Origin of the sequence: Kitasatospora sp. NPDC048298, assembly GCF_043201465.1 — a bacterium.
In the GTDB taxonomy this organism is placed as follows: domain Bacteria; phylum Actinomycetota; class Actinomycetes; order Streptomycetales; family Streptomycetaceae; genus Kitasatospora.
The window spans coordinates 56,736-112,348 of record NZ_JBICYZ010000027.1 but is presented as its reverse complement, the minus strand read 5'-3'; the positions used below and the strand labels follow the sequence as shown (position 1 = coordinate 112,348).

The following is a 55,613-nucleotide window of genomic DNA, read 5'->3' as shown; positions in this document are numbered from 1 at the left end:
TGGGCACTGGACTACATGAACACCCGCTACGGCAGCCCCAACGCCGCCTGGAACTTCTGGCAGTCCCACCACTGGTACTAAGCCGACCCATCGGCCTCCCCCACACCCCGGGAGCCGGACAGGGACCACCGGAGTGACCCACCAGGGCCCGCGCCGCGCAACCGCGCGACACGGGCCCTCACCCCATTCCCGGGGGCGGCGTGGGACCGCCGGGCACCGGCGGGCCGCCCCGGGCCCCTGAGGTCAGTACCAGTTGGTGCAGGCGATGTTGTAGCCCCACTGGGGGTTCCCGTACGGGCTCCCCGCCCACTCGGCCGCGGAACAGGCGCGGTACCACACGCCCCCGTCGTCGTACTTCGTCGGCAGGGTGTACCAGCCGCCCGGGCCCACGTACGTCCGGTCGAGGAAGCTGTTCCAGGTCCGGCCGCCGTCGTGGGACTGGTCGTAGTAGAACGCGACGTTGCCGCTCCCGGCGTACAGCCAGCCGACGACGTAGTGGTGGTTGTCGCTGCCGACGTACTGGTTGATCTCGACCGTGTTCACGTGCCCGTCGGGGTTGTAGGTGGCGGTGTTCCACACGCCGCTGTCGAGGGCGGGCTTCGCCGACGCGGCCCCGGCCACGGGTGCGGCGCTCGCCGTCGTGGCGGCGAGGGGACAGAGTGCGAGGGTGGCGGCCGCTGCCGTGGCGGCGGCTATGGCGCGAAGACGCATCGTTCCTCCGGTCCTGAGGGCTTGGCTGGCTCTTCGACCGACGACTGGACGTCGGTGCGCGAGGAGTTCGGTCGGCCGGTGGTCCACCGGCACTCGCCGGTCCTCGCTCCCCGGTCCCCGGCCCCTGCTCGGGACCGGCCCCGGTGCGATGGTTCCAGGAAACGCCACGCCACCTGACGGGTCGAATCATTCGAAGTTCTTCGACGGATCGGTGGAGGAGGGGCCGTTCGTGGTACGGACCCGGGTGCCTTCGCCGACCGGACACGATCCCCGCCTCCGGTCACTCGTCAGGGCGTGATCGGCCGGGCGTCAGCCCGCCGCCCCGCCGCTGACCTGCCAGTCCCTCGGCGTCATGCCGTAGGCGTCGCGGAAGGCGCGGCTGAAGTGGCTGGAGTTGGCGAAGCCCCAGCGCCGGGCGATGCCCGCCACGCCGAGCTCCGCGGCCATCGGGCGCAGCAGGTCCCGGCTGCAGCGCTCCAGCCGCTGGGCGCGGATCCACCCGCCGACCGTGAGGTCCTCCTGCTGGAACAGCTTGTGGAGGAAGCGCACCGACATGAAGTTCGCCTCCGCGATGCTGGCCGGCGAGAGGTCCGGATCGCGCAGGTTGCGCAGGACGTGGTCCTTGACCCGCTCCAGCGAGGCCGCGGTCCGCGAACCCTGCGGCCTCACCAGCCCGGCCCGGTCGTCGACGAGCAGCGCCAGCAGGTCGAGCGCCGTGGACGCGGCCCGGCGCCCGACGGCCTCGTCCAGCCCGGCCGCCTCGCGCGCCATCTGGCGGAGGTAGCCGGCCAGCAGTGCGGCACTGCCCTCGGCGCCGTCGAAGGTGGTCGCGGTGAGCGCCCTCAGGTCCTCGTCCCGGACGTCGAGTTCCGCACGGGGGAAGTGGAAGGAGGTGAAGGCGAACTCCTCGTCGATCCTCTTGCGGAACACCCGGGAGGTGTCGGTGAGGGAGAATCCGCCGGGCCGGATGAGCGTCTCCCTGCCGTCCTGCTCCTTGAGCGCGGTGCCGCGCTCCTGCAGGCTGAGGATGAGCGTCGGCGCGTCGGCGTCGGCGATCAGGCGCCTGGTGCGGGTCACCGTCTGCGGCCCGGCCTGGACCCTCGAGATCCGCACCGGACCGAGCCGGTGGCCGGTGAGCTCCCCGGGTGACGGCACCTCCTCCAGGAACTCCACGGCCATCGGCACGAAGGCGTGGGACACGGCGTCGTGCCACACGTCCGCCCGGTCGGAGGCGGACAGCGATGCGGTGGAGAGAGATGCGGTGGAGCGGGAAGGGGACACCGGGTTCCTCTCTGGTCGACGGGTCATCGGAACACCGGGCCCGGGGGGTCCGGCCGGGTGGCCGGCTCGGCGCCGCCGCGGGTGTCGCGCCACCGGCTCGGCGAGATGCCGTACGAGGCACGGAAGAGCCGGCTGAAGTGGGCCGGGTCGGTGAAGCCCCATCGCTGGGCCACGCCGGAGACCGTGCTGTCACCGCCGTCCTCGCGGGTGAGTTCCTCGGCGCTCTCCTGGAGCCGGCGGCGCTGGATCAGACGGCTGACGGTGGTCCCCTCCCCTTCGAAGAGCTTGTGCAGGGAGCGGACGGAGATGTCGTGCGCGGCCGCGATGCTCTGCGGCCCGAGTTCCGGATCCCTGAGGTGCCGGTCCACGTAGGCGTGGATCTCCCGGATCCGGGCGTACCGGGAGTCCTCCGTGCGGGAGTCCTCCGTGGCGGGCGTGTCACGGGCGGCCTGCTCGGTGACGAGGGTGGCCACCAGGTCGGTGACATTGCGGGCCAGTCGGCCGGCGACGAACTCGGGGCAGTCCTCGGCGGTCTCGGCCAGGGTCAGCAGGGACTGCGCGACCAGGGCGGCCACCGGCCCGCCGGCGTCGGCCACGGTGGCCGTCACCCGCGCCAGCTGCTCGTCCCGCGCGCCGAGGGCCCGGCGGGGGATCAGGCACACCCTGACGTCCACTCCGTCCGGGTAGTCGACCACATGAGGGGTCTCCGAGTACCAGAAGGAGACCGCTCCCGCGGGGACCTCGGTCGTCCTGCCGTCCTGCCGCACCACGGCGCCGGTGGCCCCCATGACGGCGACCACGAGGAACCCCTCGGCCTGCCGGGTGCCACGGGCGATCTCCCGCGGGCCGCGGGTGTAGCACCGGGGGCCCGCCTCCGTCGTGAGGAAGAGCAGGTGCCCCAACTGCCGGGTCGTCATCCGGCCCGGGTCCGACGGGGGCTCGTACGAGGCGACCGTGAAGGGGACGGCGGCGACGGGGACGGCCCCGCTCCGGCGGCGAAGCGTGCTCCCGTCGTCCGGCTGCCCGGCCGTGTCGGTCACGGATGCCATCGGTCCTCTCCCTCCGCTCGACATGGCTTCCAGCATGGGACACGGGATGACTTACGTCGGCGGCCGGATGACTGCGAAGCGACTGTAGGTGATGTGGCGCCGAACACATGACTATCCGCGCACTCGAACCGTGCAATGCGCGCACCTACACTGCAACGGTCCAGGTCAGAGCACTGGCGCAGGCGCAGGCGCAGAGGAACTTCGGATGTCAGGCACCACACTGTTCGGCCGGGACGAGGAACTGGCGGCCGTCGACGCACTGGTCGACGCCCTGCCCGGGCGGGGCGACGCGCTGCTGATCCACGGGGCCCCCGGGATCGGCAAGTCCGCCCTGCTGGACCACGCCGCCGCCCGGGCCGGGAGCGCCGGATTCACCGTCCTCAGGGCAGCGGGTGTCCGGGCCGAGACCGAGCTGCCGTTCGCCGGGCTGCACCAGCTGGCCCACACCATGACGGAGCGCATCCCGCACCTGCCCGCCGTCCAGGCGCAGGCCCTGCTGGGCGCCTTCGGCATGGCGGAGCCGTCCGACGACGCCTCCGCGCCCCGGTTCTTCATGATCGCCCTGGCCACCCTCGGCCTGCTCGGCGAGGCGGCCGCCGAAGCCCCCGTACTGCTGGTCGTGGACGACGCCCAGTGGCTGGACGCGCCGACCCTGGACGTCCTCGGGTTCGTCGCACGCCGCGTCGGCGCCGAACCCCTCGGCCTGCTCCTCGCCGTGCGCGACGACCGTACGGCCAGGCGGGGCGTCCCCGACATCCGCGAGCTGCACCTCGGGCCGCTGGCCCCGAGCGCGGGCGACGCCCTGCTGGACGCCCGCAGTCCCGGCCTCGGCCCGGGGGCGCGCCGCCGGGTGGCGCGGCTGTCGGCCGGCAACCCCCTCGCACTGATCGAGCTCCCCCTCTCCCCCGCGGCGGACGGGGAGCCCACGGGGTCCGTGGGGTCGCCGGTGCTCCCCCTCACCGCCCGGCTCGAGCGCGCCTTCTCCTCGTGGCTGGCCGACCTTCCGTCCGACACCCACCAGCTGCTGCTGGTCGCCGCCACCACCGACGACGGTGCGCTGACCGAGGTGCTCGCCGCGACCGCGGCCCTGACCGGCACCGAGATCTCCGCGCTGGCGCTGGAGCCCGCCGTGGCCGCCGGCCTGGTGCGCGTCGACGGGTTCCGGATCGCCTTCACCCACCCCCTGGTGCGCTCCGCCGTCCTGGGCTCGGCACCGCTCGCGGACCGTCTGGCCGCCCACGGCGCGCTCGCCGACACCCTCCGGGGACACCCCGACCGGCAGGCGTGGCACCGGGCCTCGGCCGGCGGCCGTCCCGACGAAGCGGTGGCCCGGCAACTGGACCGGGTGGCTCTCGGCGCGCGAGAGCGTGGTGCCGTCGCAGCGGCCCTGACGGCGCTGGAACGCGCCACCGCGCTGAGCGAGGACCCTTCGGGACGGCGGGCGCGCCTCCTCGGTGCCGCGGAGCTGTGCTTCGAACTCGGCCGGGCGGATCGCGTGTCGGCCCTGGTGCAGCAGGCCGAATCGCTGGGCCCGGACGTGCTGGAGCGGGCCCGCGTGGTCCTGCTGCGCGAGTGGCTGGAGTCAGAGTCCGACACGAGCACGTCCCGGATCCACCTGTTGATCGCCACCGCGGAGCAGGCCGCCGAGGCCGGCGATCCCGAACTCGCGTTGCGGCTGCTGCGTGTGGCCGCGTGGCGTTGCTGGTGGGCGGACCCGGGGCGGGAACTGCGGGAGCGCGTCGTGACGGCCGCCGAGCGGCTGCCGGTCCCGGAACTCCACCCGGACCTGGTGTGCACGCTGGCGGGGGCCGCCCCGCTGGAGGCGTCGGCGACGGTGATCGACCGGCTGCGGCGCCTCGAACGCGAGGGCGGGTACGACGTCGTGGCCGCCGCCACCCTGGGCAACGCGGCCATCATGGTGAACGGGTTCGACCATGTCACCGGCTTCGCCCGCCACGCGGCGGACGGACTGCGTCGTCAGGGGCGTCGGGGCCCGCTGACCAAGACGCTGGTGCTCCTCGCCCTCGCCACCGTGCACACCGTCGACTGGGAGACCGGGCTCCCGGCGGCGGCCGAGGCGGCACGGCTGGCCGAGGAGACCGCGCAACCGCGCTGGCTGACCGGTGCCCGGGTGGCGAAGGCACAGTTCGCCGCGCTGCGCGGCGACCTGGACACCGCGCTGGTCGCGATCGGCGAGGCGGAGGGCCAGGGGCTGACCGTGGTCGACCCCTCCAAGCTCGCGTACATCCAGATCGCCCGCGGCCTCATCGCCCTGGCCGCGGGTCGGCACGCCGAGGCCTTCTCCTGCGTCTGGCGGGTCTTCGACCCGGCCGATCCCTCCTACCACCCGTTCATGCAGACCATGGCCATCGCCGAGTTGGCCGAGGCCGCCACCGGCGAGGACCAGCGCGCCATGGCGAAGGCCGCCCTGCGACAGCTCGTCACGTCCGCCGGGGCGAGCGAGGTCCAGATGATCCGGGTGAGCCTGGGATTCGCCCGGGCGCTGCTCGCCGACGACGAGGACGCCGAGGAGCGGTTCCGGGCGGCCTTCGATCTGGACATGTCCCGGGCGCCCTTCGTCCGTGCCCGGCTCATGCTCGCCCACGGCACCTGGCTCCGGCGCCACCGCCGGGTGATGGAGGCCCGCACTCCGCTGCGGATCGCCCGGGAGTCCTTCGAAGCCATGGGCGTGGAGCCCTGGCGTGAACGGGCGGCCCAGGAGCTCCGTTCGGCGGGCGAGGGCAGCAAGAGCCAGGGCCGCCCCGACCGGGACCTGCTCACGCCCCAGGAGGTGCAGATCGCCCAGCTGGCGGCGCAGGGCCTCTCCAACAAGGAGATAGGCCGGCAGCTGCACCTGTCACCCCGGACGATCGGCACCCACCTGTACCGGATCTTCCCGAAGCTCGGGATCACCTCCCGCAGCCAGCTGAGCGACCGGCTGGACATGCCGTCGGCCTGACCGTCGGCGCCCTGCCGCGCACCCACGTCGGCGGGCAGCGGACGGGAGAAAAGGTGGAGACAGGAATCGAACCCGTCTGAACGGCTCTGCAAGCCGTCGCCTCACCACTCGGCCACTCCACCGCGACACCGGTGGAAACATTACACGGGTATGAACCCGGAACTCTCCGGAAGCGGCGTTTCTTCACTCCGGAAGGCTCTTAGTGGGTCTAGTGCTATTTCTTCCGACATGGCCTCGAAAGGCTCCGGAGGCCCGCACGGTGAAAGGCCGGTTGCGCTAGCCTGTGCCGATATCTCCAACCCGATGGGATTTCATTGATGGCCGTCGAGGAATCACGGTTCCCCCGAACCGCGGAGCTGCGCAGCGAAACCGCCGCGAACCGGTGCCAGTACAAGAACCTGCCCCTGCGCGACCTCCCCCCGCTCGGTGTCGTGCGCCGCGCCCGGATCGCCCGCGAGGGCCTGCGGGAGCGCCGCGACGGCGTTCCCGCGCCGGGCCGGCCCTCCCGCTTCGCCGAGGGGGACTGGGTCCGGGTGAAGGACGAGGCCGCGGTGCGCGCCACCCTCGACGACCGGGACCGCCACCGCGGCCTGTGGTTCACCGGCAGCCAGTGGTCGTTCTGCGGCGGCGTCTACCGGGTCGAACGCGTCGTGCGCCGCATGGTCGACGACCACTACCGGGTGCGGCGCCTGTCGGGCACCGTCGCGCTGGCCGGCGCCACCTGCCACGGCGCCGACGGGGCCCAGGGCTGCGGCATGGACTGCGCGCTGCTGTTCCGCGACGAATGGCTGGAGCCCGCCCCCGCGCCGGCCCCCGCCGAACGGCCCGTCACGCTGTGGGCGACGGTGCGCGGCCTCGCGGAGATCCACGCGACCCTGGGCCCCGACGGGCGCCTGCACGGCGTCCCCTTCCAGGCGGGGATGGAGCGCCACGCCGGCACCCGGCACGGTGCCATCGAGCTGCGTCACCGGTCCCTCGTGTGGTGGCAGTACCCCGCCGGGGGGCGGTGGTTCATCCTCGACGGGCTGCGCTGCGGCGGTGAGCCGCTGGCCGCGGGCTGCGACCGCCGGTGCGCGCTGCTGTGGCACGAGTCCTGGCTCCATGTGGAGCCCGCCGCGGGGGCCGGCGCGGATCCGACCGCGGGATCCGCCGCCGTCCCCCGCTGAGCGGCCGCCCCCACCGAGCGGCCGTCGGCGGCGGTCAGCGCCGCCAGCGGTCGCGCACCAGCTTCGCGGCCAGGTGCAGCGGTCCGTCCCGGTCGCCCACGTAGCAGCGGGGAAGCGCGTACTCCCCGCTGTGGGCACCGGGGCTGACCGCGCACGCGTGGTCGTAGCCGGCCTCGGCCACCGCCTCCACCGCGGCGGCGTCGAGCGAGCCGTACGGGTAGCAGAACCCCGCGACCTCCCGGCCCGTGAGGTCCTCCAGGACGTGGCGGCTGTCGGCGACCTGGGCCGCCAGGTCCCGCGCGTCCAGGCCCGCCAGCCGCCGGTGGGTCAGCCCGTGCGAGCCGATCTCCATCCCGGCGGCCGCGGCCTCACGGACCTGGCGGGCCGTCATCAGCGGCTTGCGCGGGCCCTGCCGGTCCCAGTCGTTGTAGCCGCCCAGCCGGTCGGCCACCACGTAGACGGTCGCGGTGAAGCCGTGCTCCGCCAGGGCGGGCATGACCTCCTCCACGAAGTCGCGGTACCCGTCGTCGAAGCTGAGCCCCACCATGCCCGCCGCGGTGCCGTCCCGGTGGGCGCGCATCAGCGTGCCCACCGACACCCCGCGCAGGCCGCGGGCGGACAGCCAGCGCAGCTGGCGGCGGAACCGTGCCGGATCGACGGTGATCAGATAGGGATCGTCGAGCGCCGGCGCCACCGAGTGATACATGAGCGTCCACGGAAAGCCGCCCGCGACTGCACCGGGCCTCTTTTCCGAACTAATACGCGGCTGAATGATTCGCATGTTCCGCTCCAGCTGTCCGATGGCGCCGACTGTGCGGGTGGACCCCGAGGAAATTGCATTCTGGCAGCGCCGGACCCGGCTTCATTCCGCGCCGGGCGGCGCCGCGCCAATTCACCCGGATGCCGGATCGGGAATCGCCCGCCGAGGGTCCGGCCCGAACGGCCCGGATCCGACGCCGAGGCCGCCGGAAGCGGACTCGGGAGCGGTGCGGGGACCCGGCCGGCCGAGGCCGTCGCCGTCGCTCGCCCGGCCGTCACCCGCCACCGCATCCACGCCGCCTCCGTCGCAGGACCGCGCGGAAGGTCTGGTTCCAGATTGTGACGTGCTCCTGTCTAGTTCGTCTCCGTCCTGGTGTGGTGGGATGAGGCCTCACGGGGATGAACCGCTGACGGGGGTGTGTGCTGGTGCTGAGTCGATGGCTGCGGGAGCTGGACGGGGACGCGGCGTGCCTGACGGCCGTGGGGCTGGTGCGGCTGGGGGCCGAGGACCGGCTGAGCACGGCGAGCGAGTCGACCACCTGGGTCGGCGGGGTGCGGGCGGCCTCGTTCGCCGATGCCTGGCTGGCCTTCGGGGACGGGTCCGCGGCCGGGCTGCGGGCGCCCGCACCGGCGGTGCTGCGGGCCGTGGTGGCCCGGGCCGCGGAACTGGTGCTCCGCCGCTGCCGGGAGGACGGGCCGGCGGCGCTGGAGTGGCTCGGGCAGCGCTCGGCGGAGACCCGCGAGCAGGCACAGCGGGCCGGCTCCTCGCACCCGGCCGAGCCCTGCGCGCTGACCCTGGTGTGGCACGGGGTGCAGGCGCTGACCGCCGACGACGGGCCGGGCCACATCCACCGGATCGAGGAGCGCGCCGAGGCGTACGTACGGGAACACCACCGCCGCCGGGACACCCTGGCGCTGGTGCTGTGCTGCACCGGGATCGCCGCGTCCGCGCTGGTGGAGCTGTGCGAGGGCGATCCGGAGCGGGTGGCCGACTGGCTGGAGCAGGACGCGGCGCGCTGCATGCCGCGCGGCGGCCGGGTGCCGCTGTGGGTACCTGGCCGGCCCGCTCAGCCGGCCGGCTGAGCGCGGCGGTCGGCCGAGCGCGGCGGTCGGCCGGGCGCGGCGGTCGGCCGAGCGCGGCGGTCGGCCGAGCGCGGCGGCGGGAACCGGGCGAGCGCGCCGGTCAGGCCGCGTCGAGCAGCCGGGCGACCTCCGTCATGGCCGGCCCCAGCGGCAGGTCGAGCCGGAGCGCGGCGAGTTCGTCCCCGCGCGTCGCCCCCTGGTTGACGATCGCGACCGGCAGTCGCGCCCGGGCGGCGCGGCGGACGAAGCGCAGCCCGGACAGCACCGCCAGGGAGGAACCGAGGACCACCAACGAGTCGGCCGCGTCGACCAGTTCGTAGCAGCGCTCGACCCGGGGCGGCGGGACGTTCTCGCCGAAGAACACCACGTCGGGCTTGAGCACCCCGCCGCAGTCCGCGCAGGCGGCGACCCGGAAGCCGTCCACCTCGGACTGCGGCAGCCGCGCGTCACCGTCGGGCCGCAGCTGCGCGCCGGGCCGACGGAAGCCCGGGTTGAGCTCCTCCAGCCGCCGGTCCAGCTCGACCCGGGTGCCGGTGCGGCGGCAGTCGAGGCAGACCACCCGGTGGAGTCCGCCGTGCAGCTCCACGGCCTCCCGGGTGCCGGCCGCGTGGTGGAGGCCGTCCACGTTCTGGGTGATGACCGCCGCGACGTGCCCGGCCCGGCGCAGCCGCTCCACCGCGTGGTGCCCGGCGTTGGGCCGGGCCCCGGCGATCGCCGGCCAGCCGGTGTGGCTGCGGGCCCAGTAGCGGCGCCGGGCGTCGGCGCTGCCGGTGAACTCCTGGTACGTCATCGGGGTGCCGCTGCGGCGGCGGCCGGTGGCGCCCCGGTAGTCGGGGATGCCGGACTCCGTGGACAGGCCCGCCCCGCTGAGCACCACCGCGCCGCGCCGGTCCAGCAGCCGTACCAGGGCTTCCAGCCCCTCCCCCGGCGGGACGACGGCCTGCCCGCCCGGATGTTCGAACGCGTCCATACCGTCGAGGTTAGACCGCCGGGCCGCGGCCACCCGGCGGGACGGTCGGATCCTCGGCGGCGCGGGTGGCGAAGGCCGTGATCCGCTCCAGGGGCGGGGCCCAGCCGCGGGTGGTGTCCACGGCCAGGCAGGGGGCGTCCAGCGCGATCGGCACCCAGGACTCGATCGGCCGCTCGCCGCGCGCGATGCGGCCCAGCAGCTCGCCGTCCGCGTGGACGGCCCGCCCGGGCGCCTCGGCGGCCCGACGGGCGATCCGCTCGCGGGCGACCTCCGGCTCGACGACGCAGCGCACGACGCGCAGCTCGGCGAGTTCGGCGAGCGGCGTCAGGCCGGGCCGCCACAGCCGGTCCTGGTAGGCCGCCTCGGCCACCACGTCCGTCCCGGCGCGCAGGTGTCCGTCGAGGGTGTGGAAGAACGCGGCCAGCGTCCGCCGGTCCAGTTCCTCGGCCGGCGCCTCCCGGGCGGCGGCCATCCGCTCCTTGATCTCGTCCCGGCAGACCGCCGGCCGGCCGAGCGCATCGGCCAGGGCGTGCGCCAGTGTGGTCTTGCCCGCACCGGGCGGGCCGCTCACGACGAGCAGCTGCGGGCGTCGGTGCACGGTCGGGCGTCGCGTCATGCCCGGTGAGTCTGCCCGGGAGGGCCGCCGCCCGCCACCTCCCCCGCGAGTGGCGGACGGCGGAGGTCGCCGAGACCGCCGCTCCAGTGGACCTTCCCCCGGTACACCAGGCCGACGCGCAGGTGAACGGGGCCGAACCGCCGCTACAGGAGCAGGTGTTGACGCACCCGGGGGCGCGCACCTCGGCGAGCGGCGCCGCGGCCCCCGTCCCGCCGGGCTCGGCGGGAGGCGTCACGGGCGGCGGGCCCAGGCGGAGATCATCGGGGCGGTGGCCAGGTCGAGCCGGCCGGTGGCGACGTTGGCCAGGTGGCGGTCGATCTCCTCGTCCGTCGCGAGGCCTTCGGCCACCAGCAGCCGGCGGATCTGCCGGACGGTCGCGTCCTCCAGGACGGCGCAGGCCGGCGAGGTGATCGGGAAGTACGCGTCGGCCTGGACGTCGATCAGGCCCGCTTCGCGCAGCGCCCTGGGCAGCGTCCGGCCGTACGCGAGGTCGGCGCCGCGCCCGGCCATCAGGGTGCGGAAGCCGGACCGCAGGCGGTTGGCGAGGCGCTCGTCGGGGCCGGACTCGTCCGGGCAGAGCAGCGGTTGCAGGGCCGGGTCGGCGTCCTCCAGCAGCAGCCGGCCGCCGGGGCGCAGCGCCCCCACCATCCGGCGCAGGGCCTCGGCGCGGTCGGCGACGTGTACCAGGACCAGCCGGGCGTGCACCAGGTCGAAGCCGCCGGGCGGCGGCGGGTCGGCCGCCACGTCGTGGCGCAGCACTTCGATCACGCCGCCGGCGGCGGGGGCGGTCCAGGAGACGTCGATGTCGGTGGCGACCACCGCGCCGGTCGGGCCGACACGTTCGGCGAGTCCGAGCGGCACCGAGGGGCCGCCCGCGCCGACCTCCCAGCAGCGCATGCCGGGGCCGATCCCGAGGGCGTCGACGTGCCGGAAGGTCACCGGGTCGAACAGCTCGGCGAGGGCGTCGAAGCGGATGCCCGCCTCAGTCTGCCGGTTGTCCAGGAGGTAGCCGTGGTCGCTCTCGTGCTCAGCCATGCCGGAATTCTCGCAGGCGGGCGAGGCGGGCGAGGCGACGGGGCAACCGGCTCGGAGCGGCCGCCGGTCAGACGCCGGGCGGCCGGCCGCGCCCTCGGCCGAGCGCCTTGACAGCACGTCTTGTTGACGAAAAGTCAGTAAGTTCCGCCCACCGCCTTGACGGCGCGCGGTCACGCCTGGAACGTATGGAATCCGGAAACGCCGCGCGCTCCCCGGTCCCCACCGCTCGGGAGCCCGCGAGAGGACGTCTTCTCGCCCCTCACCGAGGAAGAGGTTTCCCATGCGCTTCAGCCGCCACCTTGCCGTCACCGCCGCCGCCGTCTGCGCGACCACCGCGCTCGCGCTGGCCGCCGTCCCCGCCTCCGCGTCGCCGGGGGCCCTCGCCGCCGGCCCGGTGCTCACCACCGGGAGCGCGGGCGGCACCGCCGTCGCCGTGGGCGACGCGCTCTCCGCGCCGCTCGCCTCTGGCACCAAGGCGACCTTCTACTCGACCGCGACCAGCACCACCGGCGTCACCTGCGCCACCTCCCAGCTCTCGGCCTCGGTGCTGAGCAACCCGGCGGCGCCGGGCAGCGCCACCGCCTCGCTGACCGGGCTGACCTTCGGCTCGTGCACCGCGAACGTCACCGGGGTCACCTCGGTGCGCAGCCTGACGGTCGGCAACCTGCCGTACGGCGTCACCGTCTCCGACGCGCCCGGCCTGCCGGTCACCCTGACCGGCGGGTCCGCCGGGCCGATCCAGGCCACCGCGGTGCTCGACACCTGGTTCGGCACCATCACCTGCTCCTACCAGCTGAGCGGCGCCTTCACCGGCAGCGCCGACAACACCGCGCACAGCCTGGCGTTCCGCACCGAGCACTTCGCCAAGAGCGCCGGCTCGACGCTCTGTCCGGGCGACGGCTACTTCTCCGCGGCGTACGGCCCGGTCGCCGACGCCAGCCAGCCGGGAAGCCCCGTGGTCGTCGTCAACTGACCTCGCCCGCAGGGCCGCTGGGGTGGGTGCGGCGGCGCTGCCGCGCCCACCCCGGCAGCAGCCAGGCCCGGGGCACGCCGAGCTCCCGGGCGGTGGCCCGGAGTACGGCGATCAGCGCCAGCAGCATCAGCGCGCCGTGGGCCGGCATCGACAGGTACGGCGCCACGCCGGGTGCGATGAACTTGAGGTAGCTACCGAAGGACGAGAGCTGGACCAGGACCGGCAGGTACCAGAGCTGCCGGGGCCGTTGGAAGGCGACGATCACGCTGAGGACGTCCGCGACGTAGAAGTAGCGCTCGTGCATGGACGGCAGCAGGAACGGCACCGCGATCGCGAAGACGGTGGCCAGCAGCAGGATCGTGGTCCCGGTGAGCCCCGTCTGCCCGCCCCCCTCCGTGGACCTCCCCGGCTCCGCCCCGCCGTCGGTGCGTCGCACGGCCCGGACCGCCAGTGCGACCAGCGCCAGCACCAGCACGCCCGCGACCAGGACGCCCGCCCGGCGCACCGGGTCGTCCCCGCCGGGCGGCACCGAGACGAACTGGTAGACCGACGGCGCGTTGAGCGTGAGGTCCCGGTAGGTCCCGGTCTGCCGGGCGTACACCGTCAGCAGCGGCCAGGGGTCGGCGCCGAGCAGCAGGGCGGGCACGTCGAGCGCCAGGTACACGGCCGGGACGGCCAGCAGGCACCGCCACGGTATCCGCCGGTACAGGACGACGACGAGCAGCAGCGGGAAGAGGAAGACCGCCTGGAGCTTGAACGCCAGGGCGATCCCGAAGAACGAGCAGGTCCACCAGGGGCGGCCGCGCAGGAGGTGGTGGACGCCGCCGATCAGGAAGGCGGTGAATATCGCGTCGGCCTGGCCCCACCACCCGCTGTTGGTCACGACCGTGGGCAGGAACAGCACGGTCACCGCCGCGGCGAACGGCCGCCAGGGCCGGTACGGGCCGCACAGCGAGACGATGCGGTGGGTGTAGTAGGCCAGCGCCAGGTCGAAGAGGATCGACACACACTTGACCGCCGCCATCCCGGGCACCGGAAGGTAGCCGAGCGCGGCCATCAGGTACAGGTAGGGGACGTTGTAGTCCGAGAAGCCGATGTCGCCGAGGGCCTGGAATCCGCCCTTCGCCTCGATGTACCCGTACCAGGGGCCGAGGAAGTAGTGCCAGTCCGGCGACTCGTACTCCAGCAGCAGGCCGCGGAGCAGGAGCGCGAGCGCCACCGCCGTCACCGCGGCCACAGCCGGCACCATCCGATCGGCCGGGCGGCGGGGCGAGGTCCCCCGCTCCGGCTCGGCTTCCCGGTGGTCGCCTCGCGGGTCGGTCTCTGGTCGGGCTGGGCAGCGGTTCATACCACCAGGACGCAGCAGCCGCCGGAGACGGATGACAACGGGACGGTACGGATTTCCGCGGGCGGCCGGCCGGCCGGGCCCGTCCGGCCGGCCGCCCGCTCAGGCCCCGGCCTCCCGGTGCCGCCACCGCACCGGGTCCGTCGCCCTCGCGGCCCCCGCCGCGCCCGGTGCGGTCCGGGCCGGCGCCCGGTAGCCCGCGGTGGAGAGCACCAGCATCTCGTCGGCCCCCGGCTGGAACTCGTAGGCCACCCGCTCCACCCGGCTGGGGACGCCGAGCTCCGCGAGGTCCGCGCGCAGCGCCCCCAGCCCCTCGTAGCGCGCTCCGGTGTCGTACACCACCAGCGGGAAGACCCGGACCTCCCGGCGCGCGACCCGGGCGAGCTCCAGCAGGCCCGCCCGCTGGAACTCCCCGCCCAGCCGGTTGCCGTACGAGAACAGCAGGTGCGAGCAGAGCGCCAGGTCGAAGGAGTCGTCGGCGAAGGGGAGCCCGGGCAGCGAGCCGGCCACGTAGCGCTCCGGGCGGGCGGCGATGTCGGCGCCGAAGGCGCGGGCGTTGGCGGTCCACCGGCGGATCATGTCGTCCGCGTCGGTGTACCAGGACCAGACGTACCCCGCGGTCTCCTTCACCAGCAGCTCGCGCTTGAAGGCGGTCTCCCGTTCCACCAGCACGCCCAGTTCCTCGCGGTGCTCGGCGTACTGGCGGTCGACGGCGACGGCGTCGATGCCGAGCAGCCCGGCCTCGGCGACGAAACTCGCCGCGCCGGCCGGGCAGTCCAGGATGCGCTGCTCCAGGTCGCGCTCGGTGAGCGCGAACATCGCCCGGTACTCCGCGAAGGAGCGCGCGCTGACCAGCACGACTCAACCCCTCCCGACGAACGGCATGGTGGTCGGCAGCACCACCAGGGACTGGATGGTGGTGTCCGGCGGCTGCGAGGCCATCAGCACCAGGGCCTCGGTGAAGCGGTCCACCGGGATGGTCGCCTCGACGGCCATGGTCCGGTCGGCCTGCATGGCGGCCGGCTGCGGGCCGCCGTCCACCGGGGTGACGTTGCCGACGTCGATCTGCCCGCAGGAGATACCGTACGGCCGGCCGTCCAGGGCGAGCACCTTGGTGAGGCCGAGGACGGCGTGCTTGGCGGCGGTGTACGCGATCGAGTTGGGGCGCGGCACGTGGGCGGAGGGCGCGCCGTTGTTGATGATCCGCCCGCCCTGCGGGGTCTGGGTGCTCATCACCCGGAAGGCCTCACGGGCGCAGAGGAAGCCGCCGGTGACGATGGTGTCCAGCACCCGGTTCCAGTCCTCGAACGGGGTCTCGGTGATCGGCCGGCGCGGGGCGGCGGCGCCCGCGTTGTTGAAGAGCAGGTCCAGTCGGCCGTACCGGTCGAGCACGGTGTCGAAGAGCCGGGCGACCTCCTCCGGGCTGCGGATGTCGGTCGGGACGGGCAGCACCCGGTCGGCCCCGGGGCCGGCCAGGGCCGCGGTCTCCTCCAGGGCGTCCTTGCGGCGCCCGGCGACGACCACCGTCCAGCCGGCCGCCAGCAGGGCCAGCGCCGAGGCCCGGCCGAGGCCGCTGCCCCCGCCGGTGACGATCGCCACCCGTCCGTGCGGCGCGGTCCCGCCGCCGCCCTCTCCCGTGGTCGTCACAGCGCCCACTCCTCCCCCTCGTTCACCCAGATCCGCAGCATCCGCCGGGAATACGGCCCGGGCTCGTCGACGTACGGCGAACGCCCGTGCAGCACCCGGCTGTTGCGGATGATCAGCAGGTCCCCGGCGGCCATCGGCAGCCCGAAGGCGATCTCCGGCCGGTAGAGCACCTCGTCCAGCACTCCCAACGCCTCCCACTGACGGTCCGTCAGTTCCGGCCCGCCGCGGTCGGGGGAGGAACGGACCGTACGGGTCTGGTAGTAGCAGCCGATCGTCCCGTCCTTGCGGTCGTACAGGATCGGGGTGACCACCACCTGCGGACCGGCCCGGCCGCTGCGGTCGAAGGTCCAGTCCTCGCGGAGCGTGGTCAGCGCGTCCGGGCGCTCCCGCTGGATCAGGTCGTGGACGTGCCGGGCGCTCGCCAGCTTGGTCAGCCCGCCGCCGTCGAAGGCGGGCCGCAGGCAGAGCAGGACCAGTAGGTCGCAGGTGTCGCAGTGGAAGCCCAGTTCGGTGTTGCCGTCGCCGTCCTGGTCGTGCAGCACCGAGGTGAGGTCGCCGCGCCCGTTCTGCGGGACGATCCGGCCGAAGTCCCGCAGCAGGAAGGAGAGCACCTCGGTGATCTCCTGCTCCGGGCGGGCCGGGTCCACCAGGCCGCTCACATGGGTGACGCCCACCGAGTCGGCGGCGTTCCGGACGAACTCCCGTAGCCGGCCCCGCACTTCCTCGGCCGCACCCCAGCGCCCGGCCCGCGCGTCGGCCCAGAGCAGCCGCCGCTCCCGCTCCCCCAGCGGGAGCGACCAGAGCTCCCGCCGGGCGTCCAACTCCAGGCTGCTCCAGCCGATTTCGGTCACCGAATCCATGTCCTCTCCTTCCTACCGGCCGCCGGCCGCGACGGCCTTCGCCCACAACTCCAGGCCCTCGTCGATCTGTTCGGCCGTGACGACCAGAGCCGGGATCATCCGGACCACGTTCAGGTGGATCCCGCACAGCAACAGCAGCAGGCCGTGCTCGGCCGCGGACTGCTGGGCGCGCCGGGCCGCCTCCGGGTCCGGGGTGCCGTCCGGGCGGCAGAACTCGCTGGCGGCCATCAGCCCGAGCCCGCGGACGTCGGCGATCCCGGGCGTCCCGGCGGCCACCGCCCGCAGCCCGGCCAGCAGCCGGGCGCCCTGCTCGGCCGCGTTCTCGACCAGCCGCTCCTCGCGCAGCACGTCCAGGGTCGCCAGGGCGGCGGCACAGGCCACCGGGTTCCCGCCGTACGTGCCGCCCTGCGATCCCGGCCAGGCGCGCCCCATCAGCTCGGCGGGCGCGGCGATCGCGGACAGCGGGAAGCCGCTGGCCAGGCCCTTGGCAGTGATCAGGACATCGGGGAGCACCCCGTTCTCGTGCTCGTGGGCCCAGAACCGGCCGGTGCGGCCGAAGCCGGTCTGCACCTCGTCCACCACCAGCAGGATCCCGTGCCGGTCGGCCCGCTCCCGCAGCCCGGCCAGGAAACCGGGCGGCGCCGGGACGTAACCGCCCTCGCCGAGCACCGGCTCGACGAACATCGCGGCCGTCTCGGCGGGCGCGGAGACGGTGGCGAGCACCTCGTCCAGTCCGCGCAGGGCGTGCGCCACCGCCTCCTCCTCGGACAGTCCGAGCCGGAACGCGGCCGGGAAGGGCGCCACCGCGACCCCGGGCATCAGCGGGCCGATGCCGGCCCGGAACCGGGTGCCGGCCGTGGTGAGCGAGGCCGCGCCCATGGTGCGGCCGTGGAAGGAGCCCTCGAAGACGATCACGTTCTGCCGGCCGGTGGCGTGCCGGGCGAGCCGCAGCGCGGCCTCCACCGCCTCGGTGCCGGCGGTGGCGTAGAACAGCGAGTCCAGGCCGTCGGGCAGGACCTCGCCCAACCGCTCGGTGAGAGCGAGGAGTCGGTCGTGCAGCACGGTGGTGTACTGCCCGTGGATCAGCCGGCCGGCCTGGTCCCGGACGGCCTCGACCACCTTCGGGTGACAGTGGCCGGTGCTGGTCACCCCCACGCCGGAGGTGAAGTCGAGGTGACGGCGGCCGTCGGCGTCGTAGAGGTGGAGTCCTTCGCCGCGTACCGCGACGACCGGGGTGGCCTGCTTGAGCACCGGGGAGAGCTGGGACACGGGGCCTGCCTTCACGGGTTGGTCCTGCCTGCACGGATGTCGTCTCGGATGTCGTCACAGCTGCCGTGACGGGTGTCGTCACGGATGTCGTCACGGATGTCGTCATGGCTGTCGTGACGGGTGTCGTGACGGGTGGTCGGGGTCGGACCGACGAGCGGCAGGTAGCCGGCCTCGGCGGCCCAGGTGAGCGCGGCCGACCACCACCGCGGGGTCGGCGCGGCGAAGCGCACGCCCAGCCGGTCGAGCACCGCGGTGGTGTACGTGCTGTCCACCAGGACGCGGCGCTCCTCCTGCGCCGCCCAGGCGGCGGCCACCCGGGCGGCCGTCGGGTGGCGGCGCTCGGCCCGGGCGAGGGCGGCCGCGAAGGCCTCCTCGTCGGTGAGCCGCACGGGGTGGCCGTGCCCGGCCAGCCACCGCACCAGTTCGTCGTGCGGGACGGCGTGCGGCGACTCCACGTGGTACGCGCCGGGCGCGGCGTACCGGTCGAGGGCGATCGCGGCGATCCCGGCGGCCACCGTGTCCACGTACGAGAACGCGAAGGCGGTGTCCGGCCGGCTCGGCGCGGCGCCGGCCAGCAGGTAGCCGCGGATCAGCTGGTAGATCCGGTTGTCCCCGGCGTTGGCCTGGAACGCGCCGGTCCGGCTGTGCGCCGCGATGTGTCCGCTGCGGTGCAGGTAGGCGGCGTGCCCGCCCGCCGCCCAGGCCCGGACGGCCCGCTCGGCCCGGTACTTGGTCCGCTCGTACGGGGTGCGGAAGTGCTGGCCGATCTCCAGGTCCGCCTCGCTGAAGCGACGCGGCGGGCCGTCCACCCCGCCGGAGACGGCGAGCGTGGAGACGTGGTGGAGCCGGGCGTCCGGGGCGTTCTCGCCGATCCAGTCGAGCAGCCGGCGCACCGCGAGGTGGTTGGTGCGCTCCAGCTCGTCGGGCGAGGCCACCAGCCGGACGTCCGCCGCCGCGTGCACCACCAGGTGGGCGCCCCTGGCGAGTTCGCGTCCGGCCGGGGAGAGGCCGAGGCCGTCCCGGTCGACGTCCCCGGCGAGCGCCCGGACGGCGCCTCCGGCTGCGTTGTCGGCTCCGGCTCCGAGCCGTTCCAGCGCCGTGGCGTCGTCCGCGGCCCGCACCAGGCAGGTGACCTCGGCACCGCGCCGGACGAAGGCCTCCAGCAGGTGCCGGCCGAGGTAGCCGGTGGCGCCGGTGAGCAGCACCCGGGCGGGTTCGCGCACCGTCGCCCGGGCGGCGGTCGGGGAGACGCCGGGGTGCAACAGCTGGCCGGAGGTGGACAGCGCCGCCCGGACGGGCGGTGCGGTGTCCGGAGCCTGCGCCTCGGCCGCCACGGCCCGGGCGAAGCGCCCGGTGATCCGCCCGGCGGCGGGGTGCGGCAGGCCGGGCCGGCCGTACACCAGGTCGGCTACCAGCCGGTGCTCCACCACCCGTGCGGTGAGGCGCAGTTCGTACAGCGGGTCGCCGCCGGCGCAACGGGCCGTGCCGGCCTGTTCGGCGGCGACGGTCCAGTCCAGCGCGGGCTCCTCGGGCAGCCGGAAGGTGCCGAGGAAGTTGAAGCCGACGACGGGCCGTTCGCCGGGCGCGTCCATCGGCCGGACGGGCGTCTCGCGCAGTCGCCGCGCCACGGTGTCCGGGGTGGCCCCGGCGTCCAGCTCGACGTGCTTGACGGCTGTGAACCAGCCGACGGTGTCCAGGAATTCACCCGGGTCGCCGACCGCGTCCCGGCCGTGGGTCTCGACCTCCACCGCGAGCCGGGGGCGGCCGTCGTCGCCGGTGACGGCCTTCGCGAAGGCGGCCAGCAGCACGGCCTCCAGCCCGGCCCCGGCACCGTGCCGGGCGATCAGCCGGGCGGTGGCGTCCGGGTCGAGCGCCCAGCTGAGCGTGCCGGGCGCCTCGAACTCCGCTGCCGCTTCGGCTTCCTGGGCTTTCTCGGTCTTCTCGGCCGTGCGCTTCTCGTCGCCGTCGACCTGCTGGGCATCGGGCGAGGCGAGCGCCGCCCAGGCGTAGAAGTCGGCCGTCGGCGGCAGGTCGACCGGCTTCCGGTCGAGCACCGCCCGGTACGCGTGCGCCAGGTCGTCCAGCAGGATCCGCCAGGACAGTCCGTCGACCACCAGGTGGTGCGCGATCAGCGCGAGCCGGTCGTCCGTGCCGGGCGGGCCGGTGAACAGGTGGGCGCGCAGCAACCGGCCCGCCGACGGGTCGAGGCTGCGGTGGAGTTCGCTGCAGACCCCGGCGACGGTGTCGGCGAGGTCCCCGGCGGCGCGCGGGATCCGCGAGAAGGAGACCGGGTCGAGGTCGGCCACCGCCCGCGGTTCGCCGCAGCCGTCCGGGGTGACCGGCCGGCGCAGCGCCGGGTGCCGCTCCAGGACGGCCGCGACGGCGGCCGAGAGCGCCGCCGGGTCGACGGCGGTACGACAGCGCAGCAGCACGGACTGGTTCCAGTGCCGCAGGTCCCGCGGCGTCCGCTGCCCGTACAACCAGCGCTGGGCCGGGGCGAGTCGGAGCCCGCCGGTGGAGCCGCGCGGGGCCGGGGCGGACGGCGCGGCCGGGACGGCGGCCGCCGCCAGGCCCTCCGCCGTCGGGTGCCGGTAGAAGTCCTCGTAGGCGACCCGCAGGCCGGAGCGCCGCAGGAAGGCGATGGTGCGCATGGCGAGAATGGAGTCGCCGCCGAGGCCGAGGACGTCGGCGCGCGGCCCGACCGCGGGCAGGCCGAGGGCGCCCGCCCAGAAGCTCGCGATCTCCCCGGCGAGGCCGCTCCCGGCGGTGTCGCCCGGCTCCCCCACGCCGGCCGCGCCCGACTCGGCCCGGGCCTCGACCAGTTCGGCCGCCAGCTCGGCCAGCCGCTGCCGGTCGAGCTTGCCGTTCGGTCCGACCGGGAACCGCGGCAGCACCAGGATCGGCTGCGGCACGGAGTAGCCGGGGAGCCGGTCCCGCAGGTACGCCCGTAGCCCCTCCAGCCCGGCCGAGCCGTTCGAGGAATCCGACAACCGTACGATGCCCATCAGTTGGTTGCCGAGCGAGGTTTCCCGCAGCAGCGCCGCCGAGCGGACGACGCCGGGGTACCCGTCCATGGCCCGCTCGACCTCGGCGAGGTCCACCCGGTACCCGCGGACCTTCACCTGGCGGTCCACCCGGCCCAGGAAGACCAGCGTCCCGTCGGCCCGCCGGCGGCACAGGTCACCGGTGCGGTAGACGGGTCGGCCGTCGTGCCGGACGAAGCCGCGGGCGGTCTCGGCCGGCCGGCCGTAGTACCCGGCCGTCACGCCCCGGCCGCCGATGAGCAGTTCGCCCACAGTGCCGTCCGGGGCCTCCCGGCCGGTGCCGTCCACCACGGTCAGCAGCACCTCGCCGATCGCGGTGCCGATCGGTACGGTCGGCTCCTCGGCGGGCAGTTGGCGGGCGGAGGTGACGAGCAGGCAGGTGGCGCCGACGGTGGTCTCGGTCGGGCCGTAGTGGTTGACCAGCCGCGCGGTGGTGCCGCCGTCGAGCAGGGCGGCGGCGAGCGGGCGGGGCAGCGCCTCGCCGCCGAGCAGCACGGTGTGCAACGACGGGGAGTCGGCCGGGCGGCCCTCCAGCAGGGCGGTCAGGTGCGAGGGGGTGGTCTTCAGCACGTCCACCCCGGCCCGGCGCAGCGAGGCCCAGAAGGCCTCCGGGTCGCGCACCTCGCGGTCCGGCACGAGGTGCACCGAACCGCCGGTGGCCAGGGCGAGCAGCCAGGAGGTGTGGCCGAGGTCGGCGGCCAGGGTGGTGACGTGCGCGGCGCACGGCGCGTCGGCCTCGGTGAGGTCGAGCCGCCCGGCCAGCGCCCGGGCGTAGTGCACGGCGTTGGCGTGGGTGACGGCCACCGCCTTGGGCTCGCCGCTCGACCCGGAGGTGAAGGAGAGGTACGCGAGGTCCTCGCCCCGCACCTCGGCCCGCGCCTCACTCTCTCCCGACGGCAGGCCCGGCAGCACCTCGACGTCCACCACCTCCCCGCCGAGCCCGCCCTCGGTGGCGAGCACCCGGGCCACCCGGACGGAAGCCAGCCGCCGGGCCAGGTCCGCCGCCGACCAGTCCGGATCGGCCAGTACCGCGGCCGCGCCCGAGCGCAGCACCCCGTGCAGCAGCACCAGCATCCGGGCGTCCCGGGGCCCGACCAGGGCGACCCGGTCCCCCCGGCCGGTGCCGGCGGCGGCCAGCCGGTCGGCGATCCGGTCGGCCGCGGCGTCGACGGTGCGGTAGTCGAAGCCGCGGACGCCGTCGGTCAGGGCGGTCCGGTCGGGGTGGGCCCGGGCGAGGTGGGCGAGCAGCTCGGGCAGCGAGCGGGCACAGCGGGCGGGGTCGGCCGGGGGACCCGAGGACGCGGACCGGACGTGCTGCGTCGCGGAGGTCACGCCGACTCGTCCCCCGTCCGGCCCGCCCGGACGGGCTCGGCGACCACCGCCGGGTCGCCGACCAGGTAGCCGTCCAGCAGCGGCCGCTCGGGCAGCCGTCCGGCCAACTCCCAGGCCAGCATGCGGTGCAGGCCGTCGAGGTGGATCAGACCCGACCGGACCGCGAGGTCCCCGTAGTCGGTGTGGTCGACCGGGGAGGTGCTGAGGAAGAGGGGCGTGAACGGGGCCCGGCGCAGCAGCCGGAGCTTCGCCGCGCAGACCGGGTTGGCGGTGGTCCAGACCGCCCCGCCGCCGCGGACCCGCTCGGCCGCGTCGGCCACCGTCAGTCCGCGGCGCGGCACCAGTTCGAGCTCCCCGCCCTCGCTGAGGTGCCAGGGCAGCACGACGCCCAGGACGTCCGCCCGGGAGAGCCGGATCCGCCACCAGCCGCCGCGGATGCGGTCGGCGCGTTCGATGTTCTCCTCGCCGTACATGTTGCTGTTCGCCTCGTGGGCCCGCTCCACCGGGTGGTCCCGCAGGTAGGCGTCGTGGACCTCGGGGTAGGCGACGGCGGTGACGATCTCCACGGCAGTGCTCCTCAGACGGTTCCGGTGTACTCGGTGCCGGCGTACTCGGTGCCGGACGGCCCGGTCCCGGCGTACTCGGTGCCGGACGGCCCGGTCCCGGCGTACTCGGTGCGCCCGGTACGCCCGGTACGGCTCGTGCCGGTGTACTCGGTGAAGTGCCGCTCCGCGAACAGCTCGGGCCACTGGCCGTCGGCCAGGTCCAGTTCGCGGGCCCGGGCGAGCATCCGCCGCCAGTACGGCTTCACCGGGCGCCAGCGCGCCCCCACCTGGCAGTAGGAGGCGTCGACGAAGTACCGGGGCCGGCCCGGCCCTTCGGGCGCCGGCCGACGGGTGTGGAACAGCGCCGAGTTGAGCAGCACCGTCGAGCCGGGCGGCAGCCGGTCGATCACCACCTCGCCGGGCAGTTCCGCGGTGCCGTGGTGGGCGAGGGCGGACTTGTCGGCGGTGCGCAGGTGCGAGCCGGGCAGGACGGCCAGACCGCCGACCGTCTCGTCCAGTCCGCCGAGGTAGTGCAGCGTGTGGACCATCAGCAGCGACGGGTCGGAGCGGTCGTTGGGCTCGCAGTCGTGGTGCCAGGCCTTGCCCGGGATCCCTGGGTCCTGGCGGTCGCTGTGCAGGTGGTGGAACACGAAGTCCGGCCCGAGCAGACGGGTCAGGGCGAGCAACAGCGGTGGGAAGGTGAGGAGTTCACCGTGGGCGGGAAGTTCCAGTTCCAGCAGCGGCGGCGGTCCGTACCGTAAGGGGTCGGCGCAGGCGGCGATCGAACGGGCCCGCAGGCCCTCGTCCACCCAGCGGTCGACCTCGGAGGCGAGCCGTTCGCGCAGCGCTTCCGGCAGCAGACCGGGCAGGACCAGGTATCCGGCTTCCAGGAACTGGCGGCGGTGCTCGGTGTCGAGGGCCTCGCGCCCTCCGGATGGCGGTGTCACCGAACCGATCCCCTCCTTCTGTTCGGCGTGGCACACACAGGGACGTGGCGCCACGGGGCGTGGCGCGGGCAGTGGAGGTACACGGCGTCATCCAGACCTCGGGTGGCGGCGGAGCGTCCGTCACAGGCGCCTCGGCCGTCACAGCTGAATCGCGATCACCACGAAGAGGCATGCGTTGATCACGCAAGGTAGTCCGCCTCAGGAGTATGAACCTGTCCTCGCGTCCACGACAAGGCCGATGCCAACCCGTGGACACCTTCCCGCCACCGTGCCGTTCAGCTCCGGCCACTACTCGGCTCCCGTCCCACGGGGAACTCCGCGCCGTTCGCGCCCCGGTGATTCGCCGCCGCAACAGCGGATGCGGCACAGTGAGGTCATGAGCGACAGGACCAACCCCGCCCCCGGACCGGTCAGGCGCCGCCCGGTCCAGCAGCGCAGCCTGGAGCGGTACGGCCGCATCCTGGACGCCTGCGCCGGACTGCTGGACGAGGTCGGGGCGACCGCGCTCACCACCAAGGAGGTGGCCCAGCGCGCCCAGGTGCCGATCGGCACCCTCTACCAGTTCTTCGCCGGCAAGGAGGACCTGCTGGCCGCGCTCGCCGGCCGCAACCTCGACCGCTACCTCCAGCGCCTGGACGCCCGGCTGGCCGCCGCCGCACCGGTCGGCCCGGCCGTCTTCACCGACCTCGCGGTGGAGGAGTTCGTGGCGATGAAGCGCGCGGTGCCGGGCTTCGGCCAGCTGGACTTCGGCCTGGCCGTCCCGGCCGTGCCCACCGACGTCCTGGACGACCGGCACCTGCTGGACACCGGCGTCGACAACAACACCGCCGTCGCCCTTCGGCTCCAGTCGCTCGGCGGCGAACTGTTCCGGGCGGGCGACCCGACCGCCACCACGCTCACCCTGCGGGTGGCCCTGGAGGCCGCCGACGCGGTGCTCAAACTGGCCTTCCGGGAGGCCCCGGACGGCGATCCGGCGCTGATCGCCGAGTGCAAGCGGCTGGTCCGCGGCTACCTCGCGCAACAGCCGTCCGCCCGCTGACGCCCGCCCCGGGCGCCCGAGGCGTTGCGCACCCGCCGCCCCCGCAGCACAGTGGATAGCGGGAGAGGCCGCGCAGGCGGCCGGCACACGACCCGAGGGAGCAGACCATGCACGCGGCGGTAGGTGACCAGCTCCACATCCACAGCAGGTCGGTGGGCATGGTGGACCAGAAGGGCGAGATCGTCGAAGTCCGGGGCACCGACGGCCAGCCGCCGTACGTGGTCCGCTTCGAGGACGGCCACGAGGGCCTGATCTACCCCGGCCCCGACTGCAACATCGAACAGCGCCAGGCGGGACACTGACCGACGCCCCCGCCACCTTGCCCCGCGCGAGGTGGTGAGGAGCGGTGTCCGCCCCCGCGACCCCGCTGCCCGGGGCGCTCGCCGGGCTCGCGCCACTGCTGGACCACTACGGGTACCTCGCGGTGGCGCTGCTCGTGCTGCTGGACAACTGCGGCATCCCGGTGCCCGGGCAGACCATCCTGGTGCTGGCCTCGGTGTACGCCGGCGCCGGGCACCTCGACTTCGCCGCCGTGCTGCTGACCGCGGCCGGCGCCGCCGCGGTCGGCAACAGCCTCGGCTACCTGATCGGCCACACCGGCGGGCGCGCCTTCGTCCACCGCTGGGGCCGCTACGTGCTGCTCACCCCGGCCCGGATGGAGCGCGCCGACGGCTTCTTCGCCCGGCACGGCGGCAAGGTGGTCACCGTCGCCCGCTTCGTGGACGGGCTGCGCCAGTACAACGGGATCATCGCCGGGACGACGGAGATGCCCTGGCGCCGGTTCCAGCCGTTCAACCTGCTCGGCGCGGCACTGTGGACGGCCGTCTGGGGCACCTTCGGCTACGTCGCCGGGGCCCACATCGGCACCGTCTACCACACGGCGCTGCGCTACCAGGTCTGGTTCGCGGTCGCTCTCGGTGTGCTGGTCGCGGCCTTCCTGCTCCGGCAGGTGCTGCGCTACCGGCGCCGGCGCCGCGCGGGCACCGACGCCGACGCTCCTGTGGACGGGCCCCAAGGCCCCGACGGCCCCCAGGGCCCCGACGACGCCGGAGGCCCCGACGGCCCCGAGGCTCCTAGCTGAGCGGGAACACCTCGAACGACACCGCGAAACGCGTCCCCAGCCGGGTCCCGGCGCCCCGGCCGGCGCCCTCCAGGAACTCCCGCGGCTCCGCCATCGCCCCGCCCAGGCCGGCCAGGTACGCCCGGTGCTCCTCCAGCGAGGCGACGCCCCGGTCGAAGGTGTCGGTGGTGTCCACCGCGTGCCCGGCGTCCGGCGAGGCCGCCGCCCAGATCTGCCGCACGCCGTTCCACGGTTCGTGGCCCTCGGCCAGCAGCTCGCGGAACACCCAGCGGTTCCCGGCGTCCCGGACCCCGTCCAGGGTGGCCCGGCCGACCGCGATGTGGTCGGCCTGGTTGAGGAACACCCCGCCGTAGGTGTCCCGGAAGTTGCTGGTGATCACGATGTCCGGCCGGTGTCTGCGCACCAGCCGGGCGATGTCCCGGCGCAGCGGCAGCCCGTACTCGACCACGCCGTCCGGGTAACCGAGGAACTCCACGGTGTCGACGCCGACCACGCGCGCCGAGGCGAGCTGCTCGGCCTCGCGCAGCGGGCCGCACTCGGCCGGGTCCAGCCCGTCGATGCCCGCCTCGCCGCTGGTGACCATCGCGTAGACGACCGTCTTGCCCTGCGAGGTCCAGCGGGCGACGGCCGCGGCCCCGCCGTACTCCATGTCGTCGGGGTGGGCGACGATCGCCAGCGCCGTCCGCCAGTCCTCGTCGACGGGCTCGAAGGGCTCGGGGGCCTGCTCGCTCATGCTGCTCGTTCCTCTCGGTGCGGCTCACGGTCGTCGGGGGGCCGGCCCCGGACCATGATCCGGCGGCCGACTGGGAACCTACCCCGCGTCAGGTGGCGTCGAAGGGGCATGACCCGCTCCCGGCTCGCCTTCGTCTACGCGGCGCTCGCCCTGCTCATCGTGGAGACCGTCGCCGCCGTCATGCTGTTCCTCATCGCCTCCCCGATGATCGGCGGCCTCTCGCTGCGCCACGACACCTGGGACGTGCCGCTCGGCGTGCGGATCGCGTCCGTGGTGGGCGTGTCCGCCGTGCTCAACATGTGGGCGGTCAAGGCGGTGTCCCGGATGGGCATGGCGGGCGAGCGGACCGGGCGCCGCAGGCTGGCCCTGGCCGGCGCCGCGGTGGTCCAGCTCGGCCTGGCCGCGCTGGGCCTGCGGCACGAGAACACGCCGGCCGTCCTCTACCCGGTCGTGGTGCTGCTCCTCCTCGCGGCGCTGTCCGGCCGACTTGCCTCTGACGCGGGCGTCAGGGGTTAGCGTCCGGGCGTCCGGCGGCGGCACCAGCCGCCGCCTCCCCCGCTTCGAGGAGCGCCGCCATGGCCCTGCCCACCACCGCCCGCGTCGTCCGGCTGACCGCCGCGCCCGAGGGGTTGCCCACCCCGGGGGACTTCGCCGTGGTCGAGGAGCCGCTGGCGGCGCCCGGCCCCGGGGAGGTGCTGGTCCGCAACCGGGCCTTCCTGGTCTTCCCCGCCCTGCGCACGCTGATCGGCGGCGCGGGCCCCGGCCTTCCGCTGCCGGGCATCGCCCCCGGGGACGCGCTGTTCGGGCCCGCCCTCGGCGAGGTGCTGGCCGCCCCCGGGGGCGGGCCGCTGCGCCCGGGCGACCTGGTCACCCACCTGTACGGCTGGCGGGACCACGCGCTGGCCGGGGCCGCACAGTTCACCCCCGTCCCGGCGGACTTCCCGGACCCGCTCGCCCTGCTCTCCCCCGCCGCGGCCGGCTACGGCGGGCTGACCCGCTCCGCCGGGGTGCGCCCGGGCGACGTGGTGCTGGTGACCGGCGCGGCGGGCGCGGTCGGCACGGTGGCCGGACAGGTCGCCCGGCTTCTCGGCGCCGCCCGGGTGATCGGCACCACCCGCTCGCCCGCCAAGGCCAAGCGGCTGACCGCCGAACTCGGCTACGACGCGGTGCTGGTGCCCGGCGAGCGGCCGTTCGCCGAGCAGCTGGCCGGGGCCGCGCCAGATGGCGTCGACGCCGTGCTGGACCTGGTCGGTGGCGAGCAGCTGACCGCCGCCGTGGACGCGGCCCGGCGCGGCGCCCGCTTCGCCCTGGTCGGCGCGCTGGACGGGCAGCTCGCGCCGGAGCGCCGGGGAGGCGACGCGCCGACGGTGATCGACGCCTTCCGGGTCCTCACCCTCGGCCTGAGCCTGCGCGGCTTCACCGTACTGGACCACCCGGACCTGGAGTCCGAGTGGCGGGAGCGCCTGGCCGGCTGGCTGCGCGCCGGGGAGATCGTCCTGCCCCGGACGCCGGTGGCGGGCATCGACCGGGCCGCCGAGGCGTTGACCGGACTGTTCACCGGGGACACCTTCGGGACCACCGTCGTGGAACTCTGACCACCCGGTACGACGACCGGGTACGACGACCAGGGAGCGGGCATGCGGATCGGCGACGCGGCGGCAGCGGCGGGCACCACGCCCAGGGCACTGCGCTTCTACGAGCAGCGCGGCCTGCTCCACCCGCCGGCCCGCTCCGCCTCCGGCCAGCGCGAGTACGGCCCGGACGACGTCGCCCGGGTCCGGGTGATCCGCCAACTCCTCGCCGTGGGGCTGACGGTGGACGACCTGGCCAGCCGGGCCCACCGCCTCGACCTGCTCGGCCAGGACCCGCCGGTCCGCTGCTCCGGCGCTCCCGGCCCGGACACCTTCGCCCCCGTCGTCCACGCCCGACTGGCCGCCCTGGACGCCGAGATCGACCGCCTCACCGCACTGCGCGCCAGGCTCGCCCGCCACATCGCGACCGGCGGCGCGGACGTCCCGGCCGAGGCCTGACGGATGCGGAAAGCCAGTCCGAAGGATGCGGGAAGCCCGTCCGGCACCTCGCGACGAGGGTGCGCGTGGTGCCGGACGGGAGTTCGGGGGGGTGTCAGGACGCGTCGGCGGCGAGTCGGGCGTCGGCGGCCGGAGCGGCGGCGCTGTCCTGGCCGGTCCAGCTGATCCGGGTCGCGCAGAGGGAGACGACGGCCGCCGAGGCGGCGACGGCGGCCATGCCCCAGAGCAGGCTGGTGGCACCGGCGATGAAGCCGATCACGGCGGGCCCGGCCAGCAGGCCGGTGGTGCCCATGGCCGCGACCAGCGAGAGGGCGTCGGCGCCCTGCCGGGCGGCGGCGACGTAGACGCACGGGGTCACCGCGGCCACGCCGAGGCCGACGCAGGCGAAGCCGAGCAGGGTCGGGACCACGCCGCCGACCGCCAGCGCGAGGGCGAGTCCTAGGCCGGCCAGCAGGCTGCCGGTGCGCACGATCCGGCCGTCGCCGAAGCGGGTGCGCCAGCCGTCCGCGAAGATCCGGGCGCAGACCATCATCACCGAGACCACCGCGATGCCCATCGGGGCGAGTCCGGCGCCGGCGTGCACGTAGTCCTTGAGGTAGAGCGCCGACCAGTCGTTCATGGCGCCCTCGGTGACGGTGCCGAACACCATCGCCAGGCCCATCCACAGGGTCGCGACGGTCGGCAGCACGAAGCCGCGGCGCTGCTTCTTCTCCGCCGATTCGCCGGTGTCGGAGGTGTCGGAGGCGTCGGCGGCCGCGGCCGGGCCGTCCGCGAGCAGCCCAGGCCGGGCGGCCACCACCAGCACCGCGAGCAGCGCGGCGGCGAGCCCGAAGTGCACCGCCAGGGTGCCGGTGGCGGAGGTGACGCCCGAGGCCAGCAGCGCGGCGAGCAGCGAGCCGGCGCTGAAGGTGGCGTGCAGCCTGGACATCGTGGTCCGCTCGAAGCGGGCCTCCAGCGCGGCGCCCTGGGCGTTCATCGCGACGTTCAGGCAGCCGACCGCGACGCCGTCGAAGAACAGCACCAGCAGCGTGACCGGGTAGTTCGGCACCACCGACAGGGCGAGCAGGATCACGCCGAGGGCGAGTGCGGACAGCACCGAGAGCAGCCGGGAGCCGAGCCGCCGCATCAGCACCGCGACCACGGGGAAGGACACCGCCGCGCCGATGCCGCAGGTCATCAGCAGCAGGCCGATCTGGGCCTCGCCCAGGTCGAGCCTGGCCTTGAGCGCGGGCACCCGGGAGACCCAGGTCGCGTACTGGAATCCGAGGACGAAGAACAGTGCGCCGATGGCCACTTGGGACCGGCGGAACTCGTCGCGAACGGGGGACATCGGTATCAGCCCACTTCGGCTCTGGGACGCGGCCCGGGGACCGGGTCGGTGGAGTGCGGCAGCGGCCGGGCCGGGACGGGGTCCAGCGGCATCGCCATGTAGACCGCCCGGGTGCCGTAGCTCTCGGGCAGTTCGATCTCGGGCCGGGCGCGGTAGCCCAGCGGGGTCCACAGCACGTGCGAACCGCGGACGGCGACCAGCGAGGCGGTGCGGTAGCCGGACGCCCGGGCGGTCTCCTCCAGGTGCCGCAGCATCCGCAGGGACAGGCCCCGGCCGCGCAGGTCCTCGGAGATCACCAGGTCGTGGGCGTGCATGTTGGTCGGCCGCTCGCCCGCGCCGGGCGTGGCGCCGCCCTCGTCCTCGCTGCGGCCGAGGTCCGGGCAGCGGAACAGCGGGTACGGCAGGGCGAGCAGGTAGCCGCCGAGGCCGCCCGGGTGCTCCAGCACGAAGCAGGTGTCCGGCGAGGCGCGGTGCCGGGAGCGGAGCGCCTCGCGGCCCTCGGACAGGCCGCTGGCGGCGTAGGCGCGCTCCTCCAGCGCGACCACTTCGTCCCAGTCCTCCTCCCGGAGCAGCCGGATGCGGTACTCGCTCATGCGCTTCCTTCCTCGCGGCGCCCGCCGACGCAGGTGTACGGCAGCGGCGCGAAGCCGTTGAACCCCTGGGTGGCGTAGGCCGTGGCGTACGCGCCGCAGGAGTGGATCCAGACCGGGTCGCCGGAGCCGAGCGCGCGCGGGACACGCACCAGGCCGTCCTCCTGCGCGTACGCGTCATCGCTGTCGCAGGTCGGGCCGGCCACCGCGGCGTTGACGAACTGGCCGCCGGGGTGGGTGGGGAACTCCAGCCGGTACTGCAACTGGTCCATCTCGTACAGGCCGTTGAACTTGCCGCAGCTCAGGTAGAGCCAGTCGTCCCTGGTGCCGTCGAGGCGGCGGCGGGAGGTGAGCCGGGAGACGTGGGCGCGGATCGCGCCGTGGTCGGCGACCAGGTGGCGCCCGGGCTCCAGCAGGAACTCCAGCGGCCCGGCGTTGACGGCGCGCAGCCGTTCCATGCCCTCGCGGATCACCGTGAACATCTTGTCCAGTGGCGGGTCGAGCGGGCGCCCGCCGCGGTCGAGGACGCCGAGGGCGGGCAGGCCGCCGCCGAGGTTGATCCGGGTCGGGGTGATACCGCGCCAGTTGAGCGCCTCCAGCACGGCGGCCAGCGAGTCGATCGCCGCGGCCCAGGCCTCGGCGGTCATCTGCTGGGAGCCGACGTGCACCGACAGGCCGGAGGGCACCAGCCCGGCGGTGCGGGCTTCGTCGAGTACCCGCAGCGCGTCCTCGGGTGAGCAGCCGAACTTGTGGCTCAGGCCCCACAGGGCGCCCTCGCCGCTGGTCGCGATCCGGCAGAACACCCGTGCGCCGGGGGCGTGTTCGGCGATCGCCGCGACGTCCTCCACGCTGTCGGTGGCGAAGTCGCGCACGCCCAGCCGGTGGGCCTCGGCGATGTTGCGGTCGGACTTGACGGTGTTGCCGTAGTGGATCAGCCCGGGCGGTACTCCGGTGCGCAGCGCCTGGGCGATCTCCTGCGGGCTGGCCGCGTCGAAGCCGGAGCCGAGCGCGGCGAGGTGGTCCAGTACCTCGTCCACCGGGCAGGCCTTCATCGCGAACCGGACGGCCACACCCGGCAGTTCGGCGCAGAGCGCGGCGTACTGGCGGCCGATGCCGTCGAGGTCGTAGATGATGGTGTCCTCGGTGGCGGCGGCCAGTGCGGCGCGCAGCGCGGAGTGGTCGTGCTCATCGGGGCGCGGCGGGTTCGCCGGGGGCGCGTCGGTGTGCACCGCGGAGACGGCCGGGATGCGGTGCGTGGTCCCCGTGGTCCGGTGTGTCACGGTCTGGTGCGTCACGGTCTGCGGTGTCACGGTCTGGTGTTTCACGGTCGGGCGTGTCACGTGGAGCTCCCCCTCGGCCGGCGCGGCAGCCGGTCGGCGGGGGTGGCCTTGCTCGCCCGCACCAGCGGGCCCCACGCGTCGATCAGTGTCGCGAAGTCCTCGATGTCCGCCTGCGCCTCGTCGAGCAGGCGCGCCCGCAGGGGCGCCAGGTGGTCCGCGAACTCGGCGTACTTCCCGCCGAGTCGCCGGTAGCAGCGGTCGAGTTCGGCGAGCCTGCGGTGGTTCTCCGCGCGGTCCGTCGCGGCGCTGCGGCGGGCGGAGTCGGCGATCGGCTCGGGGCGGACGTGGTGCTGCTCGTCGAGCAGGGCGTCACCGGCGGCCTCCATCTCGGAGTAGACCGGGTAGAGGTAGAGCATCGACAGCAGGAACTTGGCGTAGCGCAGCTGGTAGGCGGTGAAGCCGGGGCCGGTGCGCCGTTCCGGGGTGTGGTAGTTGACGATGTGGCGGTTGTGGGTGACGCCCGGCAGGGTCGCGTCACGCACCAGGTGGTGCAGGAAGTAGTCGCTGCCGATGGTGTCGGTGGCGGGCGGCAGCGGCACCCGTTCGTACACCTCGTGGTGGAGGCCGATGTTGCACATGTCGATGTGCCAGATGTCGGGCAGGTCGAGCACCGCGCGGTCGGTGGTGAACGGTTCGGTGCCGCCGCCGGTGAAGGATTCGGCGACCAGTTCGCGCTTCTCCTCCTCGCTCGCGCCGGTGGGCGCCCAGAGCGCGACCACGTCGTGGTGGACCTCGGGGTCGAGTTCGCGGATCTCGCCGACGTCGACGGAGAGTTCACCGACGAAGGAGGCGCCGACCAGGGCGACCTGCTTGTCCGCGTGCACCGGGTCGAGGGTGTTCCGGGTGACGGCGGCGGCCGCGTCGGCGGCCTTCAGCCCGAGCGTGGCCAGCTCGTGCTCGATCGGGAACACCGGTTCGCCGTCGAGCAGTTGGTAGAGGCTGTCGGAGTCCCGGCGGTGCACCGACTCGCAGCCGAGGGCGGCGGCCAGCAGGAACGCCCGGTTGGTGCAGGCTCCGTAGGAGACGGCGTCGGGCAGCATGAGGTCCAGCAGCCGGTCCGGTCCGGCCTCGCCGGCCGCTCCGGAGCGCTCGATCACCGAGCGCAGGAAGCCGCGTTGGGCGTCCTCGTCCAGGTGGTGGACGACCACGCCCTCGACGGCCGGCAGGGCGGCGAGGGCCCCGGCGTGCCGTTGCCTGGCCGCCGGGTCGGCGGAGTCCAGCACCAGCAGATGCACCCGGACGCCGAACCGCCGTACGGCGTGGGCGGCTTCGGCGCCGATCGCGGTGATGGTGTCCGCGCACTCGCGGTTGGTGGGCAGGGTCAGGCAGACGTCGCGCATTCCCGCTCCCCCGTGGCGGCCGGCCGGTCGTTCCCGTACTCCTCGAAGGGCTTGCCGCTCCAGGACCGCAGGCCGAGCAACTTCTCCCCCAGCTCGGTGAGTTCGGCGGTCCCGTAGCGCTGCGCCTCGGGCCGGTCGGCGTCGCCGACCAGGGTGCGGTTCCAGTCCGGGGTGGCGAGCGTGCGCCAGGACTCCACCCGGGAGCGGCGCAGCTTCTCGGACTCCTCCAGGGCCGGCATCATCGACAGGTACTGCACCGCGCGCACGCCGTTCTCGGAGGTGTTGCGCTCCACGCCGTGGGCGAGCAGGCCGTTCCAGATCAGCAGGTCGCCGGCCTTCAACTCGGGCCGCACGACGGGGAACTCGGTGCGGTCGACGTCGGGGCGGATCGGGTCGCGGTCGGCCGGCTGGGCGGCCTGCCACGCGTTGAAGCGGCGGAAAAGCTCCGGGTCGCACTGGAAGCCGCCGTGGTCGGGGGCGGTGTCGTCGAGCGCGATGATGCCCTGGACGCGCTGCGGCAGGATGCCCTGGGTGGTGTCGACGTCCCAGTGCAGTTCGATGTCGAAGCCGCGGTCGGTGGGCTCGATCAGCGCGCGGTCGCGGTTGCGGACGTTGGGCGGGTTGAGGTTGAGCCGGTCGAGGGTGACCCAGAGCTCCTCGCAGTCCCAGACGTCCACGAAGGCGTCGTAGACGCGCTGCGACTGGCGGCTGTCCCAGAGGAGTTGGTGGTGGTAGGCCTCGACGAAGCCGTAGATGTGCAGGTGCCGGTCGAGTTCGTCGCGGTAGTCGCGCTCGCGGTACCAGTCCTCGGGGCGGTCCGGTGACAGGCCCTGGAACTCCCAGGCGAAGTCGAGCAGTCGGCGCGCGGCCTCGGCCGGGATCGCCTGCTTCACCACCACGTAGCCGTAGGTCTGCCAGAACGCGTGGTCCTCCTCGGAGAGCACCCGCAGCGGGTGCTTCTTGCGGATGTCGCGCAGGGCCGTGCGGGCGAGGTAGCTCTCGGTGTCGGCGCTGAAGTAGGGGCGCTCCGACGCGGCCCGGTACAGGTACTCCCCGGCGGGCGCGTCGGGGCGTTCGGCAGGGCTCGGCATGGGCAGTCACTCCATGGTTCGTAGTCGGCGCAGCGCTTCCTCATGCGCTCGGTGCGGGCACGGCGGGTCGGCGGCCGGTGAACGGCCGCGGCGGGAATTCGGGCGTACGACGGAGGGTCCGTCCGCACACGGTCCTTGCCGCCTCGCCCCACGGGCACGGAACAGCGCCACGTCAGGGGGCCAACTCGCCCGCCCGGCAGGGCGTCTCACCCCACATCAGCCACTGCCGGACCGCGCTCTCCATACGTTGGACTAGACCAACTAATGGTGTCAACCCTTTCCCGCGGGTTGCCGATTGGGAAATCGGCGCAGCTCACAACGCCTCTCGGGGTTCGCTTTATGTTTCGGAGACTGACATAAGCGCGGGTATGTTTCCGGAATTGACATAAGCGCGAACGGTGAACCGGACGGGCCGGCCGTACGTTGGGCGTATGGCACGCGCGCTGACGGCTCCCTCGTGGCTGACCGAGGGCCTGCGGCCCCGGGCCGCGCCGATCCCCCGGGCCGCGGTCGCCCGCGCCTCCGTCGCACTCGCCGTCCCGCTCGCGGTGGGCACCGCCACCGGGCGGCCCGCGTACGGCGCGCTGGTGTCGATGGGCGCGCTGTCCGGAGTCATCGGGGACACCGCCGACGCGTACCGGATGCGGGTGTTCAACATCGCCGTGCCCCAGCTCTTCGGCGCCCTCGGGATGCTGTGCGGCACCCTGGTGTTCGGCTCCGGCTGGGCGGCCGTCGCGACGGTGACCGTCGTCGCCCTGGTCTCCGGCATGATCTCCTCGATCGGCGCGGTCGCCTCCGTCTCCGGACTGCTCCTGCTGCTCAACGCCGTCGTCGGGGCCGGCCTGCCGCTGCCCTCGCCCTGGTGGCTGCCGCCCGCCCTGCTGCTGCTCGGCGGCCTGGTCGTGCTCGCCCTGACCCTGCTCGCCTGGCCGCTGCGCCTGGGCGTCCCCGAGCGGGTGGTGGTGGCCGACACCTACCGGGCGGTCGCCGACCTGCTGGCGGCCACCGGCACACCGGAGTACGACGGCCGCCGCCGCGAGCTCACCCGCTCGCTCAACCAGTCCTACGACCTGCTGCTCGCCCGCCGGGCCCGGCAGCACGGCCGCTCACCCACCCTGGTACGGCTGCTCGCCCAGCTCAACGCGGTGATCCCGGTGGTCGAGGCGGCCCCGGCGGCCCAGCTGCGCCCGCCCGAGTTCGGCCCGCTGTCCGCCGGCTACCCGGCCGCCGTGCGCGCGCTGGCCGACGCCGTCGAGCAGGGCCGCACCGGCCCGCCCCCGCCGCTCGACCTGCCGGTCCCGGCCGGCCCGTCCACCCGCGCGCTGGTCGAGGCGGTCGGGCACGCCGCCGCCGTCGTGTACGAGGCCGCGCCCGACCCGTACGCCGACGAGGACCGGCTCGGCCGGCCCGCCCACCTGGCGGTCCGGGCCCGGCGCGCGGCCAGGGCACTGCTGTTGTCCGACACCTCCTGGCGGTACGGGCTGCGGCTGGCGCTGTGCATCGGGCTGGCGCAGGTGCTGGTCTCGGCGATCGCGGTGCCCCGCTCCTACTGGGTGGCGCTGACCGTGACCTTCGTGATGAAGCCCGACTTCGGCTCGGTGTTCTCCCGCGCGGTGCTGCGCGCGCTCGGCACCGCGGCCGGACTGCTGATCGCCATCCCGGTGCTGGCCGAGGTGCCGCACGGCTGGTGGGACGTCCCGGTGATGGCGGCGCTGGCCGCGCTGATCCCCGCGCTGTCCGCCAAGGGGTACGCCTTCCAGACCGCGGCCATCACCCCGGTCATCCTGCTGCTCTCCGACCTGCTCAACCACCAGGGCTTCCACCTGGTGCTGCCCCGGCTCTACGACTCGCTGATCGGCTGCGGCATCGCGCTGCTGGTCGGCTACCTGCTGTGGCCCGAGTCCTGGCACACCCGGATCGGCGACCGCCTCGCCGACGCCGTCCAGGACACCGCCTCGTACGTGTCGCTGGCCCTCACCACCGTGCCCGGACAGGACGAACCGGCCCGCGCCCGCTACCGGCGGCGGCTCTACCGGGACCTGTCCACGGTGCGCAGCGAGTTCCAGCGGGCGCTCACCGAGCCGCCACCGGTCGGCCCCCGGGCGGAGGCGTGGTGGCCGGTGGTGATCGCGGTCGAGCGGATCGTGGACACCACCACGGCCACCCGGGTGCGGATCGAGCACGGCGCGCCGGTGCCGACCCCCGAGGACGTCGCCGCCGTCACCCGGGAGCTGACCGGCCTGGCCGAGGCGCTGCGCACCGGGGCGCCGCTGCCGGCGGCGGAACCGGACGTGCTGTCGCCGGACTGCGCGCTGGCCCGGCTGCACCACGAGGTGCACGCGGCCCGCTCGGTGGCGGCGCCGGTGGCCTGAGCGGCTCCCGGTGCGGCCGCCGTCGGCCGAGGGCGCCGGCCGCCGGGCTCGGCCGCGGCATCGCCGGGCTCAGTCCTGGATCCGCCGCCAGGGCCGGTCCGCCTCCAGCGCGAAGGCCAGTTCCAGCAGCAGCCGCTCCTGCCCGTGCGCCGCCGACAGGTGCACCCCGACCGGCAGCCCGCCGGGCGCGGAGCCGGCCGGCAGCGCGATGCCCGGACCGCCGGTCACGTTGTTGACCGGGGTGAAGGCGACGTAGCGCATCAGCCGGTCCATCAGCTCGTCGAAGTCGACGTTTGGGCTCAGGTGCCCGATCGGCGGGGCGGTGTGGGCGAGCACCGGGGAGAGGATCACGTCGTGGCCGCGGAAGATCCCCGCGTACACGCCCTCGGCCCGGCGCAGCCGCCGCAGCACGCCGGGGGTCCGCGGGAACTCGGCCTGGAACCGGCGGCGCAGCCCGGTGGTCAGTCCGTCCAGCTTCCCGGCCCGGAAGCTCGGGTCGATCAGCAGCCGGCCGGTGGCCGCGATGGCCCAGGCGATGTAGCCCCAGTAGCTGACGAAGTCACGGGAGAACTCCTCGCCGAAGGGCAGTTCGGTCGGCTCGACCAGATGGCCCATCGCCTCCAGCCGGGCGGCCGTCTCCTCGACCACCCGCCTGGTCGGCTCGTCGGTCTTGGCGATCGGCGAGTCCACCACCAGGCCGATCCGCAGCCGCCGTTCGCCCGGCCCCTCGACCAGGCCGAGCGGGGGCAGCGCGGGGTTGGCGCGGTGCCGCTCGGCGGCGGCGAAGAAGGCGGCGGTGTCGCGCACCGAGCGGGTCAGCACGCCGTCGGTGACCAGGTCGATCGGCAGTTTGCCGCTCTGGGCGTTGGTGACCAGCCGGCCCCGGGTGGGCTTGAGCCCGACCAGTCCGCAGCAGGCCGCCGGGATGCGGATCGAGCCGCCGCCGTCGTTGGCGTGCGCGATCGGCACCACACCGGAGGCCACCAGGGCCGCCGAGCCGCCGGAGGAGGCGCCGGCCGAGTGCGAGGGCTTCCAGGGGTTGCGCACCGGCCGGGCGGCGGCGAACTCGGTGGAGGCGTTGAGGCCGAACTCGGGCAGCCTGGTCTTGCCGAGGACGGCGAGGCCGGTGGCGAGGAACTGGTCGGTGAAGCGCGCGTTGCGGCGGGCCGGTCGGGCGCGGTAGGCCGCGCTGCCCATCGCCGTCGGCAGGCCGCGCAGGTCGACGTTGTCCTTGAGGTACGTCGGCACGCCCCACAGCGGGCCGTCGATGCCCTCCCGGCTGATCCGCGGCCTGTCGTACGAGGCGTGGGCGACGGGCAGCAGCGCGCCGTCCACCCGGGCCGCCCGGTCGGCGGCCGCGCGGACCAGCTCCCTCGGGTCGGCCTCGCCGGCCCGCACCAGTGCGGCGAGCGCCACCGCGTCGTGGGCGCCCAGGGCGTCGTCGGCGAACGCGTGGACCCGCTCGTCGGTCATCCGAACTCCCCACTCCTGCCGGGCGTCTCGCCGTCCGGCGATCGCACCGGCTGGTCGTTCCTGCCCGGTTCTACTGACCGGTAATCTCGCAAGGGCTTCGAGTGTAGGCGTGGCCGACAGCTCCCGCCGAGCCGGGGCGCCGTTCCGCGGATGAACGATTCGTCACATCGTCGAGGGCGCACGACCGTTCAACCCACGCCCCCGCGTTCACCCCGTCCGCCGGTCCACGATCGTTTCACCGCACGCCGCCGGGAAAGATCACGTTCACGATTCGTCCCGGTCCTCCCGCCCCAACCAAGGTGACGCCCGTGCCGACCCCCTTCTTCCCGACCACCCGGTTCACCGCGGCCCTGGCCCCCGGCGGCCTCCCCCTGCTCGGCCACGCCCCCGCCCTGCTCCACCGCCCGCACGAGTTCGTGGCCCGGCTGCCCGCCCACGGCGACCTCGTCCGGCTGCGGCTCGGCCCGCTCCGCGCGTACGTGGTCTGCCACCCCGAGCTGGTCCACCGGATGCTCGCCGACGACCACACCTTCGACAAGGGCGGGCCCCTCCTCGCCAAGGCCAGGGAGGTCGTCGGCAACGGCCTCGCCACCTGCCCCGCCGCCGTCCACCGGCGCCAGCGCCGGATGCTGCAGCCCGCCTTCCACCGTGAACGGCTGCCCGGCCACGCCGCCCTGATGGCCGAGGAGATCGCCGGCGCCACCGCCCGCTGGCACGACGGCGACGTGATCGACGTTCCCGCCGCGATGCACCGCCTCAGCACCGCCGTCACCGCCCGCTGCCTGTTCGCCGCGCACGAGCGGGCCGGCTCGCCACCGGTGCACCGGAGCATGGACGTCGTGACCCACGGCCTCGCCCGGCGGCTGCTGCTGCCGCTGCCCGACGCCGACCGCCTCCCCACCCCCGGCAACCGCCGCTTGCGCCGCGCCCGGCAGGACCTCCGGGAGACCACCCGGCGGCTGATCGCCGACCACCGCGCCACCGGCACCGACCGGCACGACCTGCTCTCCACGCTGCTCGCCGCCACCGACGAGGACGGCCTGGGCCTGTCCGACGCCGAGATCCACGAGCAGGTGCTCAGCTTCCTGCTCGCCGGCGTGGAGACCACCGCCGCCACCCTGTCCTGGGCCTGGACGCTGCTCGCCGCCAACCCGGCCGTCCGCGGCCGGCTGCACGCCGAGCTGGACACCGTCCTGGACGGCCGTCCCGCCCGCCACGGGGACCTGCCCGCCCTGCCGCTCACAGCACGTATCGTCAGCGAGACCCTGCGGCTCTACCCGCCGCCGTGGATCCTCAGCCGCACCGCCACCACCGACGCGGAGCTCGGCGGCCACCGCGTCCCGGCCGGCACCACCCTGCTGTTCAGCCCCTACCTGCTGCACCGCCGGGCCGACCTGTTCCCCCGCCCCCACCGCTTCGACCCCGACCGCTGGCTCACCACCGCCAGCCCCGCCCCCGGCACCTACACGCCGTTCGGCCTCGGCGCCCGCCGCTGCATCGGCGACGACTTCGGCACCACCGAGGCCGTCCTCGCCATCGCCACCATCGCCGCCCGCTGGACCATCACCCCCGCCCCCGGCCGGCCGGTCCGCCCCCGGCGCGGCTCCTCCCTCGCGCCCCGGCCCTTCACCGCGCGGCTGACCCGCCGCATCCGCTGACCGGACGCCGACCGGCGTCCGGGAACGGGACTTCGGTACTGTCCCGGCGTGGCCGGCCGTACGGGCGCCGGCCGGAACCAGGCCGCTCGACCGGGACACCACCACGCCATGAACGCTCGAACCCCACGGGGACTCCTGACCGGGGCGCTGCACGCCGTCCGGACGTACCCGCGCCGCTCACCGCTGACCTTCGGCTACGTCGTGCTGCTCCTGCTCGGGCACGTCTGGGTCGAGAGCGTGCTCGCCGCCGACCGGGCGGACGCGCTCCGCGACCACATCAGCACCAACCTCGACAACCTGCACGACCACCCGGTCACCGCCCTGTTCGGCAGTGCGCTGCTCTTCGACGGCACCCTCACCGAGGTCCTCTCCACCGGCTTCGGCAGCACCCTGATCACCCTGGGCCTGGGCGTCTGCTGCTGCCTCGCCTGGACCGAGCGCCGCCACGGCAGCCTGCGCGCCGCCGCCGTCTTCCTCGGCGGGCACATCGGCGCGACCCTGCTCACCGCCGCGGTGATCCTGCTCGCCCTGCGACACGGCTGGTACCCGCAGGACGTGCGGCAGGCCTCGGACTACGGCATCAGCTACGGCGCCCAGACCGTCCTCGCCCTCGCCACCCTCGCCGTACCCCGGTGGGCCCGGCTGCCCTGGGCCGCCTTCGTCCTCGCCTGGCCGCTCGCCGGCGGCGGCGGCGAATGGCCAGGCCCGCTCCCGGAGTTCACCACCGTCGGCCACCTCCTCGCCGCCGCCCTCGGCTTCGCCCTGGCCGCCGCGGTGACACTGACCGCCTCCCGCCGCCGTCGCTCCGGGGCCCCGGGGTCCGCCTGACTCCCGCACGGAAACCGGGCGGGAGCCAGCGGGGCCGGGGTCAGCGAGGCGGCCGTCAGCGGGGCGGGCGGCGGTCGGCGGCGATGGCGGCGAGCAGCCGCTCGATCTCCGCCAGCCGGCGCCGCAGGTCCTCGACGTCGCCGCGGGTGGCGTTCTGCTCGTCCGCCTTGAGATCGACCAGCAGCTGCCCGTCCGGCTCCAGCCGGGCACGGGCCACCTCACCGAGGTCGTCGCCGTTCTGGATCCGGACGGCGTGCTCCAGCTCGGACGGGCGCAGCGCCAGGTCGTGCAGCGCTCCGGGCACCAGCCTGCCGTCCCGGACCACGGTGGTGGCCCTGCCCTCCAGGATGCGGGCGGCCCTCGGGTCGCGGGCGAGCCAGCGGGTGACGCCGGCGTTCACCGCGACCAGGGTGACCGCCCCGATCGCGCCGCCGAACAGGCTGTTGTCGTTGCCGATGATGGCGTTCTGCACCACGTTGGAGAGCAGGAAGACGACCACCATGTCGAAGGTGTTGAGCCCCGCCAGCCCGCGTTTCCCGGCGAGCCGGAACAGCACCAGGATCAACACGTAGACGGCGATCGTGCGGAGGACCTTCTCCACGATCGGAATCTGGACCGCCACCAGGTCGTGCCACACTGCCCCGCTCCTCCCGCCTCGGCTGTTGGGAACGGGGCAGAGGCTACGCCTGGGTCACCGCTTCGGCCTGCCACGCCGGGCCGCCGCGCCGCGCCCGCCGGCCTTGGCACCGCCGGCCTTCGCGCCCTTCGGTCCCCCGGCCCGCTGGCCGCCCGCCTTCTGGGCGCCCGTCTTCTGGCCGCCCGCCTTCTGGGCACCGGACTTCTGCCCGCCGGACTTCTGCTGCTGCGGCTTGCGCGGGGCCGCCGCCTTCCCGGGCCGGTCCTCGGGCGCCGCCTGCCCGGCCCCGCGGCCGCGCGAGCTGTTGACCGTACGGCCGCGGACGATCCCGATGAACTCCTCCACCAGGTCCGTCGTCCGCTCCTGCGGCCAGGACAGCGCCACCTGGGACTGCGGCGCCTCCACCACCGGCCGGTAGGTGAGGTCCCGGCGGTGGTGCAGCCGGGCCAGCGACTGCGGCACCAGGAGCACGCCGACGTTCGCCGCGACCAGCTCGATCGCGTCCTCCGTGCTGTCCGGTCGCGCGATGGCGGGGCGCCCGGGCAGGGTCTCGGCGGTGAAGCCGAGGGAGTCGTCGAGCGGGTGGAAGACCACCTCCTCGGCCAGGTCCGCCAGCGGGACCTCCTCGGCGGCGGCGAGCCAGTGGTCCTTGGGGAAGACCACGACGGTGGTCTCGGTGTAGAGCGGGATGGCGCTCAGCACGTCCTTGTCCACCGGCAGCCGGACCAGCCCGGCATCCGCGCCGCCCTCGCGCAGGGTTCGCTCGGCATCGCCGAACGGGACCGCGAGGAGGTCCAGCGGCACGTCCGGGAGCCGCTCGCTCCAGACCCGGACCCATTTGCCGGGGGTCACGCCCGGGACGTACACGAGCCGGAAGGACGGGTTCACCTGCATGTCTGTCACAGGGCAAGGCTACCGACCGTGACCGGAAGCGCCCGCGCGCTCCCTTACCCTTGTCACCATGACATCGCTCAAGCAGAAGACCAGCCAGACCATGAAGCCGGCCACGGCGGCCAAGAAGCTGGGGATCTACCTCGACGCCGCGCCGACCGACTTCCAGGAGGGCGTGGTCTCCCGCGAGGAGCTGAACGCGCTGCAGGCCGAGCCGCCGCAGTGGCTCCAGGACCTGCGCAAGAACGGCCCGCACCCGCGCCCGGTGGTCGCCGCCAAGCTCGGCATCTCGATCTCCGGCCTGGCCCGCGGCGGCGTGACGGAGGCGCTGACCACCGAGCAGATCGAGGCCGTCAAGGCCGAGAACCCGCTCTGGCTCCAGCACGAGCGCGCCAACCAGGTGGACGTCCGCAAGGAGACCGCCCGGATCAAGGAGAAGCACGAGAAGGAGGCCGCCGCCCAGGCCGCCAAGGAGGGCAACGCCGCCCAGGCGCGCTGACCCGTCTCCCCTCGGTGCGGCCGTGGCGGAAGGGGTGGAACTCCCCTCCCGCCGCGGCGTATTGACCGGGCCGTCGATCGCTCCGAATAATCGGCGGGATCGGGCGCGGCGGTACGCCGCACCGCGGCAACCGCACCGGGGGAGCGACCAGTGATCGAGCAGCCTCAGGACACAGGGCGGACTCAGGACGCCGAACAGCACCAGCACGCAGGGCAGCCTCGGGACACCGGGCAGCCTCGGCACGCGGGGCACGCGGGGCTCGCCGCGCTCGCGGACGAGTTCTTCGCTGCCGAGAACACCCACAACCCGTTCGACGCGACCCTCAGCGGGGTCGAGGGCTACGCCCACCTGGTGCCCGACCCGTCCCGCGAGGCCGCGCACCGCCACCGCGGGACGCTGCGCGGCTTCGCCGACCGGCTGGCCGCGATCCCGCCGGACACGCTGGCCGGCGAGGACCGGATCACCCACCGGGTGCTCGCCCGGCTGATCGACAACGGCATCGGCCAGATCACCCACGGGCTGGCCGACTTCAGCGTCTCGGCGACCATCGTCGCCCCGCAGAACGAGGCCTTCTCCGCGCTCGCCATGACCTCGGTCGAGCAGGAGGGCGCCGAAGCCTACCTGGAGCGCCTCGCCGCCCTGCCCGGCTTCTTCGACGCCACGCTGCGCCGCACCCTGGACGCCGCCGCCGAGGGCCGCCGCCCGCCGCGCAGCGGGGTCGACGCCGCCGTCGCCCAGCTGGAGGCCCACCTGGCCACCGCCCCGGCCGAGGACCAGCTGCTGCGGCCGCTGGCCGGCCGCCGGGAGTCCGAGCGGGCCCTGGCCGTCGTGCGCGACGCCGTCCGCCCGGCGGTGGCCCGCTACCGGGCCGGGCTGGCCCAGCAGCTGGTACCGGTCGCCCGGCCGGACGACAAGCCCGGGGTCTGCCACGTGCCGGGCGGCGCCGAGGGCTACGCGGACGCCGTCGCCCGCTTCACCCGGCCGGGGCTCACCCCGCAGGAGGTGCACCGGATCGGCCTGGAGGCCGTGGCGGCGCTGCGCGAGGAGTTCGCCGAGCTGGGCGGCAAGGTCCTGGGCATCACCGAGCCCGCGGCCGTGCTGACCGCGCTGCGCGAGGACCGCTCGCTGCGCTTCGGCAGCGCGGCCGAGATCGTCGCCCTGGTGGACGGGGCGCTGGAGCGGGCCCGCCTCGCCTGCGCCGACTGGTTCCGCCCGTACCCGATCGCCGACTGCGTGACCAGGGAGATCGACCCGATCGAGGCGGAGAACGCGCCTCTGGCCTACTACCAGCCGCCGGGCCCGGGCGGGCTGCCCGGAACCCACTGGATCAACACGCTGCGCCCGGAGAGCCGGTTCAGCTACGAGTACGAGGCGCTCGCCTTCCACGAGAGCGTGCCCGGCCACCACCTCCAGCTCGCCGTCGCCCGGACCCTGCACCACCTGCCGCTGTTCCGACGGAACCCGAGCGGCCAGCTGACCGCCCACGTCGAGGGCTGGGGCCTGTACACCGAGCGGCTCGCGGACGAGATGGGGCTGTACAGCTCGGAGCTGTCCCGGTTCGGCATGCTCTCGATGGACGCGCTGCGGGCGGTCCGGCTGGTGGTGGACACCGGGATGCACCACTACGGCTGGTCCCGGGAGCGGGCGATGGCCTACCTGCGGGCCAACACCGCGACCCCCGCGGCCAACGTCCGCAACGAGATCGACCGCTACATCGCCTGGCCGGGCCAGGCCACCGCCTATCTGATCGGCCGCCGGGAGATCGTACGGCACCGCGAACGGGCCGAGGCCGCGCTCGGCGCCCGGTTCGACGTCCGGGAGTTCCACCATCAGCTGATCGGGCACGGCAGCCTGCCGCTGGGGGTGCTGGAGGAGCTGGTGACGGACTGGATCGCGGCGCAGTAGGCCGTACGTCCCGCCGCCCTGCCACCGCTGCGCGTCCGCCTCGGTGCCGTCCGCCGGACGGCACCGGGGGCTCCACGCCCGCCCCGGTGCCGTCCGGTCGTCGTCAGAACCGGACGGTCCGCAGGACCGAGCCACCGCCCTGGAGCCCGGCCAGGTAGAGGGTGTGCCCGTCCGCCCCGAGCTGGACCTGGACGACGGAGTCCAGGCCGAAGCCGGTGACGGTCTCGCCGGGGACGGCCGCGCCGGTCGCGGGGTCGTACGAGAGCAGCGCGGCCTGCGCGGTCTTCGCGCCGGTGAACACGCGGAGCCGGCGCGAGTCGGGGCTCGCCCCGAGCAGCTGGGGGCCGTTGTCGAAGGGCCCCAGGGAGAAGCCGGACCGGAAGGTGTTCGTCGCCGGGTCGAGGGTGTCGAGGGAGACGGTGCCCCATTCGCGGTAGCCGCTCGCGTAGACGGTGCGCCCGTCGGGGGCGGGCACGACCGCCTCGGCGGAGCCGAAGCCCGCCACCCGGTCGATGACCTGCGGGACGGCGCCCTCGACGTCCAGGTGGTACAGGTTGTCCGCGGTGCCGACCCAGGCGTCGGTGGCGTCGGGCCCGAGCACCACCTGGTTCACGGTGAAGCCGGTGAGCGTCACGCTGCCGGGGAAGGTCCGGGTGGCGGGGTCGTAGGCGAGGACGCGGCCGGCCCGACTGCCCATGCGCACGCCGTAGGGGCCGTACTGGGACAGCCAGAGCCGGGTGCCGTCCGGGCTGACGGTCACCTCGTTCAGCCCGCCCTTGGTCATCGCTCCGGGGCGGGGCTGGTCGGGCGTGGCGACCCGGGCGAGCAGCCCGCCGGTGACGGCGTCGAAGGTCAGCAGGTCCCAGTTGACGGTCACGTAGACCCGGCTGCCGTCCGGGCTGACGGTCGGACGGCCGACCATGTCGAAGGAGGAGACGGTGAGCAGGTCGGTGCTCACCCCGGTCCGGAGGTCGAGACTGCGGACCACGCGGGCCCCGTGTCCCGGGTCGATGTCGTAACTGGCCACCACGAACGCGCGGCTGGCGTCCGGGCTGACGGTGAACGACTCGCCCTTCGCTCCCAACGCCACGGTGTCCGAGGCCACGGTGTCCGAGGCGACGCCCTGCCGGACCGTCACCGCCGGGCCGGCCGGCGCGGCCGCCACCGCCTCCGTCCCGGTCACCAGCAGCGCCCCCGCCGCCACCACCGCGCCAAGCCAACGCGCTTTCCGCACAAGCCCGTTCATGCTTCCCCTCCCGCCGGTCGGATCGCGGCTTCGCCGCGTCCGCGTCAGGCTACGACACGTTCGCGGGGCCCGCGTAGCGGTTCGGCCGGAGTCGGTCCCACTCCGGCCGAACACAGCCCCTTCACGACACCGCCAGAACCGGAATCGGCCACGGCGTCGGCGTCATGCGTCATGCGTCATGCGTCATGCGTCGGCGTGGGCCTCGGCGTCAGCCGGATTCGCCGCCGTCGCGGAAACGGTTCCGCGCGCCCGACGAAGGCTTCCCGCGCCCGAACGCGGCGTCACCCCAACGGCCCTGCCGACACGGTAGGGTCCGCTGGCACGGCCACCGGCACGCCCGGCGACCGCCGCCCGCGCCCACCCCGTTGGAGGAACCCGTGCCGGCTCCCGCCTGCCGCGCCCTGGCCATGGCCGCCGCCGTCCTGTTCGCCGCCGCGGTCGCGGGCTGCTCGCCCGGCGGCGGCCACACCGCCGGGAGCGTCAGGTCCGGCTCCGCGGCGGCCGCCCCGCCCGCCGCCTCGATCGTCACCGGCCCCGGCCCGAAGGACAGGTACGAGGTCCAGCCGCAGCCCGCGCCGGGCAGCTGCCACTACCGCCACACCGCGGACCAGCAGCCGCTGCCGGACCCCGCCTGCACCCCGGGCGCGATCAGCCCGGCGGTCAGCCAGGCCAACCTCAAGGACACGATCTGCAAGCCGGGCGGCTACACCTCGACCATCCGCCCGCCGGCGAACATCACCGGCAAGGAGAAGGCCGAGAATGCCAAGTCCTACGCCTACACGGGACCGCTGGCCGACGCCGAGTACGACCACCTGATCAGCCTCCAGCTCGGCGGCGACCCCAACGACCCGCGCAACCTGTGGGTCGAGCCGCCCTCCCCCGGCCACGTCCCCGGCAAGGGCCCGAACAACCCCAAGGACACGGTGGAGACCCACCTGCACACCGCGATCTGCAAGGGCCAGATCACCCTGGCCGCCGCCCAGCAGGCGATCGCCACCGACTGGACGACCGCCGAGGGCAGGCTCGCCGTCGGCACCGGCTCCGCCCCGACCCCCGCGCCCGACGCCGACGGGGACTGACGGGCCGCCCCGGCTCAACTGCTGGGCACAGCATCGCCGTTGCGACCACTCGGGTGACGGGACAGGTGAGCGCCGGCCCACCGCCGTGACACCCGCCCCACCGGTAACCTGACCGAACGCGTGAACGAGCGACATCAGAGGGCGGGCGCAGTGGCGAGGACGGGCGTCAAGGGGCTGGGCAGAGAGACGACGGATCTCAGGGCCGGAGCGGTGTTCGCCGTGCTGTCGGTGGTGCTCGACGGCTTCCTGCTGTCCAGGATCTGGCGCTGGGCCGGGGAACAGACACCCGGGGAGCACCACTCGGCGGTGCTGCAGACCTGGGGGCTCCTCGCGGGCATCGCGTTCACGGTGCTGCTCGGCGTGGCCGTCGCCGGTCAGCGGTCGACCCCGCAGCGCCGCTGGCGCTGCGCGATGCTCGGCCTCCTCCTCGGCCATCTGGCCCTGGCGGCCTTCCTGGCCCTCGTGGTCGCCCTGCTCCTGGGCGGCGCCATCGGCGGCATTCCCTAGCAAGTGATACCGGACCGCCCAGGCCCGTCGACCACCCGGCCGCCGCCCGCCGCCCGGCCACCGAGGGGTCCGGGAGACGGGCGGCGAAGGCGGGGCCCGGCCGGTCAGGCCACCGGCGGGACGACCGGCAGGTTGCGCTTGTGCTCGGTGCGGCGGTAGTGGCCGAGGACGGTCCGGAAGACCTCCTCGCTGACCGGCAGGCCCTCCAGGAAGTCGTCCAGGGCGTCGTAGCTGACACCGAGGGCGTCCTCGTCGGGGCGGCCGGGGGCGAGGTTCTCCAGGTCGGCGGTCGGGACCTTCTTGACCAGCTCGGCCGGCGCGCCCAGTGCCTCGGCGATCGCCCGCACCTGGCGCTTGGTCAGGCCGGACAGCGGCATCACGTCGGCCGCGCCGTCGCCGAACTTGGTGAAGAAGCCGACGGCGGCCTCGGCGGCGTGGTCGGTGCCGACCACCAGCCCGCCCTTGGCGCCGGCCGCCGCGTACTGGACCACCATCCGCTGGCGGGCCTTGACGTTGCCGCCGACGAAGTCCTCGTGGCCGTGGTCGGTGTAGGTCAGTCCGGCGGCCTTGAGGGCGGCCAGCGCGCCGTCGGTGGCGGGCTTGACGTCGACGGTCAGCACCTCGTCGGCGCGGATGAAGCCGAGCGCGAGCTGGGCGTCCGCCTCGTCCGCCTGGACCCCGTACGGCAGTCGCATCGCGGTGAAGGTCACCTGGCGCCCCTCGGCCCGCAGCCGCTCGACGGCGAGCTGGCAGAGCCGCCCGGCGGTGGTGGAGTCGACACCGCCGCTGATCCCCAGCACCAGGCTGCGCGCGCCGGTGGTCCGCACCTGGTCGGCCAGGAACTCCACCCGCCGCTCGGCCTCCTCCGCGGGGTCCGGCACGGGCACGACCCCGAGGGCACGGGCGATCTCCCGCTGGACGTCGGCAGGCAGGGGCTCGGTCATTCCGACTCCTCGGGACGGTGGGTACGTGACGCGCTCACGAGGATACGACCCCCGGCGGCACGGCCGTCACGGGCGGGGGGTCTCCCCCGGCTCCGCCCGCCCCTCGGGTCCGTCGGGCTTGCGCAGCGAGACCGGCTGCTCCGGGCCCGGTCCCGGGTGCGCCAGGATGTCCAGCACCACCCGGCCGTCCACCGTCTCCTTGGCGACCAGCAGCGCCGCCAGCTCGTCCAGGTGGTGCCGGTGCTCGGTGAGCAGGTCGAGGGCCCGCCGCTCGGCCCGGCGCAGCAGGCCGGCCACCGCCTCGTCCACGGCGCGCTGGGTCTGCTCGGAGTACGGGCGACGCAGCAGGTCCTCGGGGTTGTCGCCGAGGTAGTGCGGGGTGCCGCTGGAGTAGCCGACCGGGCCGAGCTCCGGGGAGAGGCCGAACTCGCGGACCATCCGGGTGGCGACCGAGGTGGCGTTGGCGAGGTCGTTGGCGGCGCCCGTGGAGCCCTCGCCGAAGACCACCAGCTCCGCCGCCCGGCCGCCGAGCTGGACGGTGAGCAGGTCGGTCAGGTAGCCCTCGCTGTACAGGTGCCGTTCGGCCTCGGGTAGCTGCTCGGTGGCGCCGAGGGCGACGCCGGCCGGGAGGATCGTCACCTTGGCGACCGGGTCGGCGCGCTCGCACAGCGCGGCCATCAGCGCGTGCCCGGACTCGTGCACCGCCACGGCGTGCCGTTCCTCGGGCAGCAGCGCGTTGGAGGACTCCCGGCGGCCGAGCAGCACCCGGTCTCGGGCCGCGTCGAGGTCGTCGGCGGTGAGGACGGACCGGTCGGCGCGCACGGCGTTGATGGCGGCCTCGTTGACCAGGTTGGCGAGGTCGGCGCCGGAGAAGCCGGGGGTGCCGCGGGCGAGCCGCCCGAGGTCGACGTCCGGGTCCAGGTTCTTGCCCCGGGCGTGCACGGCGAGGATGGCGGCCCGTTCGGCCTGGTTGGGCAGCGGGACGGTGACCTGCCGGTCGAAGCGGCCGGGGCGCAGCAGGGCCGGGTCGAGGGCGTCCGGGCGGTTGGTGGCGGCGATGACGACGATGCCGGTGCTCTGGTCGAAGCCGTCCATCTCGGCGAGCAGCTGGTTCAGGGTCTGCTCGCGCTCGTCGTTGCCGCCGAGCCGGGTGCCGCCCGCGCGGCGGCCGCCGACGGCGTCGATCTCGTCGATGAAGATGATCGACGGCGCGCGTTTGCGGGCGTCGTCGAAGAGGTCGCGGACCCGGGAGGCGCCGACGCCGACGAACATCTCCACGAAGCCGGAGCCGGTGACCGAGAGGAAGGGCACCGAGGCCTCCCCGGCGACGGCGCGGGCGAGCAGGGTCTTGCCGGTGCCGGGCGGCCCGACCATGATCACCCCGCGTGGCCCCTTGGCCCCGGCGGCGGCGTACCGCTCCGGGCTGCGCAGGAAGTCGACCACCTCGCTGACCTCCTGCTTCACCCCCTCGTAGCCGGCCACGTCGGCGAACCCGGTGTTCGGCCGCTCGGCCTCGATGATCTTCGCCCGGGACCGTCCGATGGCGCTCAGGCCGCCGCCCAGCGAGCGGGCGGCCATCCGGCCGGACCAGAGGAACAGCGCGCCGAAGACCAGCAGCGGCAGGAACAGCAGCAGAGTGGACCAGATCGAGCCGCCACTGCTGGTCCGGCTGCCGGTGACGGTCACCTGGTGGTCGGTGAGCGCGCTGCTGAGCTGGGAGGTGTCCAGGGCGGTGGGGATCTGGCTGGTGAAGTGGGTGCCGTCCTTGAGCGTGCCGCTCACCCCGCCGGTGTCGCTGACGTCCACGGTCTGCACCTGGCCGGCGTTGACCCGGCTCACGAAGTCGCTGTAGCCGTAGCGGGTGCCGGGCTTGCCGGGGTTGGAGAAGAGCACCAGCAGGAGCAGCGTCACCAGCACGGCTACGGGCAGCAGCCAGCGGCGCCACGAGGGCGGCGGGGGCTTGCCGGGGCCCCCTGGGCCGCCCGGGCCGCCGGGCCCCGGGCCCTGGTTCCGCCCCTGGCCCGGGCCCTGGCCGCGCGGCTGGTCCCAGCCCGGCCTCTGGCCCGGACCGGTGCCGGGGCCGGCGCCCGAGTCGGTGCCCGGGCCGGAATCGGGCCCCGGTGGAGTCGTGGGGTGACGGGCAGCGCGCAGCCGGATTCGTACGATCATCCACGCTCACCGCCTCTCGGGGCCGAACTCTCGGGAGGCCGAACAGCCTCCGCCCCTCCATGGTCGGACGGTCCGCGCCCGGACGGGAGACCGAACGGGGTGGTAACGGTCCACCCGGGGGAGAACGGCGCGTGCGGCACCCCGGGCCGACAGCCGCAGAGCGCGGGCGTCCGCCGGGCTCCGGCCCCCGGCCGCTCCGCCGGCCACGGTGTCGGCCACGCTCACGGCACATCCGGGCACGGGGAGTTGGCGATCGAGCGGCCTGCCAGGGCTGTTCGTGACCTAGAGTAGCCGCATGGTCGACGAGGAACTGCCCGCCATACGCACGACGCCCGAGGCCGCCATGGAACCCCGGGCCGGGGACAGCGACCGGGAGGCGGTGGCCGAGCAGCTGCGGGTCGCCGCCGGCGAAGGCCGCATCGACCTCGCGGAGTTGGAGGAGCGACTCGACCTGACCTACGCCGCGCGGACCTACCGCCAACTCGACGTCCTGGTGGCGGACCTCGGCGGGCGGGTCGGGCCCGGAGCGGAGTCCGCGGAGGAGGCCCTCGTGCTCCGGCCCCGGATGAACAACATGGTGCAGGCCGGCCGGTGGTCGGTGCCCCGCCGGATCGTCGCGGAGACCAGGATGTCGCTGCTCACGATCGACTTCACCGAAGCCGTCTGCCCCCACCGGGAGGTCACGGTGGAGGCGTCGACCGGCATGGGCCACGTGCGGCTGATCGTCCCGCGCGGCTGGGGCGTACGGATCGATCCGTCGAGCACCAACACCGGGAACATCGTCAACAAGGCCGCCGAGTCGGCGGAGCCCGGCGCCCCGACGCTGGTCCTGATCGGCCACCCACGGTCGGGGCCGATCAGGATCAAGCAGCGCCGCCGGGACTGACGGGCGCGGGCGCTCTGGCCTGGCCTGGCCTGGCCTCTGGCCGCGTCGGGCCTGCTCGGGTCAGGAGAAGTCGAGGCCGCCCGTCCGGGTCCGCTTGAGTTCGAAGAACTTCGGGTAGCCGGCCAGCAGCCGCACGCCCTCGAAGACCCGTACGGCGTCCTCGCCGCGCGGGATGGCGCTCAGCACCGGGCCGAAGAAGGCCACGCCGTCCACGTGGATGGTCGGCGTGCCGACCTCCTCGCCGACCGGGTCCATGCCCTCGTGGTGGCTCTTGCGCAGGGCCTCGTCGTGATCGGTGCTGTTCGCCGCCTCGGCCAGCTCCTCCGGCAGGCCCGCCGCCGCCAGCGCCTCCCGGATGACGGTGTCGTCGGCGGGCCGGTCCTGGTCGTGCAGCCGGGTGCCGAGCTCGGTGTACAACTCGCGCAGCACCTGCGGGCCGTACTGCTCGGCGGCGGCTATGCAGACGCGTACGGGGCCCCAGCCCGTGGTCATCAGGCGCTGGTAGCGCTCGGGCAGGTCGGTGCGGCCCTCGTTGAGGACGGACAGGCTCATCACCCGGAAGTTCAGGTCGAGTTCACGCTGCCGCTCGACCTCCAGGATCCACCGCGAGGTGATCCAGGCGAACGGGCAGACGGGGTCGAAGTAGAAGTCGACCTTGACGGTGTCGCTGTCGGGCCTGTGGCCGTTGTCGAGGGGCTGGATGGCGTGGTGGGCGGGGTGCTGGTCGAGCACGCTGTTCGTCACATCGTTCGTCACGTCGTTCGTCACGTCGAAGAGGCTAGCGGCCGAATGGCCCACCCTCCAGGGCCAATCGACAGCTGCCGTGGTGGGCCACTCTCGCACCCGAGCTCACGCCCGACCGCCCCGCTCAGGCACACGTCGTCCCGTCCGCCGGCACCGTGCCGTCCAGCAGGTAGGCGTCCACGGTCTGCTTCAGGCACGCGTTGCCGGTGTTGTAGCCGCCGTGCCCCTCGCCCTGCAGGGTGACGCTGACGCCGACCCCCGCGCCGAGCTGCTGCGCCATCGCCCGGGCGCCCTCCACCGGGGTGGCCGGGTCTCCGGTGGTGCCGACCACCAGGATCGGGGCGGCGCCCGGCGCGGAGACCTCCGGATGGGCGGTCTTGCCGGGGACGGGCCAGCCGGTGCAGCCGCTCAGGCCCCAGGCGGTGTAGGTCCCGAACACCGGGGAGGCGGCGCGGAACTGCGGCAGCTGCTGCTGCACGTCCTGGTCCGAGTAGCGCTGCCGGGCGTCCACGCAGCTGATCGCCCGGTTCGCGGCGTTCAGGTTGTTGTAGTGCCCCTGCGGGTCGCGCCCGTTCAGCGCGTCGGCGAGCTGGAGCAGCGTGTCACCGGTCCCCTGTTCCATCGCCTCGGTGAGCCCGCCGGCCAGCGCGGGCCAGGTCGCCTGGCTGTACAGGCCACCCGCGATGCCGGTGACCGCCAGGCTCTCGGTGAGCTGCCGCCCCTGCTTGGTGGGCAGCGGCGACTGGTCCAGCCGCTTCAGCAGTGCGGCGACCTTCGCCGTCCCCTCGTCGCCGCCCGCGCCCGTCGGGCAGGCGGCACCGGCCTGGGCCGCGCAGGCCTTCATGAAGTCGCCGAGGGCGAGTTGGAAGCCCTGGGCCTGGCCGAGCGCGGCCTGCTGCGGGTCCTGGGTGGGGTCGACCACCGAGTCCAGCACCATCCGGCCGACCTGCTGCGGGAACAGGTGGGCGTAGACGCCGCCGAGCTGGGTGCCGTAGCTGAAGCCGAAGTAGGACAGCTTCTGGTCACCCAGTACCTGGCGCATCAGGTCCATGTCGCGTGCGGCGCTCTCGGTGTCCACGTACGGCAGCACCGCGCCGGAGTTGTGCTCGCAGGCGGCGACGAACCCGGCGTTGGTGTCGTCCAGGGCCTTCACCTCGCCGGGGGTTTCGGGGGTGCCGTCGGAGGCGGTGGCGGCGTCCATCGCCCGGTCGTCCAGGCAGGTCACCGTGGCGCTGGCACCGACTCCGCGCGGGTCGAAACTCACCAGGTCGTAGCGGGTGTTGAGGGAGGCGTAGGTCGCGGCGAGGGCGTGCAGGCCGACCACGCCGGAGGCGCCGGGGCCGCCGAAGTTGAACAGCAGCGAGCCGATCCGCTGCTGCTCGTCCTTGGCGGGGGTGCGGATCAGGGCGAGGTCGATCGTCGCGCCGTCCGGTTTGCCGTAGTCCAGTGGGACCTTGAGGGTGGCGCACTGCCAGTCGGCCGCGGGCGCGGTGCCGGCGCCCTGGGCGGTGGTGGGGGCGGCGCAGGCGTGCCAGTGCAGGCGCTGGGTGGCCAGGGCGGTGGCGACTTCGGAGGTGCCGGTGGCCGTCCCGGTGCCGGTGGCCGGCGAGGTCGGTGCGGGCTCGGCGGCGGAGGGTCTGTCGGCCTGGCAGCCGGTGGCGGCGGTGAGCAGCAGGGCGGTGAGGCCGAGCGCTCCGGCGCCGCGGACGACGGTGTGCATGGGGTGGGTCCACCTCTCGGTCGGCCGGGCGCCCCGGCGCGCGGTCACGGGCCTTTGGGCCTTTGGGCGTTTGGGCCTTGGGCCTTGGGCCTGCGGGCTTGCGGGCCTTTGGGCCTGCCGGACGCCCGTGCGCTCGACGGGACGGCGTACGCCCGGCGCTCGGTTCGTCGACGCACCGCAGACCCTAGGGGCTGGAGCCCGCCGGTGCCGTGCGGAGGCCCACGGACGGGGGCGTGCGCCGGACCGGCTGCCACCGGCCGAACGGGTGAGGGACCGGTCTGCGCGGCCCGGCTGCGGGGCGCCTGCCTCCCCCTGCCCGGTCTCCACTCTGCCGATCGGCAGGGTGGAGACCGGGGGTTACGCCTCGGGAACCTCCCGATCGGCACATGTGCGACGGACCGGCAGCACGCAAGGATGACGGGCATCGGGGCCCCGCCGGTGGGGCCCGGGAAGGAGCCCTGCCGTGACCGCCCTGTTCCTGTCGCTCTCCCTGTCCGCCGCCTTCTGCGTCCGCCTCCGCTTCGCCCTCGGCGCAGGCCTCGGCTCCGCAGGCTTCGACTCCGCAGGCTTCGGGGGTCGCCGACGCGCCCCCTCAGCGCAGCGCCATGCCCGGGGTTCCCCGAACCGCGTACGCCGGCAGGCGCAGCCCCCCGAGGGCCGCGCGGGGCAGGCTCAGCCCGAAACGCCGTTCGACGGCGCCGAGGGCACGTCGCCGGGCGGCGCCGCCGGCCTCCCGCCCAAGGTCACAGGAGGTCACGCCGTCGGCCTCCAGGACTCTGGCGGCGACGAGGTCCGGCACCAGCAGGTCCGGCTCCTGGCCCCAGCGCCAACGCTCCTCGCCGAGGCCGAAGCCGCACAGCACGGCGCCGTCCCGGGCGTAGTCGAGCAGGGCCGGCCGCTGCTCCGGCATCGGGCGGAAGTGCACCACCTCGGCTCCGTCACGCGCTATCTCGGTGATCAGCTCACCGCCGGTGGAGTCGCCGTACTCGATCGCGAACGACCAGCCTGCGCAGCTGCCGACGCGGATCACGCCGTCGCCGTCGTCACCGGGGCGGTAGACCTCGATGTCCAGGTCCCGGATCTCGGCGTCGCTGATCGGCTCGGTCGCGGTGGCCGGGTCGGCGCCCATCCGGCGGGCGAGCTCCTCGGGCGTGATCCCCCGGGCGAAGACGACGCCGCCGAGTTCACCGTCCGTGTCGGCGCCGCCCGTCGGGCATCGCCCGGTGCCGGGCCCGCCGATCTCCGCGAGCCACTGGATGCCGTCGCCGTCCTGCCCAGCTCCCCCGTGCGTGCCGTCGGTCATGCCGCCCTCCCCTCGCGCACGGCCTGCGGTGACCGGGCGCGCCGGTGGGCACCCTAACCGACCCGGCCGACAGCCGGACTCCGATCACCGGATCACTGCTGGAACCAGCCGTACGCGGGCCGACAACCACCCCCGATCGATCGAAAGGAGACTGACCCGAAGCCGAACTCCCCCGGCCCGAGCCGCCGTTCACCCGGACACGGCCGGCGCCTCCTGTCCCACCGCTTCGAACAGCATCTTCGCGGCGACCATCGCCCCGTCGGTGCGGATGCCGCCGGCCACGGCCTCCGCCCGTGCCCTGGTCTCCGGCGCCAGGGCCCTGGTGAGCGCGGCGGAGAGCGAGTCGACGGTCGGCGTGCGGTCGAGGTGCGCCACACCGATGCCCAACTCGGCCACCCGGGCGGCCCAGTAGGGCTGGTCCGCGATCCGGGGGACGACCACCTGGGGCACCCCCGCCACGGCCGCGGTCGTCGTGGTGCCCGCACCGCCGTGGTGGACGACGGCGGCCACCCGGCGGAACAGGGCCTGCTGGTTCACCTCGCCGACGACGTGGCAGTCCTCCCGGCCGTCGATCGAGGCGAGCCCGG

General features: G+C 74.7%; 49 protein-coding genes, 1 tRNA gene and 1 pseudogene (1 of these 51 only partly in view). 19 read left to right on the top strand and 32 right to left on the bottom strand.

The window, feature by feature from the left end:
* A pseudogene (locus ACGF0D_RS21110) lies at positions 1-81 on the top strand (lytic transglycosylase domain-containing protein); the annotation flags it as partial.
* 162 nt (positions 82-243) lie between these two features.
* Here ACGF0D_RS21110 and ACGF0D_RS21105 read toward each other — a convergent pair.
* From ACGF0D_RS21105 to ACGF0D_RS21095, 3 genes are all read right to left on the bottom strand, one after another.
* A complete protein-coding gene (locus ACGF0D_RS21105) occupies positions 244-711 on the bottom strand; it encodes a hypothetical protein (protein ID WP_392875972.1) in 468 nt (155 codons plus the stop codon).
* A gap of 309 nt (positions 712-1,020) precedes the next feature.
* On the bottom strand, positions 1,021-1,992 hold the full coding sequence (locus ACGF0D_RS21100; protein WP_392918337.1) for a helix-turn-helix domain-containing protein: 972 nt from the start codon (positions 1,990-1,992) through the stop codon (positions 1,021-1,023).
* 23 nt (positions 1,993-2,015) lie between these two features.
* Positions 2,016-3,041 (bottom strand): helix-turn-helix domain-containing protein, encoded by a 1,026-nt coding sequence (locus ACGF0D_RS21095; RefSeq protein ID WP_392918334.1) that lies wholly within the window; start codon positions 3,039-3,041, stop codon positions 2,016-2,018.
* A 205-nt stretch (positions 3,042-3,246) separates the two neighbouring features.
* On the opposite strand from ACGF0D_RS21095, the gene ACGF0D_RS21090 reads away from it, so the two are divergent.
* On the top strand, positions 3,247-6,000 hold the full coding sequence (locus ACGF0D_RS21090) for a helix-turn-helix transcriptional regulator (protein ID WP_392918331.1): 2,754 nt from the start codon (positions 3,247-3,249) through the stop codon (positions 5,998-6,000).
* Positions 6,001-6,051: 51 nt separating this feature from the next.
* Here the strand turns inward: ACGF0D_RS21090 and ACGF0D_RS21085 are convergent.
* A tRNA-Cys gene (locus ACGF0D_RS21085) sits at positions 6,052-6,122 on the bottom strand.
* A 195-nt stretch (positions 6,123-6,317) separates the two neighbouring features.
* On the opposite strand from ACGF0D_RS21085, the gene ACGF0D_RS21080 reads away from it, so the two are divergent.
* Complete coding sequence (locus ACGF0D_RS21080; protein ID WP_392875984.1) at positions 6,318-7,166, top strand: hypothetical protein; 849 nt, start codon at positions 6,318-6,320, stop codon at positions 7,164-7,166.
* 34 nt (positions 7,167-7,200) lie between these two features.
* Here ACGF0D_RS21080 and ACGF0D_RS21075 read toward each other — a convergent pair whose 3' ends face one another.
* Positions 7,201-7,872 (bottom strand): polysaccharide deacetylase family protein, encoded by a 672-nt coding sequence (locus tag ACGF0D_RS21075; RefSeq protein WP_392918329.1) that lies wholly within the window; start codon positions 7,870-7,872, stop codon positions 7,201-7,203.
* 479 nt (positions 7,873-8,351) lie between these two features.
* On the opposite strand from ACGF0D_RS21075, the gene ACGF0D_RS21070 reads away from it, so the two are divergent.
* Positions 8,352-9,008: a hypothetical protein gene (locus ACGF0D_RS21070; protein ID WP_392875990.1), complete on the top strand. Its 657-nt coding sequence runs from the start codon at positions 8,352-8,354 to the stop codon at positions 9,006-9,008.
* 100 nt (positions 9,009-9,108) lie between these two features.
* Here ACGF0D_RS21070 and ACGF0D_RS21065 read toward each other — a convergent pair whose 3' ends face one another.
* From ACGF0D_RS21065 to ACGF0D_RS21055, 3 genes are all read right to left on the bottom strand, one after another.
* Complete coding sequence (locus ACGF0D_RS21065) at positions 9,109-9,978, bottom strand: NAD-dependent protein deacetylase (protein ID WP_392918326.1); 870 nt, start codon at positions 9,976-9,978, stop codon at positions 9,109-9,111.
* Positions 9,979-9,988: 10 nt separating this feature from the next.
* Positions 9,989-10,594, bottom strand: coding sequence for an AAA family ATPase (locus ACGF0D_RS21060; protein WP_392918324.1), 606 nt, complete (start codon positions 10,592-10,594; stop codon positions 9,989-9,991).
* A 231-nt stretch (positions 10,595-10,825) separates the two neighbouring features.
* Complete coding sequence (locus tag ACGF0D_RS21055; RefSeq protein WP_392875999.1) at positions 10,826-11,629, bottom strand: class I SAM-dependent methyltransferase; 804 nt, start codon at positions 11,627-11,629, stop codon at positions 10,826-10,828.
* A gap of 280 nt (positions 11,630-11,909) precedes the next feature.
* Here ACGF0D_RS21055 and ACGF0D_RS21050 point away from each other — a divergent pair, with 280 nt between their 5' ends.
* The gene (locus ACGF0D_RS21050; RefSeq protein ID WP_392918321.1) at positions 11,910-12,602 is read left to right on the top strand and encodes a Tat pathway signal sequence domain protein; all 693 of its coding nucleotides are present in this window, start codon (positions 11,910-11,912) and stop codon (positions 12,600-12,602) included.
* Here ACGF0D_RS21050 and ACGF0D_RS21045 read toward each other — a convergent pair.
* From ACGF0D_RS21045 to ACGF0D_RS21010, 8 genes are all read right to left on the bottom strand, one after another.
* Positions 12,595-13,839, bottom strand: coding sequence for a glycosyltransferase 87 family protein (locus tag ACGF0D_RS21045; RefSeq protein ID WP_392918318.1), 1,245 nt, complete (start codon positions 13,837-13,839; stop codon positions 12,595-12,597). The two genes, ACGF0D_RS21050 and ACGF0D_RS21045, sit on opposite strands and share 8 nt — an antisense overlap.
* Positions 13,840-14,049: 210 nt before the next feature.
* Positions 14,050-14,805 carry a class I SAM-dependent methyltransferase gene (locus ACGF0D_RS21040; RefSeq protein ID WP_392918315.1) on the bottom strand — a complete coding sequence of 252 codons (756 nt, stop codon included), beginning with the start codon at positions 14,803-14,805 and terminating at the stop codon, positions 14,050-14,052.
* 3 nt (positions 14,806-14,808) lie between these two features.
* Entirely contained in the window at positions 14,809-15,603 is a 795-nt protein-coding gene (locus ACGF0D_RS21035; RefSeq protein WP_392876011.1) for an SDR family oxidoreductase, read from the bottom strand.
* Complete coding sequence (locus tag ACGF0D_RS21030) at positions 15,591-16,454, bottom strand: TauD/TfdA family dioxygenase (protein ID WP_392918312.1); 864 nt, start codon at positions 16,452-16,454, stop codon at positions 15,591-15,593. Before ACGF0D_RS21030 ends, ACGF0D_RS21035 begins: the two co-directional genes overlap by 13 nt.
* Positions 16,455-16,466: 12 nt before the next feature.
* On the bottom strand, positions 16,467-17,723 hold the full coding sequence (locus ACGF0D_RS21025) for an aspartate aminotransferase family protein (RefSeq protein WP_392918354.1): 1,257 nt from the start codon (positions 17,721-17,723) through the stop codon (positions 16,467-16,469).
* Between the two features lie 11 nt (positions 17,724-17,734).
* Positions 17,735-22,099, bottom strand: a complete 4,365-nt coding sequence (locus ACGF0D_RS21020) for an AMP-binding protein (protein WP_392918309.1) — start codon at positions 22,097-22,099, stop codon at positions 17,735-17,737.
* Positions 22,096-22,665, bottom strand: coding sequence for a DUF6309 family protein (locus tag ACGF0D_RS21015; protein ID WP_392918307.1), 570 nt, complete (start codon positions 22,663-22,665; stop codon positions 22,096-22,098). The genes ACGF0D_RS21020 and ACGF0D_RS21015 overlap by 4 nt, the downstream gene beginning before the upstream one ends.
* An 11-nt stretch (positions 22,666-22,676) precedes the next feature.
* A complete protein-coding gene (locus tag ACGF0D_RS21010) occupies positions 22,677-23,591 on the bottom strand; it encodes a phytanoyl-CoA dioxygenase (protein WP_392918304.1) in 915 nt (304 codons plus the stop codon).
* 376 nt (positions 23,592-23,967) lie between these two features.
* Here ACGF0D_RS21010 and ACGF0D_RS21005 point away from each other — a divergent pair, with 376 nt between their 5' ends.
* The 3 genes from ACGF0D_RS21005 to ACGF0D_RS20995 all read left to right on the top strand — a co-directional run bounded on the left by ACGF0D_RS21005 (position 23,968) and on the right by ACGF0D_RS20995 (position 25,711).
* Positions 23,968-24,630, top strand: a complete 663-nt coding sequence (locus ACGF0D_RS21005; protein ID WP_392918302.1) for a TetR family transcriptional regulator — start codon at positions 23,968-23,970, stop codon at positions 24,628-24,630.
* 107 nt (positions 24,631-24,737) lie between these two features.
* On the top strand, positions 24,738-24,932 hold the full coding sequence (locus ACGF0D_RS21000) for a DUF1918 domain-containing protein (protein ID WP_392876029.1): 195 nt from the start codon (positions 24,738-24,740) through the stop codon (positions 24,930-24,932).
* A 44-nt stretch (positions 24,933-24,976) separates the two neighbouring features.
* Positions 24,977-25,711: a DedA family protein gene (locus ACGF0D_RS20995; RefSeq protein ID WP_392918299.1), complete on the top strand. Its 735-nt coding sequence runs from the start codon at positions 24,977-24,979 to the stop codon at positions 25,709-25,711.
* Here ACGF0D_RS20995 and ACGF0D_RS20990 read toward each other — a convergent pair.
* Positions 25,704-26,444, bottom strand: coding sequence for a PIG-L deacetylase family protein (locus tag ACGF0D_RS20990; RefSeq protein WP_392876035.1), 741 nt, complete (start codon positions 26,442-26,444; stop codon positions 25,704-25,706). The genes ACGF0D_RS20995 and ACGF0D_RS20990 overlap by 8 nt on opposite strands.
* 108 nt (positions 26,445-26,552) lie before the next feature.
* Here ACGF0D_RS20990 and ACGF0D_RS20985 point away from each other — a divergent pair, with 108 nt between their 5' ends.
* The 3 genes from ACGF0D_RS20985 to ACGF0D_RS20975 are packed head-to-tail and all read left to right on the top strand — an operon-like array spanning position 26,553 to position 28,474.
* Positions 26,553-26,960 carry a hypothetical protein gene (locus ACGF0D_RS20985; RefSeq protein ID WP_392918297.1) on the top strand — a complete coding sequence of 136 codons (408 nt, stop codon included), beginning with the start codon at positions 26,553-26,555 and terminating at the stop codon, positions 26,958-26,960.
* 59 nt (positions 26,961-27,019) lie between these two features.
* Entirely contained in the window at positions 27,020-28,039 is a 1,020-nt protein-coding gene (locus ACGF0D_RS20980; RefSeq protein WP_392918295.1) for an MDR family NADP-dependent oxidoreductase, read from the top strand.
* Between the two features lie 42 nt (positions 28,040-28,081).
* Positions 28,082-28,474 carry a MerR family transcriptional regulator gene (locus ACGF0D_RS20975; protein ID WP_392918293.1) on the top strand — a complete coding sequence of 131 codons (393 nt, stop codon included), beginning with the start codon at positions 28,082-28,084 and terminating at the stop codon, positions 28,472-28,474.
* A 94-nt stretch (positions 28,475-28,568) separates the two neighbouring features.
* Here ACGF0D_RS20975 and ACGF0D_RS20970 read toward each other — a convergent pair whose 3' ends face one another.
* From ACGF0D_RS20970 to ACGF0D_RS20950, 5 genes are all read right to left on the bottom strand, one after another.
* Positions 28,569-29,804 (bottom strand): MFS transporter, encoded by a 1,236-nt coding sequence (locus ACGF0D_RS20970; protein ID WP_392918290.1) that lies wholly within the window; start codon positions 29,802-29,804, stop codon positions 28,569-28,571.
* A 5-nt stretch (positions 29,805-29,809) separates the two neighbouring features.
* Positions 29,810-30,397: a GNAT family N-acetyltransferase gene (locus ACGF0D_RS20965; protein ID WP_392876046.1), complete on the bottom strand. Its 588-nt coding sequence runs from the start codon at positions 30,395-30,397 to the stop codon at positions 29,810-29,812.
* Entirely contained in the window at positions 30,394-31,623 is a 1,230-nt protein-coding gene (locus tag ACGF0D_RS20960) for a type III PLP-dependent enzyme (RefSeq protein WP_392918351.1), read from the bottom strand. Before ACGF0D_RS20960 ends, ACGF0D_RS20965 begins: the two co-directional genes overlap by 4 nt.
* Positions 31,624-31,730: 107 nt before the next feature.
* A complete protein-coding gene (locus tag ACGF0D_RS20955; protein ID WP_392918287.1) occupies positions 31,731-33,074 on the bottom strand; it encodes a DUF6271 family protein in 1,344 nt (447 codons plus the stop codon).
* Positions 33,056-34,165 (bottom strand): phytanoyl-CoA dioxygenase family protein, encoded by a 1,110-nt coding sequence (locus ACGF0D_RS20950; protein WP_392918285.1) that lies wholly within the window; start codon positions 34,163-34,165, stop codon positions 33,056-33,058. Before ACGF0D_RS20950 ends, ACGF0D_RS20955 begins: the two co-directional genes overlap by 19 nt.
* 431 nt (positions 34,166-34,596) lie before the next feature.
* On the opposite strand from ACGF0D_RS20950, the gene ACGF0D_RS20945 reads away from it, so the two are divergent.
* Positions 34,597-36,537 carry an FUSC family protein gene (locus tag ACGF0D_RS20945; protein ID WP_392918282.1) on the top strand — a complete coding sequence of 647 codons (1,941 nt, stop codon included), beginning with the start codon at positions 34,597-34,599 and terminating at the stop codon, positions 36,535-36,537.
* Positions 36,538-36,606: 69 nt separating this feature from the next.
* Here ACGF0D_RS20945 and ACGF0D_RS20940 read toward each other — a convergent pair whose 3' ends face one another.
* A complete protein-coding gene (locus tag ACGF0D_RS20940; protein ID WP_392918279.1) occupies positions 36,607-38,010 on the bottom strand; it encodes an amidase in 1,404 nt (467 codons plus the stop codon).
* Between the two features lie 308 nt (positions 38,011-38,318).
* On the opposite strand from ACGF0D_RS20940, the gene ACGF0D_RS20935 reads away from it, so the two are divergent.
* Both ACGF0D_RS20935 and ACGF0D_RS20930 read left to right on the top strand, forming a co-directional pair.
* Entirely contained in the window at positions 38,319-39,668 is a 1,350-nt protein-coding gene (locus ACGF0D_RS20935; protein WP_392918277.1) for a cytochrome P450, read from the top strand.
* 108 nt (positions 39,669-39,776) lie between these two features.
* Complete coding sequence (locus ACGF0D_RS20930) at positions 39,777-40,496, top strand: rhomboid-like protein (protein WP_392918276.1); 720 nt, start codon at positions 39,777-39,779, stop codon at positions 40,494-40,496.
* Positions 40,497-40,551: 55 nt separating this feature from the next.
* Here ACGF0D_RS20930 and ACGF0D_RS20925 read toward each other — a convergent pair whose 3' ends face one another.
* A complete protein-coding gene (locus tag ACGF0D_RS20925) occupies positions 40,552-41,133 on the bottom strand; it encodes a DUF421 domain-containing protein (protein ID WP_392918273.1) in 582 nt (193 codons plus the stop codon).
* A gap of 54 nt (positions 41,134-41,187) precedes the next feature.
* On the bottom strand, positions 41,188-42,027 hold the full coding sequence (locus ACGF0D_RS20920) for a LysR family substrate-binding domain-containing protein (RefSeq protein WP_392918348.1): 840 nt from the start codon (positions 42,025-42,027) through the stop codon (positions 41,188-41,190).
* Between the two features lie 67 nt (positions 42,028-42,094).
* Here ACGF0D_RS20920 and ACGF0D_RS20915 point away from each other — a divergent pair, with 67 nt between their 5' ends.
* Both ACGF0D_RS20915 and ACGF0D_RS20910 read left to right on the top strand, forming a co-directional pair.
* On the top strand, positions 42,095-42,523 hold the full coding sequence (locus ACGF0D_RS20915; protein ID WP_392918270.1) for a DUF5997 family protein: 429 nt from the start codon (positions 42,095-42,097) through the stop codon (positions 42,521-42,523).
* Positions 42,524-42,673: 150 nt separating this feature from the next.
* Complete coding sequence (locus ACGF0D_RS20910) at positions 42,674-44,428, top strand: DUF885 domain-containing protein (protein WP_392876072.1); 1,755 nt, start codon at positions 42,674-42,676, stop codon at positions 44,426-44,428.
* Positions 44,429-44,531: 103 nt separating this feature from the next.
* Here the strand turns inward: ACGF0D_RS20910 and ACGF0D_RS20905 are convergent, their stop codons facing one another.
* On the bottom strand, positions 44,532-45,674 hold the full coding sequence (locus ACGF0D_RS20905) for a YncE family protein (RefSeq protein ID WP_392918267.1): 1,143 nt from the start codon (positions 45,672-45,674) through the stop codon (positions 44,532-44,534).
* A 407-nt stretch (positions 45,675-46,081) separates the two neighbouring features.
* Here ACGF0D_RS20905 and ACGF0D_RS20900 point away from each other — a divergent pair, with 407 nt between their 5' ends.
* Positions 46,082-46,753: a hypothetical protein gene (locus tag ACGF0D_RS20900; protein WP_392918346.1), complete on the top strand. Its 672-nt coding sequence runs from the start codon at positions 46,082-46,084 to the stop codon at positions 46,751-46,753.
* Positions 46,754-46,873: 120 nt separating this feature from the next.
* Positions 46,874-47,260, top strand: a complete 387-nt coding sequence (locus ACGF0D_RS20895) for a hypothetical protein (RefSeq protein WP_392918264.1) — start codon at positions 46,874-46,876, stop codon at positions 47,258-47,260.
* Between the two features lie 104 nt (positions 47,261-47,364).
* Here ACGF0D_RS20895 and nadE read toward each other — a convergent pair whose 3' ends face one another.
* Together nadE and ftsH are read right to left on the bottom strand one after the other, a co-directional pair.
* Positions 47,365-48,204 (bottom strand): ammonia-dependent NAD(+) synthetase, encoded by an 840-nt coding sequence (gene nadE / locus ACGF0D_RS20890; protein ID WP_392876080.1) that lies wholly within the window; start codon positions 48,202-48,204, stop codon positions 47,365-47,367.
* A 66-nt stretch (positions 48,205-48,270) separates the two neighbouring features.
* Entirely contained in the window at positions 48,271-50,373 is a 2,103-nt protein-coding gene (ftsH, locus tag ACGF0D_RS20885) for an ATP-dependent zinc metalloprotease FtsH (protein WP_392918261.1), read from the bottom strand.
* A 295-nt stretch (positions 50,374-50,668) separates the two neighbouring features.
* Here ftsH and ACGF0D_RS20880 point away from each other — a divergent pair, with 295 nt between their 5' ends.
* Positions 50,669-51,259, top strand: coding sequence for a DUF1707 domain-containing protein (locus ACGF0D_RS20880; protein ID WP_392876086.1), 591 nt, complete (start codon positions 50,669-50,671; stop codon positions 51,257-51,259).
* A 60-nt stretch (positions 51,260-51,319) separates the two neighbouring features.
* Here ACGF0D_RS20880 and ACGF0D_RS20875 read toward each other — a convergent pair whose 3' ends face one another.
* The 4 genes from ACGF0D_RS20875 to ACGF0D_RS20860 form a co-directional block, all read right to left on the bottom strand.
* Positions 51,320-51,961 carry a DsbA family protein gene (locus tag ACGF0D_RS20875; protein ID WP_392876826.1) on the bottom strand — a complete coding sequence of 214 codons (642 nt, stop codon included), beginning with the start codon at positions 51,959-51,961 and terminating at the stop codon, positions 51,320-51,322.
* Positions 51,962-52,127: 166 nt separating this feature from the next.
* Entirely contained in the window at positions 52,128-53,723 is a 1,596-nt protein-coding gene (locus ACGF0D_RS20870; protein WP_392918258.1) for an alpha/beta hydrolase, read from the bottom strand.
* Positions 53,724-54,315: 592 nt separating this feature from the next.
* The gene (locus ACGF0D_RS20865) at positions 54,316-55,026 is read right to left on the bottom strand and encodes a DUF6461 domain-containing protein (RefSeq protein WP_392918256.1); all 711 of its coding nucleotides are present in this window, start codon (positions 55,024-55,026) and stop codon (positions 54,316-54,318) included.
* A 189-nt stretch (positions 55,027-55,215) separates the two neighbouring features.
* Positions 55,216-55,613 carry the final stretch of a glycosyltransferase gene (locus ACGF0D_RS20860; protein ID WP_392918254.1) on the bottom strand. Its footprint extends 838 nt past the window's final position, so the window shows 398 of its 1,236 coding nt (coding positions 839-1,236); its start codon lies beyond the right edge, outside the window; its stop codon occupies positions 55,216-55,218.

Bases quoted from the DNA above. Each gene is read 5' to 3' on its own strand.
- ACGF0D_RS21105 (WP_392875972.1), bottom strand. From the start codon at position 711: ATGCGTCTTCGCGCCATAGCCGCCGCCACGGCAGCGGCCGCCACCCTC.
- ACGF0D_RS21095 (WP_392918334.1), bottom strand. From the start codon at position 3,041: ATGGCATCCGTGACCGACACGGCCGGGCAGCCGGACGACGGGAGCACG.
- ACGF0D_RS21090 (WP_392918331.1), top strand. From the start codon at position 3,247: ATGTCAGGCACCACACTGTTCGGCCGGGACGAGGAACTGGCGGCCGTC.
- ACGF0D_RS21080 (WP_392875984.1), top strand. From the start codon at position 6,318: ATGGCCGTCGAGGAATCACGGTTCCCCCGAACCGCGGAGCTGCGCAGC.
- ACGF0D_RS21075 (WP_392918329.1), bottom strand. From the start codon at position 7,872: ATGTATCACTCGGTGGCGCCGGCGCTCGACGATCCCTATCTGATCACC.
- ACGF0D_RS21065 (WP_392918326.1), bottom strand. From the start codon at position 9,978: ATGGACGCGTTCGAACATCCGGGCGGGCAGGCCGTCGTCCCGCCGGGG.
- ACGF0D_RS21060 (WP_392918324.1), bottom strand. From the start codon at position 10,594: ATGACGCGACGCCCGACCGTGCACCGACGCCCGCAGCTGCTCGTCGTG.
- ACGF0D_RS21055 (WP_392875999.1), bottom strand. From the start codon at position 11,629: ATGGCTGAGCACGAGAGCGACCACGGCTACCTCCTGGACAACCGGCAG.
- ACGF0D_RS21050 (WP_392918321.1), top strand. From the start codon at position 11,910: ATGCGCTTCAGCCGCCACCTTGCCGTCACCGCCGCCGCCGTCTGCGCG.
- ACGF0D_RS21030 (WP_392918312.1), bottom strand. From the start codon at position 16,454: ATGGATTCGGTGACCGAAATCGGCTGGAGCAGCCTGGAGTTGGACGCC.
- ACGF0D_RS21005 (WP_392918302.1), top strand. From the start codon at position 23,968: ATGAGCGACAGGACCAACCCCGCCCCCGGACCGGTCAGGCGCCGCCCG.
- ACGF0D_RS21000 (WP_392876029.1), top strand. From the start codon at position 24,738: ATGCACGCGGCGGTAGGTGACCAGCTCCACATCCACAGCAGGTCGGTG.
- ACGF0D_RS20990 (WP_392876035.1), bottom strand. From the start codon at position 26,444: ATGAGCGAGCAGGCCCCCGAGCCCTTCGAGCCCGTCGACGAGGACTGG.
- ACGF0D_RS20985 (WP_392918297.1), top strand. From the start codon at position 26,553: ATGACCCGCTCCCGGCTCGCCTTCGTCTACGCGGCGCTCGCCCTGCTC.
- ACGF0D_RS20980 (WP_392918295.1), top strand. From the start codon at position 27,020: ATGGCCCTGCCCACCACCGCCCGCGTCGTCCGGCTGACCGCCGCGCCC.
- ACGF0D_RS20975 (WP_392918293.1), top strand. From the start codon at position 28,082: ATGCGGATCGGCGACGCGGCGGCAGCGGCGGGCACCACGCCCAGGGCA.
- ACGF0D_RS20970 (WP_392918290.1), bottom strand. From the start codon at position 29,804: ATGTCCCCCGTTCGCGACGAGTTCCGCCGGTCCCAAGTGGCCATCGGC.
- ACGF0D_RS20965 (WP_392876046.1), bottom strand. From the start codon at position 30,397: ATGAGCGAGTACCGCATCCGGCTGCTCCGGGAGGAGGACTGGGACGAA.
- ACGF0D_RS20955 (WP_392918287.1), bottom strand. From the start codon at position 33,074: ATGCGCGACGTCTGCCTGACCCTGCCCACCAACCGCGAGTGCGCGGAC.
- ACGF0D_RS20950 (WP_392918285.1), bottom strand. From the start codon at position 34,165: ATGCCGAGCCCTGCCGAACGCCCCGACGCGCCCGCCGGGGAGTACCTG.
- ACGF0D_RS20945 (WP_392918282.1), top strand. From the start codon at position 34,597: ATGGCACGCGCGCTGACGGCTCCCTCGTGGCTGACCGAGGGCCTGCGG.
- ACGF0D_RS20940 (WP_392918279.1), bottom strand. From the start codon at position 38,010: ATGACCGACGAGCGGGTCCACGCGTTCGCCGACGACGCCCTGGGCGCC.
- ACGF0D_RS20930 (WP_392918276.1), top strand. From the start codon at position 39,777: ATGAACGCTCGAACCCCACGGGGACTCCTGACCGGGGCGCTGCACGCC.
- ACGF0D_RS20920 (WP_392918348.1), bottom strand. From the start codon at position 42,027: ATGCAGGTGAACCCGTCCTTCCGGCTCGTGTACGTCCCGGGCGTGACC.
- ACGF0D_RS20915 (WP_392918270.1), top strand. From the start codon at position 42,095: ATGACATCGCTCAAGCAGAAGACCAGCCAGACCATGAAGCCGGCCACG.
- ACGF0D_RS20905 (WP_392918267.1), bottom strand. From the start codon at position 45,674: ATGAACGGGCTTGTGCGGAAAGCGCGTTGGCTTGGCGCGGTGGTGGCG.
- ACGF0D_RS20900 (WP_392918346.1), top strand. From the start codon at position 46,082: ATGGCCGCCGCCGTCCTGTTCGCCGCCGCGGTCGCGGGCTGCTCGCCC.
- nadE (WP_392876080.1), bottom strand. From the start codon at position 48,204: ATGACCGAGCCCCTGCCTGCCGACGTCCAGCGGGAGATCGCCCGTGCC.
- ftsH (WP_392918261.1), bottom strand. From the start codon at position 50,373: ATGATCGTACGAATCCGGCTGCGCGCTGCCCGTCACCCCACGACTCCA.
- ACGF0D_RS20880 (WP_392876086.1), top strand. From the start codon at position 50,669: ATGGTCGACGAGGAACTGCCCGCCATACGCACGACGCCCGAGGCCGCC.
- ACGF0D_RS20870 (WP_392918258.1), bottom strand. From the start codon at position 53,723: ATGCACACCGTCGTCCGCGGCGCCGGAGCGCTCGGCCTCACCGCCCTG.
- ACGF0D_RS20865 (WP_392918256.1), bottom strand. From the start codon at position 55,026: ATGACCGACGGCACGCACGGGGGAGCTGGGCAGGACGGCGACGGCATC.